The 56,627-nt window shown below is 68.9% G+C and carries 56 protein-coding genes (2 of these 56 only partly in view); 34 read left to right on the plus strand and 22 right to left on the minus strand.

Translation table 11 applies throughout. The features are described from left to right. Positions 1-42 carry the beginning of a helix-turn-helix domain-containing protein gene (locus tag BM417_RS03200; RefSeq protein WP_093588575.1) on the minus strand. It extends 1,050 nt beyond the left edge of the window, so only the first 42 of its 1,092 coding nucleotides appear in the window; the start codon lies at positions 40-42; the stop codon falls past the left edge of the window. 142 nt (positions 43-184) lie between these two features. Here BM417_RS03200 and BM417_RS03205 point away from each other — a divergent pair, with 142 nt between their 5' ends. From BM417_RS03205 to BM417_RS03230, 6 genes are all read left to right on the plus strand, one after another. Next, the gene (locus BM417_RS03205; RefSeq protein WP_177320253.1) at positions 185-2,791 is read left to right on the plus strand and encodes a type 2 lanthipeptide synthetase LanM family protein; all 2,607 of its coding nucleotides are present in this window, start codon (positions 185-187) and stop codon (positions 2,789-2,791) included. Continuing rightward, a complete protein-coding gene (locus BM417_RS03210) occupies positions 2,791-2,979 on the plus strand; it encodes a hypothetical protein (protein ID WP_143138478.1) in 189 nt (62 codons plus the stop codon). Before BM417_RS03205 ends, BM417_RS03210 begins: the two co-directional genes overlap by 1 nt. 69 nt (positions 2,980-3,048) lie before the next feature. Beyond that, the gene (locus tag BM417_RS03215) at positions 3,049-5,925 is read left to right on the plus strand and encodes an AAA family ATPase (RefSeq protein WP_093588191.1); all 2,877 of its coding nucleotides are present in this window, start codon (positions 3,049-3,051) and stop codon (positions 5,923-5,925) included. A 113-nt stretch (positions 5,926-6,038) separates the two neighbouring features. Then, a complete protein-coding gene (locus BM417_RS03220) occupies positions 6,039-7,025 on the plus strand; it encodes an efflux RND transporter periplasmic adaptor subunit (RefSeq protein ID WP_093588192.1) in 987 nt (328 codons plus the stop codon). Beyond that, positions 7,025-7,735, plus strand: a complete 711-nt coding sequence (locus BM417_RS03225; RefSeq protein WP_093588193.1) for an ABC transporter ATP-binding protein — start codon at positions 7,025-7,027, stop codon at positions 7,733-7,735. Before BM417_RS03220 ends, BM417_RS03225 begins: the two co-directional genes overlap by 1 nt. After that, positions 7,735-9,063, plus strand: coding sequence for an ABC transporter permease (locus BM417_RS03230; RefSeq protein WP_093588194.1), 1,329 nt, complete (start codon positions 7,735-7,737; stop codon positions 9,061-9,063). Before BM417_RS03225 ends, BM417_RS03230 begins: the two co-directional genes overlap by 1 nt. Before the next feature lie 67 nt (positions 9,064-9,130). On the opposite strand, the gene BM417_RS03235 is transcribed toward BM417_RS03230, so the two are convergent. After that, positions 9,131-9,916, minus strand: a complete 786-nt coding sequence (locus tag BM417_RS03235; RefSeq protein ID WP_093588576.1) for an aldo/keto reductase — start codon at positions 9,914-9,916, stop codon at positions 9,131-9,133. 55 nt (positions 9,917-9,971) lie between these two features. Continuing rightward, the gene (locus BM417_RS03240; protein WP_093588195.1) at positions 9,972-10,736 is read right to left on the minus strand and encodes an SDR family NAD(P)-dependent oxidoreductase; all 765 of its coding nucleotides are present in this window, start codon (positions 10,734-10,736) and stop codon (positions 9,972-9,974) included. Between the two features lie 83 nt (positions 10,737-10,819). Here BM417_RS03240 and BM417_RS03245 point away from each other — a divergent pair, with 83 nt between their 5' ends. From BM417_RS03245 to BM417_RS03265, 5 genes are read left to right on the plus strand one after another with little or no spacing between them, the layout of a single operon-like run. Further along, the gene (locus BM417_RS03245) at positions 10,820-11,257 is read left to right on the plus strand and encodes a MarR family winged helix-turn-helix transcriptional regulator (RefSeq protein ID WP_093588196.1); all 438 of its coding nucleotides are present in this window, start codon (positions 10,820-10,822) and stop codon (positions 11,255-11,257) included. A gap of 22 nt (positions 11,258-11,279) precedes the next feature. Next, positions 11,280-12,371: an acyl-CoA dehydrogenase family protein gene (locus tag BM417_RS03250; RefSeq protein WP_093588197.1), complete on the plus strand. Its 1,092-nt coding sequence runs from the start codon at positions 11,280-11,282 to the stop codon at positions 12,369-12,371. Then, positions 12,371-12,973 carry a nitroreductase family protein gene (locus BM417_RS03255; protein WP_093588198.1) on the plus strand — a complete coding sequence of 201 codons (603 nt, stop codon included), beginning with the start codon at positions 12,371-12,373 and terminating at the stop codon, positions 12,971-12,973. The genes BM417_RS03250 and BM417_RS03255 overlap by 1 nt, the downstream gene beginning before the upstream one ends. A gap of 9 nt (positions 12,974-12,982) precedes the next feature. Continuing rightward, positions 12,983-13,780, plus strand: a complete 798-nt coding sequence (locus BM417_RS03260) for a thymidylate synthase (RefSeq protein ID WP_093588199.1) — start codon at positions 12,983-12,985, stop codon at positions 13,778-13,780. Then, complete coding sequence (locus BM417_RS03265) at positions 13,777-14,232, plus strand: dihydrofolate reductase (RefSeq protein WP_093588200.1); 456 nt, start codon at positions 13,777-13,779, stop codon at positions 14,230-14,232. Before BM417_RS03260 ends, BM417_RS03265 begins: the two co-directional genes overlap by 4 nt. Here BM417_RS03265 and BM417_RS03270 read toward each other — a convergent pair. From BM417_RS03270 to BM417_RS03280, 3 genes are read right to left on the minus strand one after another with little or no spacing between them, the layout of a single operon-like run. Beyond that, positions 14,229-14,768, minus strand: a complete 540-nt coding sequence (locus BM417_RS03270) for a YciI family protein (protein ID WP_281251284.1) — start codon at positions 14,766-14,768, stop codon at positions 14,229-14,231. The genes BM417_RS03265 and BM417_RS03270 overlap by 4 nt on opposite strands. Continuing rightward, a complete protein-coding gene (locus BM417_RS03275; RefSeq protein ID WP_093588201.1) occupies positions 14,741-15,100 on the minus strand; it encodes an MmcQ/YjbR family DNA-binding protein in 360 nt (119 codons plus the stop codon). The genes BM417_RS03270 and BM417_RS03275 overlap by 28 nt, the downstream gene beginning before the upstream one ends. Before the next feature lie 9 nt (positions 15,101-15,109). After that, entirely contained in the window at positions 15,110-15,997 is an 888-nt protein-coding gene (locus tag BM417_RS03280) for a proteasome assembly chaperone family protein (RefSeq protein WP_245821652.1), read from the minus strand. 143 nt (positions 15,998-16,140) lie between these two features. Here BM417_RS03280 and BM417_RS03285 point away from each other — a divergent pair, with 143 nt between their 5' ends. From BM417_RS03285 to BM417_RS03295, 3 genes are all read left to right on the plus strand, one after another. Continuing rightward, positions 16,141-16,737: a DUF4230 domain-containing protein gene (locus BM417_RS03285; RefSeq protein WP_245821653.1), complete on the plus strand. Its 597-nt coding sequence runs from the start codon at positions 16,141-16,143 to the stop codon at positions 16,735-16,737. A gap of 70 nt (positions 16,738-16,807) precedes the next feature. Further along, positions 16,808-18,412 (plus strand): serine/threonine-protein kinase, encoded by a 1,605-nt coding sequence (locus tag BM417_RS03290; protein ID WP_093588202.1) that lies wholly within the window; start codon positions 16,808-16,810, stop codon positions 18,410-18,412. A 119-nt stretch (positions 18,413-18,531) separates the two neighbouring features. After that, positions 18,532-18,987, plus strand: a complete 456-nt coding sequence (locus BM417_RS03295; protein WP_093588203.1) for a hypothetical protein — start codon at positions 18,532-18,534, stop codon at positions 18,985-18,987. Between the two features lie 4 nt (positions 18,988-18,991). Here BM417_RS03295 and BM417_RS03300 read toward each other — a convergent pair whose 3' ends face one another. The 4 genes from BM417_RS03300 to BM417_RS03315 are packed head-to-tail and all read right to left on the minus strand — an operon-like array spanning position 18,992 to position 25,201. Further along, positions 18,992-20,989: a DUF3488 and transglutaminase-like domain-containing protein gene (locus tag BM417_RS03300; protein ID WP_143138479.1), complete on the minus strand. Its 1,998-nt coding sequence runs from the start codon at positions 20,987-20,989 to the stop codon at positions 18,992-18,994. Further along, the gene (locus BM417_RS03305; protein WP_245821655.1) at positions 20,986-22,092 is read right to left on the minus strand and encodes a DUF58 domain-containing protein; all 1,107 of its coding nucleotides are present in this window, start codon (positions 22,090-22,092) and stop codon (positions 20,986-20,988) included. Before BM417_RS03305 ends, BM417_RS03300 begins: the two co-directional genes overlap by 4 nt. After that, positions 22,089-23,054 carry an AAA family ATPase gene (locus BM417_RS03310; protein ID WP_218164304.1) on the minus strand — a complete coding sequence of 322 codons (966 nt, stop codon included), beginning with the start codon at positions 23,052-23,054 and terminating at the stop codon, positions 22,089-22,091. The genes BM417_RS03305 and BM417_RS03310 overlap by 4 nt, the downstream gene beginning before the upstream one ends. After that, complete coding sequence (locus tag BM417_RS03315; RefSeq protein ID WP_143138480.1) at positions 23,051-25,201, minus strand: NHL repeat-containing protein; 2,151 nt, start codon at positions 25,199-25,201, stop codon at positions 23,051-23,053. The genes BM417_RS03310 and BM417_RS03315 overlap by 4 nt, the downstream gene beginning before the upstream one ends. A gap of 187 nt (positions 25,202-25,388) precedes the next feature. Between BM417_RS03315 and BM417_RS03320 the strand changes: the two genes are divergently transcribed. After that, positions 25,389-26,033, plus strand: coding sequence for a hypothetical protein (locus BM417_RS03320; protein ID WP_093588206.1), 645 nt, complete (start codon positions 25,389-25,391; stop codon positions 26,031-26,033). A gap of 178 nt (positions 26,034-26,211) precedes the next feature. Here the strand turns inward: BM417_RS03320 and BM417_RS03325 are convergent, their stop codons facing one another. After that, on the minus strand, positions 26,212-26,862 hold the full coding sequence (locus BM417_RS03325) for a fibronectin type III domain-containing protein (RefSeq protein WP_218164305.1): 651 nt from the start codon (positions 26,860-26,862) through the stop codon (positions 26,212-26,214). Positions 26,863-26,895: 33 nt separating this feature from the next. Beyond that, positions 26,896-27,498, minus strand: coding sequence for a hypothetical protein (locus tag BM417_RS03330; RefSeq protein WP_093588207.1), 603 nt, complete (start codon positions 27,496-27,498; stop codon positions 26,896-26,898). An 80-nt stretch (positions 27,499-27,578) separates the two neighbouring features. On the opposite strand from BM417_RS03330, the gene BM417_RS03335 reads away from it, so the two are divergent. After that, on the plus strand, positions 27,579-28,466 hold the full coding sequence (locus BM417_RS03335; protein WP_093588208.1) for a LysR family transcriptional regulator: 888 nt from the start codon (positions 27,579-27,581) through the stop codon (positions 28,464-28,466). Here the strand turns inward: BM417_RS03335 and BM417_RS03340 are convergent. Next, the gene (locus BM417_RS03340) at positions 28,369-29,232 is read right to left on the minus strand and encodes an EamA family transporter (protein WP_093588209.1); all 864 of its coding nucleotides are present in this window, start codon (positions 29,230-29,232) and stop codon (positions 28,369-28,371) included. The genes BM417_RS03335 and BM417_RS03340 overlap by 98 nt on opposite strands. 93 nt (positions 29,233-29,325) lie before the next feature. Here BM417_RS03340 and BM417_RS03345 point away from each other — a divergent pair, with 93 nt between their 5' ends. Further along, positions 29,326-30,234, plus strand: coding sequence for an RluA family pseudouridine synthase (locus BM417_RS03345; RefSeq protein WP_093588210.1), 909 nt, complete (start codon positions 29,326-29,328; stop codon positions 30,232-30,234). Here BM417_RS03345 and BM417_RS03350 read toward each other — a convergent pair. Then, positions 30,229-31,122: a phosphotransferase gene (locus tag BM417_RS03350; protein WP_177320254.1), complete on the minus strand. Its 894-nt coding sequence runs from the start codon at positions 31,120-31,122 to the stop codon at positions 30,229-30,231. The two genes, BM417_RS03345 and BM417_RS03350, sit on opposite strands and share 6 nt — an antisense overlap. A 154-nt stretch (positions 31,123-31,276) precedes the next feature. Between BM417_RS03350 and BM417_RS03355 the strand changes: the two genes are divergently transcribed. Continuing rightward, positions 31,277-32,296, plus strand: coding sequence for an acyltransferase family protein (locus BM417_RS03355; RefSeq protein WP_093588212.1), 1,020 nt, complete (start codon positions 31,277-31,279; stop codon positions 32,294-32,296). On the opposite strand, the gene BM417_RS03360 is transcribed toward BM417_RS03355, so the two are convergent. Next, positions 32,244-35,438 (minus strand): GH92 family glycosyl hydrolase, encoded by a 3,195-nt coding sequence (locus tag BM417_RS03360; RefSeq protein WP_093588213.1) that lies wholly within the window; start codon positions 35,436-35,438, stop codon positions 32,244-32,246. The genes BM417_RS03355 and BM417_RS03360 overlap by 53 nt on opposite strands. Positions 35,439-35,491: 53 nt before the next feature. Here BM417_RS03360 and BM417_RS03365 point away from each other — a divergent pair, with 53 nt between their 5' ends. The 5 genes from BM417_RS03365 (at position 35,492) to BM417_RS03385 (ending at position 39,780) form a co-directional block, all read left to right on the plus strand. Next, a complete protein-coding gene (locus BM417_RS03365; protein WP_093588214.1) occupies positions 35,492-36,754 on the plus strand; it encodes a BNR-4 repeat-containing protein in 1,263 nt (420 codons plus the stop codon). Positions 36,755-36,860: 106 nt separating this feature from the next. After that, on the plus strand, positions 36,861-37,244 hold the full coding sequence (locus BM417_RS03370) for a VOC family protein (protein WP_093588215.1): 384 nt from the start codon (positions 36,861-36,863) through the stop codon (positions 37,242-37,244). 118 nt (positions 37,245-37,362) lie between these two features. Continuing rightward, positions 37,363-38,055, plus strand: a complete 693-nt coding sequence (locus BM417_RS03375) for a chitinase (RefSeq protein WP_093588216.1) — start codon at positions 37,363-37,365, stop codon at positions 38,053-38,055. 160 nt (positions 38,056-38,215) lie between these two features. Continuing rightward, entirely contained in the window at positions 38,216-39,238 is a 1,023-nt protein-coding gene (locus BM417_RS03380) for a glycoside hydrolase family 19 protein (RefSeq protein ID WP_093588583.1), read from the plus strand. Between the two features lie 53 nt (positions 39,239-39,291). After that, a complete protein-coding gene (locus BM417_RS03385) occupies positions 39,292-39,780 on the plus strand; it encodes a DinB family protein (protein WP_093588217.1) in 489 nt (162 codons plus the stop codon). Position 39,781: 1 nt separating this feature from the next. On the opposite strand, the gene BM417_RS03390 is transcribed toward BM417_RS03385, so the two are convergent. After that, positions 39,782-40,027, minus strand: a complete 246-nt coding sequence (locus BM417_RS03390) for a mycoredoxin (protein ID WP_090069138.1) — start codon at positions 40,025-40,027, stop codon at positions 39,782-39,784. A gap of 327 nt (positions 40,028-40,354) precedes the next feature. Between BM417_RS03390 and BM417_RS03395 the strand changes: the two genes are divergently transcribed. The 3 genes from BM417_RS03395 (at position 40,355) to BM417_RS03405 (ending at position 42,943) form a co-directional block, all read left to right on the plus strand. Beyond that, positions 40,355-40,978: a DUF4360 domain-containing protein gene (locus BM417_RS03395; RefSeq protein ID WP_093588218.1), complete on the plus strand. Its 624-nt coding sequence runs from the start codon at positions 40,355-40,357 to the stop codon at positions 40,976-40,978. A 93-nt stretch (positions 40,979-41,071) separates the two neighbouring features. Beyond that, positions 41,072-41,683, plus strand: coding sequence for a DUF4360 domain-containing protein (locus tag BM417_RS03400; protein ID WP_407656077.1), 612 nt, complete (start codon positions 41,072-41,074; stop codon positions 41,681-41,683). Between the two features lie 90 nt (positions 41,684-41,773). After that, positions 41,774-42,943: a hypothetical protein gene (locus tag BM417_RS03405; RefSeq protein ID WP_093588220.1), complete on the plus strand. Its 1,170-nt coding sequence runs from the start codon at positions 41,774-41,776 to the stop codon at positions 42,941-42,943. Here BM417_RS03405 and ilvA read toward each other — a convergent pair. Further along, positions 42,940-44,175 (minus strand): threonine ammonia-lyase IlvA, encoded by a 1,236-nt coding sequence (ilvA, locus tag BM417_RS03410; RefSeq protein WP_093588221.1) that lies wholly within the window; start codon positions 44,173-44,175, stop codon positions 42,940-42,942. The two genes, BM417_RS03405 and ilvA, sit on opposite strands and share 4 nt — an antisense overlap. Positions 44,176-44,261: 86 nt before the next feature. Here ilvA and BM417_RS03415 point away from each other — a divergent pair, with 86 nt between their 5' ends. Beyond that, positions 44,262-45,098 carry a lytic polysaccharide monooxygenase auxiliary activity family 9 protein gene (locus BM417_RS03415; protein ID WP_143138481.1) on the plus strand — a complete coding sequence of 279 codons (837 nt, stop codon included), beginning with the start codon at positions 44,262-44,264 and terminating at the stop codon, positions 45,096-45,098. An 84-nt stretch (positions 45,099-45,182) separates the two neighbouring features. Then, entirely contained in the window at positions 45,183-46,424 is a 1,242-nt protein-coding gene (locus tag BM417_RS03420) for a ThuA domain-containing protein (RefSeq protein ID WP_218164306.1), read from the plus strand. A 7-nt stretch (positions 46,425-46,431) separates the two neighbouring features. Here the strand turns inward: BM417_RS03420 and BM417_RS03425 are convergent, their stop codons facing one another. Beyond that, positions 46,432-46,821 carry a hypothetical protein gene (locus tag BM417_RS03425; protein ID WP_143138482.1) on the minus strand — a complete coding sequence of 130 codons (390 nt, stop codon included), beginning with the start codon at positions 46,819-46,821 and terminating at the stop codon, positions 46,432-46,434. Between the two features lie 200 nt (positions 46,822-47,021). Here BM417_RS03425 and BM417_RS03430 point away from each other — a divergent pair, with 200 nt between their 5' ends. The 5 genes from BM417_RS03430 to BM417_RS03450 are packed head-to-tail and all read left to right on the plus strand — an operon-like array spanning position 47,022 to position 50,765. After that, on the plus strand, positions 47,022-47,459 hold the full coding sequence (locus BM417_RS03430) for a helix-turn-helix domain-containing protein (protein WP_030475574.1): 438 nt from the start codon (positions 47,022-47,024) through the stop codon (positions 47,457-47,459). A 3-nt stretch (positions 47,460-47,462) separates the two neighbouring features. Beyond that, positions 47,463-47,975: an ImmA/IrrE family metallo-endopeptidase gene (locus tag BM417_RS03435; RefSeq protein ID WP_093588225.1), complete on the plus strand. Its 513-nt coding sequence runs from the start codon at positions 47,463-47,465 to the stop codon at positions 47,973-47,975. After that, entirely contained in the window at positions 47,976-49,085 is a 1,110-nt protein-coding gene (locus BM417_RS03440) for an MAB_1171c family putative transporter (protein WP_093588226.1), read from the plus strand. It begins immediately after the preceding gene. Positions 49,086-49,101: 16 nt separating this feature from the next. Further along, on the plus strand, positions 49,102-50,169 hold the full coding sequence (locus BM417_RS03445) for an ATP-dependent DNA ligase (protein WP_093588584.1): 1,068 nt from the start codon (positions 49,102-49,104) through the stop codon (positions 50,167-50,169). After that, positions 50,166-50,765 carry a YigZ family protein gene (locus BM417_RS03450; protein ID WP_093588227.1) on the plus strand — a complete coding sequence of 200 codons (600 nt, stop codon included), beginning with the start codon at positions 50,166-50,168 and terminating at the stop codon, positions 50,763-50,765. The genes BM417_RS03445 and BM417_RS03450 overlap by 4 nt, the downstream gene beginning before the upstream one ends. Here BM417_RS03450 and BM417_RS03455 read toward each other — a convergent pair. Beyond that, positions 50,762-51,541 (minus strand): alpha/beta hydrolase, encoded by a 780-nt coding sequence (locus BM417_RS03455; RefSeq protein ID WP_218164307.1) that lies wholly within the window; start codon positions 51,539-51,541, stop codon positions 50,762-50,764. The genes BM417_RS03450 and BM417_RS03455 overlap by 4 nt on opposite strands. Before the next feature lie 91 nt (positions 51,542-51,632). On the opposite strand from BM417_RS03455, the gene BM417_RS03460 reads away from it, so the two are divergent. Next, complete coding sequence (locus BM417_RS03460; protein WP_218164308.1) at positions 51,633-52,190, plus strand: TetR/AcrR family transcriptional regulator; 558 nt, start codon at positions 51,633-51,635, stop codon at positions 52,188-52,190. Positions 52,191-52,215: 25 nt separating this feature from the next. Here the strand turns inward: BM417_RS03460 and BM417_RS03465 are convergent, their stop codons facing one another. The 3 genes from BM417_RS03465 to BM417_RS03475 form a co-directional block, all read right to left on the minus strand. Continuing rightward, positions 52,216-54,819: a glycoside hydrolase family 3 protein gene (locus BM417_RS03465; protein ID WP_093588230.1), complete on the minus strand. Its 2,604-nt coding sequence runs from the start codon at positions 54,817-54,819 to the stop codon at positions 52,216-52,218. 125 nt (positions 54,820-54,944) lie between these two features. Further along, a complete protein-coding gene (locus BM417_RS03470; protein WP_245821657.1) occupies positions 54,945-55,598 on the minus strand; it encodes a YdcF family protein in 654 nt (217 codons plus the stop codon). A 13-nt stretch (positions 55,599-55,611) separates the two neighbouring features. Further along, positions 55,612-56,627, minus strand: the 3' portion of a protein-coding gene (locus tag BM417_RS03475) for a tetratricopeptide repeat protein (RefSeq protein WP_093588231.1). The gene runs 58 nt beyond the window's last position; only the last 1,016 of its 1,074 coding nucleotides appear in the window; its start codon lies beyond the right edge, outside the window; its stop codon occupies positions 55,612-55,614.

Below are 56,627 nucleotides of genomic sequence, written 5' to 3' on the forward strand. Positions count from 1 at the left end.
GCCGATGCGGTGCGTGCGCAGCAGTTCTCCGAACTCCCTCATCCCGTTCCCCTCCCTCGGACATCGAGTCTCGGGTGAATCGGCCGCCGAAACATGGGTGGCGATCCCCCATATTCACGTCCGCCCGCAAATCTGGGGGGTTGGTCCCCATGTGCCGCCCGCCCGCGCGTGCGAGGTTGGCCGGGTGACCTCCGCGGCCGAGACCAGCACCGGCGAGAGCTGGACAGCGGCTTTCGCGCACGCTCTGCGCCCGCTGATCGACGCGTCCCGCACGGAGGTCGCGCCGCCGTTCGACGCGGCGTTCGCCGAGCAGCTCGGCCGCCGGCTGGTGGCCATCGCGGCGCGGACGCTCGTGCTGGAGCTGCACCAGGCGCGCGACACGCTGACCGGGCCCAGCAGCTCCGAGCGGTTCGTCGAGTTCACCCGGACGCTGAGCCTGTCGTCGGTCTTCAACCGCTACCCGGTGCTGGCGCGGTTGCTCGCGCAGGCCTGTGAGCAGGCGGTCTCGACCCACCACGAGCTGTCGTCGCGGTTCACCCGCGACCGCCGGGAGATCATCCGGACGATCTTCGAGAACGACGATCCCGGCGCGTTGATCTCCATCGAGATGGGCCAGGGCGACGCGCACCGGCAGGGCCGGACCGTGGCCATCCTGACCTTCGAGTCCGGTCAGAAGCTGATCTACCGGCCGCGACCGGTCGGGCTGCACGCGCGGTTCCAGGAGCAGCTCGACTGGCTCTCCCAGCGAACCGGACTCGACTTCCGCACACCGCGGCTCCTCCCCCGCGACGGCTACGGCTGGCTGGAGCACATCCCGTACGAGCCGTGCGCGGACGTGGCCGGGGTCGCCGAGTTCTACAAGAGGCTCGGCGCGCTGCTCGCGTTGCTCTACGCGGTCGACGGCACCGACATGCACTACGAGAACCTCATCGCGTGCGGTGACCAGCCGGTGCTCGTGGACGTCGAGACGCTGTTCCACCCCACGCTCACACCGGACACGGATCCCGCGACGCTCGCGCTGGTGCGTTCGGTGCACCGCACGGCCCTGCTCCCCCACGTGCTGCTGGGCGACAACGGGGTCGCGGACGTGTCCGGGGTCGGCGGTGATCACGGCGTGCTGTCGCCGTTGGACGCGGTCGACTGGGCCGACGCTGGAACCGACCGGATGCGGCTGGTCAGGCGCCCCAAGACGTCGTCGGGGGCGCTCAACCGGCCCCTGCTTCACGGTGAGCCCGCCGAACCCGCCGACTACCAGGACTCGCTGCTGGCCGGGTTCCGCGCGGGCTACGACGCGATCGTGGCGCATCGCGACGAACTGCTGCGGCTCGTGCGGGAGTGCGTGAACGAAGAAGTGCGGTTCGTGGCACGCGCGACACGGCAGTACGCGCGGTTGCTGGACGAGTCGACGCATCCGTCCGTGCTGGCCGACGCGCTCGACCGCGACCTGGCGTTCGGCGTCCTCGTGGTCGACGATCCGCTGCTCGACCGGCTGGTGCCGTTCGAGGTCTCCGACCTGTGGCGCGGTGACGTGCCGCTGTTCACGTGCCGGCCCGGGTCGACCGACCTGTGGACCGCGTCCGGGCTCCGGCTTCCGGGGATGCTGCCGGAGCCCGGACTGCACGCCGTGACGCGCAAGATCCTGGCGATGAGCGAGGTCGACCGGCACGACCAGCAGTGGGTGATCACGGCCCTGCTGGCGTCTCGGCCGCGCCCGGTGTCGCACCACAGCGGCGTCGCGGTGTCCGGGCACGTCGCGCCGGTCGATCCGGATCCGGCCCGGCTGCTGGTCGCCGCGTGCGGGATCGCCGACCAGATCCTCGCGCACGCGGTCACCGGCAAGGACCGCGTCAACTGGCTCGGGCTCGAACTGGTCGACGACCGGCACTGGACGGTGCAGCCGCTCGGCGCCGGTCTGTCCAACGGCTACACGGGCGTGGCGCTGTTCCTGGCCGAGCTGGGCGCGCTGACCGGCGCCGCGCGCTACGAGGAGTTCGCACGCGACGCCCTGCGGCCGTTGCCGGCGCTGCTGGAGATGTTCGCCGGGGAACCGGAGCTCGTCACGGCGGTCGGCGGCGGAGTCCACGGCCTGGGCGGCATTTGCTACGGGCTCGCGCGTCTCACTTCGCTGCTCGGCCTGGACAGCGAACTGGTGGCGCAGGCCGTTCGGCTGATGCCGAAAGAAGATTCGTCGCTCACCGTCGTGGACGGCGTAGCGGGCTCGTTGGCCGCGATGCTCGCCGTGGGCACGCCGGATTCGCTCGCGCTGGCCGATCACTACGCCTCTACTCTGCGTGGCGCTATTTGTCCCACCAATGGTTTCGCCCGTGGCCATGCGGGAATCGGATGGGCGCTGAGGCGTTACGCGGCAACGGTTCGTGACGAGTTATCTGACGTGACCGCACGATCGTTCCTGGAGAGCGACGCCATCGACCCGACCGACACCGGCTGGTGCACGGGTCTGGCCGGTGTCGCGCTCGCCCGGGACGACGAGCGCCTGACAGGCTTGCTGGCGTCCAGGAAACCGTTGCGGGACATGAGTCTCTGCCACGGCGAACTGGGTGTCGTCGAAGCACTGGCCGCGCACCACCCCAGCGCCGCGACCCGTCGCACGGCGTTGTTGCTGGGAGCACTGGAGGAACACGGCGCACACTGCGCCACCCCGGGCGGTGTGCCGTCACCAGGCCTGTTCACGGGCCTGGCCGGCATCGGTCACGGCCTGCTGCGCCAAGGGTTCCCGATCCCGTCGGTCCTGCTACTGCAATCGTCACCTGACAAAGAGGAGTGCACCTGATGAACGAGTCCCTGCACCGCACGGCCGACCAGCCCGAACAGGCCGAGCACGCGATCGGGGAGATGGAGCTCGCGCCGAAGACCTTCGCGGGTGCGCGGGCGCGTGCGCTGATGGGTGTGACCATGGCGATGAGCGCGTTCGTGGCGATCACACCCGCGATCTCGGACACCACGGTGAGCGACAAGTAGGAAACTTTCACCCCTAATACGCCTGGGCAGCCGATACGGAGAACTGCACAGGACCGTTAGGGTCCAGACATGCAGACCCGAGCGCCCCACGTGGTCGGCCGTGATCGCGAGGTCACGGCCATCACGAGGGCACTCGAACACACGCGCGAGTCCCGTGGCGGCGCCGTCTTCCTCACCGGGGAGGCGGGGATCGGCAAGTCCAGACTCGCCCGGTACGCGGCGGGCCACGCGTACGACGAGGGCATGCGGGTGCTCAAAGGACGCGGCACGACCATCGGGCCGATGGTGCCGTTTCGTCCAATCGCGGAAGCACTTCTGGGTCTCTTCCGCGGCGAACCGCCGGACGACTCCGCGCTCGGCCCGTACAAACCGGTGCTGGGCACGCTGATCCCGGAGTGGCACGACCACCGGTCCACGAAGGAATCCGTCGTGGTCCTGGCAGAGGCGGTGCTCCGGCTGCTCGCGTCCGTCGCGCGCAAGACGCCATGCCTGCTCGTGCTCGAGGACCTGCACGAGGCGGACGCGGAGACGCTCGCGGTCGTGGAGTACCTGGCGGACAACCTGGAGGACCAGCCGGTCCTGCTGCTCGCCACGATCCGCACCGAACCCGGCCACGCGCTGGAACTCGTGCACCGGATGGGACAACGCGGGTCCGGCAGGCTGGTGGAGCTGCGCCGGCTCTCGCAGGACGAGGTCGGGCAGATGACGGCCGCCTGTCTGGACAGCGCGCTGATCCCGGCGGAGCTCGTCGATCGCTTGTGGACGGACAGCGCCGGAAACCCGTTCGTCATCGAGGAACTGCTGCACGGCATGGTGAGCGGCGGCCTGCTCGTGGCCGGGGCGCACGGCTGGCAGGTGCTGGGCGAGCTGAAACTGCCGGTGCCGGCGGCGTTCGTGCGCAGCGTCGCGCACCGCACGGACAGGCTGGGGCCGCAGGGCCGCGAGGTGCTGTCCATCGCGGCGGTGCTGGGCCACCGGTTCCCGCTCTCCGTGGTGCAGAAGGTGACCGGCACCGACGACCGCGAACTGCTCAGCCACCTGCACGCCGGGGTCGCCGCGCAGCTCGTGACGCCGGACGAGCCCGCCCCCGACTGGTACGCGTTCCGGCACCCGCTCACCGCGGACGCGTTGCTGGCCCACCTGACCCCGGCCGAACGCGTGGACCTGTCGTGGCGCACGGCCGACGCGATCGAGGACCTGCACGCCGGGCTGCCCGGCGACTGGTGCCCGCTCGTCGCGAAGCTGCGGTTCGACGCCGGATCTCGGACCCAGGCGGGACTTCTGTTCGCCGAGGCGGGCAGACGGGCGTTGGCCGGTGGCGCGGCGGAGTCGGCCGTCACGTTGCTCGACCGCGCGCAAAGCCTGCTGACCGACGAGGCCGGCGCCCGCGCCGACGTGCTGGACACGCTGCTGCCGGCGCTGGCCGAGACGGGCGACTTCGAACGCGCCTTCGCCCTGGAGATGAACGATCTCCAAGTCCTGGACGGCCCGCGCCGCGCGAAGCTCCACACGCGACTGTCCCGCGTCGCCTACCTCGCCGGCTGGTTCACCGAAGGCGTGGAACAGGTACGCGTCGCGAGGACGTTGCTCGGGCCGGACGCGCCCGACGAGCTGGCCGCGCAGCTGGACGTCAACTCCGCCTACCTGACGCTGAACATCCCGAGCGCCGACCGGATCTCCTCGGCGGCGGGCCTCGCCAGGCAGGCGGCCTCGGCGGCGGACCGGGCGCAGTTGCCGATGGTGGCGTGCGAGGCGTGGCAGCTGCTCGGGATCATCGCGCGCGAGCAGGACATCGAGGAGGCGAACACCTGCTTCAGCAAGGCTCTCGCGCTCGCGGACGCGCACCAGATGCCGATCCAGCACGTCTACGCGCTGGTTCGCCTGGCGGGCAACGACTGGCTTCAGCACGGCAGCACCGCGTCGCTCGGCCGCACGCACGCCGAGGCGTGCCGCACGGGCGCGATCACGGTGGCGCACAACGTGGACGCGATCCTGGCGTTGCAGTCCGTGCTGACCGGCGACTACGCCGTGGCGGCAGACGAGATCGACCGCTGCCTGCGCACGACGACCCGCCTGCGGTTCCACGCGCTGACCCGCTATCTGTTGATGGCGAAGGCAACGCTGGCCGCGCATCGGGGCAACCGCGCCGAAACCGACGACGCCATCAGCGAGTTCGAGGCGGTCGCTAAGAGCGGGGCGCAGGAGTACCCGCTCTGCTTCGGGCTCGCCCGCGCGTTCTGCGCCCTGCTGGAGGAGAACCACGCGCTGGCGATGGCGGAGCTCGACCGCGCGCTCGCGCTGGAATCCCAGAACCCCACCACGTTCCATCTCTCCGGCACGCACGGCATGCGCGTGCTGCTCGGTGTGCTCGACGGCCGGTTCGGCTGGTCGGACTACTGGGAGCTGACCGCGGCCTCCGCGTCGGGAATGCGGTGGAACCGGCAGTTCACCGAGCTGGCGCACGCCGTTCTCCTCGGCCGCGACAACCGGTTCGCCGAGGCGCTGGAAGCCTTCCAGCTCGCCCAGGAAGCCTCGGAACTGTATCCATTGGCGAGACATCTGGGGCGGCGGCTGATCGCGGCGGAGGCGGCGGAGTGGGGCGATCCGGTGTCCTGGCTGCGTTCGGCGGAGGAGTACTTCCACCAGGCCACGATCCCGGCGGTCGCGTCGGCGTGCCGTGGCCTGCTGCGCCAGGCCGGAGCGCCGGTCCAGCAACGCCGCAACGGCACGGAACAGGTGCCGCGGCAGCTGCGCGGGCACGGCGTGACGGTGCGCGAGTTCGAGGTGTTCGTGCTGCTCGCCGACCGAATGGGCAACAAGGCGATCGGCACCCGGCTGCACATCTCGCCGCGTACGGTGGAAAAGCACGTCGCCTCGCTCATCGCGAAGACCGGCCAGCCCGACCGTGAAGCGCTTTCCACCTACGCCGCCGCGTTCGGACGTTAGTTTCGATCTGGGCCGAAACGTCGATGCGACATCGGCCGAAAGACTGATGCAACCTCCGGGACCTATCGGGTGTCCTTATCGGTAGGTTGGTCGAAACGACATGGGGGACGTTCGTGCGCAAAATTGTTCTCGCGCCGCTGTGCGCGCTGGTCACGGTGACCGTGGCTGCGTGCAGTCCGTCAGGTCCGGAACAGACCAATCCGGAGCTGGCACCGCGCGGTACGCCGATGACCAAGGTCAAGCCCACCAGGCAGGACCTGACCACCAAGATCAGCATCACCGGCAAGGTCGAGATGAACCCGACGTTCGGGCTCGTCGCGCCGGTCGCGGGCGAGGTGCGGTACTTCGACGTCCCGGCGCCCAACGGCACTCCGACCAGGCCCATCCGGGTCGCCACGGTGTGGAAGGACCAGACGCCGAACTACGTCGAGGCGCCGCCGGGGTCCACGTTCAGCGGCAGGCTCGTCGACGACAAGGCGACGGTGACGGCGGGCATGCCGATCGCGTCGGCCAAGCACGTCGGCTACGCGATCGTCGGCGACATCGACGGCCAGCAGGCGTACAAGATCAACGGCGCGCTCACCGACGTCGTGGTGCAGATCAAGAACGGCCCCGGCCCGTTCCCGTGCACGGTGCTCGGCACGATCGCCGCGCTGCCACAGGGCACCATCCCGGAGAAGCCGCCGGCCACGCCGGACACCAAGGACGAGAAGAAGGACCAGCCGCAGCAGACCCAGCCCAAGGACCAGCCGCAGCAGCCGAGCACCTCCACGGGCCTGCGCATCGTGTGCACCGCTCCCGCGGACGTGCAGATGATCAACGGCGCCAGCGCGTCGATCGAGGTCACCACCGGCAAGTCGGCGCAGGCGCTGGTCGTTCCGGTCGAGGCGGTCGCGGGTTCGCAGGGCAAGGGCAAGGTCGACGTCATCGCGGGCGACGGTTCGCGCCGCACCACGGACGTGACGCTGGGCCTGACCGACGGCAAGGTCATCGAGGTCAAGTCGGGTCTCACCGGTGACGAGGAACTGGCCGTGCCGGGACCGAACCTGCCCGAGGGCCAGCAGCAGGGCGGCGACCAGACCAAGCCGACGGGTCCGTGATGACGCAGTCCTTCGATCAACCCACGGTTCAGGTGCAGGCACCGCTGCTGCAGCTCAACGGCATCACGAAGGTTCTCAAGGGGCAAGGGGAACCGCGCACGATCCTGTCCGGCGTGGACTTCACCGTCCATCCTGGACAGAGCGTGGCGATCCTCGGCCGTTCCGGCTCCGGCAAGTCGACGCTGCTGTCGCTGATCGGGCTCTTCGACCGCGCCGACGAGGGCCAGTACTTCCTGCACGGCAACGACATCACGAAGCTGCCCGAGCGCAGGGCCGCGGCGTTGCGCAGCGCGGAGTTCGGGTTCGTGTTCCAGCGCTTCTTCCTGCTCAAGCACCTCACCGCGGCGCAGAACGTGGCGATGGCGCTGGTCAACGGCCAGGGCTGGTCGGCGCGGCGCAAGCGCAAGCAGCAGGTGATGGAGGCGTTGGAGCAGGTCGGCATCGCGCACCTCGCGAAGTCCAAGCCCACCAGGCTTTCCGGTGGTGAGCAGCAGCGCGTGGCGATCGCCCGCGCACTCGTGCGGCAGCCGCGGATCATCCTCGCCGACGAGCCCACGGGCGCGCTCGACACGGAGACCGGCAACCTCGTCGTCGAGGTGCTGCTCAACACGACCAGGCAGGGCTGTGGCCTCGTGCTGGTGACGCACGACCACGACCACGCGCGCAAGATGGGCCGCGTGATGGAGCTCCGCGACGGGCGGTTCAACTGATGCTTTCCGGCAAGTTCCGGTCCGCCCTGGTCATCGGCGGACAGGGCATCCGCGCCCGAAAACTGCGCACGTTCCTCTCGATGGTCTCGCTGTTCCTCGGTGTTCTCGCCGTCGTGGCCGTGCAGGCGGGGTCCGAGATCGCCGAACGCGCGATGCTCACCGACGTCGAGCTGCAGTCCGGCAAGGACGGCACGATCCGGGGTTACGTCCCCGGCGAGAAGGGCGCGCCGGCGATCGTCGAGTCCACGCTGAAGGGCCGCACCGACGCCGTCGCGATGATCAGCTCGAACGCGATCATCGGCGAGCCCGGTGTGCGGCCGATCAACGAGGGCGGCATGCCGTTCGAGTACGCGGGCCAGGGCCGCGGCTACTACGGCCCGACGATGATCTGCGACTCCAACGGCTCGTGCCAGGAGCAGAAGCAGCCGGAGAAGAAGCCGGACGGCCAGGCCATCGAGGTCAGCATGGTCGCGCTGACCGGCGACATCCGCGCGTTCAAGCCGTTCCGCCCGGTCTCCGGCAGCTGGCTCGACTTCGGGTCCGCGCCGGCGCTCGCTCCCCGGATCGTGCTGAACGAGGAGGCCGCCAAGGGTCTGCGGCAGTACCGCGTCCCCGGCGAGATGACGATCGAGGGCGCCACCCACCACGTGACGCCGCAGATCATCGGTGTGGTGCAGGACGGCGACATGCAGCCGCGCGTCTACATGCGGCTCGACGAGCTGCGCACGTGGATGCCGTCCGCCACCGAGACCACCAACTCGAACCAGTACCGCGGCGGCGGCACGAGCCTCGACCTGTTCCTGCAACCCGGCTCGGACGACCTGCAGCAGCTGCTCAAGGCCAAGCTCATCGGCGCGGGCGTGTCCCAGGAGCAGATGCAGTTCCAGGCGGTGAAGTCCAAGGAGCGCATGGAGTCCGAGCTGAGGATCATGCGTCTGATCTTCCTCGGCATGGCGTTCCTGGTGTTGCTGATCGGTGTCGCGGGCATCCTGAACGTCGGTCTCGCCACGGTCGGCGAGCGCGTCGAGGAGTTCGCACTACGCCGCGCGGTCGGCATGTCGCGGTTGCTGCTCGCGGGAATCGTGCTCGCGGAGACGTTGCTGACCGGTCTGCTGACCGCCGCGCTGGCGATCGGCGCGGGCGCCGCCGGGTTGCAGGTGGCGCTGATGATGTTCGGCAGCAGGTTCCCGTCGCTGGTGGGCACCGCCTTCCCGTGGGAGGCGGGTGTCGCCGGCGTGATCGCGGGCCTCATCGCCGGTGTGCTGGGTGGGCTCATCCCGGCCATCCGGGCGGCGCAGATCCCGATCGCCACAGTCATGCGGGCCTAGTCCTTGGCCCGTTGCCGGCGAAGCCCCGGACCGCTTGATGCGGGCCGGGGCTTCGTATTTCCTGGAACTAGTTGAGCTTGTCGGGGTCCGGGCCGATGCGGCCACCACGGTCCAGAGTGGACAGTGCCTCGATCTCGGCGCCGGGCAGCTCGAAGCCGAACACGTCGATGTTCTCCCGGATCCGGGACGGCGTCACGGACTTCGGGATCACGACGTTGCCGATCTGCAGGTGCCAGCGCAGCACGATCTGCGCGGCCGACTTGCCGTGCGCCAGCGCGATCTTCTGGACGACCGGGTCGCTGAGCAGCTCGCCGCCCTGGCCGAGCGGCGACCAGGCTTCGGTCTGGATGCCGTGCTGGGCGTTGAAGGCGCGCACCTCGTTCTGCTGGAAGTACGGGTGCACCTCGATCTGGTTGACCGCCGGCACGACGCCGGTCTCGTCGATCAGCCGCCGCAGGTGCGCGGGCTGGAAGTTGGAGACGCCGATCGCGCGGACGCGGCCCTCCTTCTGCAGCTCCACGAACGCCTTCCAGGTGTCGACGTAGTTGTCGCGGGCCGGGGTCGGCCAGTGGATCAGGTACAGGTCGAGGACGTCGAGACCGAGCTTGCGCAGCGACTCGTCGAACGCGCGCTTGGTCGAGTCGTAGCCGTGGTCGGCGTTCCAGAGCTTGGTGGTGACGAAGACGTCGTCACGGTCCACACCGGACTGGGCGATGGCGGCACCCGTGCCTGCCTCGTTGCCGTAGGCCGCGGCCGTGTCGATGCTGCGGTAACCGGCCTTCAGCGCCTCCGCGACGGCGGGGGTGGCCTCCGCGTCCGGCACCTGCCAGACGCCGAAACCGAGCTGGGGCATGGTGACGCCGTTGTTGAGCTTCACGGTGTTCAAAGCAGAATCCTCACGGTTGTACTTACGGAATGAGCGTCGGAGCGGTGCCGCCGTCGACGCGCAACGCGGCTCCGGTCGTCGCGGACGACAGGTCCGACGCGACGTAGGTGATGAGGTTCGCGACCTCGTGGGGGCGGATCAGGCGGCCCAGCAGCAACGTGGGGCGTTCGGTGCGGACGAACTCCGCCTCGCCGCCGTCGCCGACGCGCTCGCGGATGAACTCCTCGACGCCGGGCGTGAGTGTCGGGCCGGGCAGCACCGAGTTCACGGTGACGCCGGTGCCCTTGACCTCCTGGGCCATGCCGCGCGAGATGGCGATCTGCGCGGTCTTCGTCATGCCGTAGTGGACCATCTCGGTCGGTGTGAAGACGCCGGACTCGCTGCTCACGAAGATCACCCGGCCCCAGCCGCGCTCGACCATGCGGGGCGTGTAGTGCCGGGCGAGACGGACGCCGGACATGACGTTGGTATCGAAGAACCGCTGCCACTCGGCGTCGTCGATCTCGAAGACCGGCTTCGCGCCGTAGATGCCCAGGTTGTTGACGAGCACGTCCACGTCGGGCACCTGGCGGATCAGTTCGGCCGCGCCCTCGGCGGTCGCGAGGTCCGCCGCGACACCGCGCACGTCACCGTGGGCGCTGAGCTTGCCGACCGCCTCGGCCACGCGATCCTCGGCGCGGCCGGTGATGACGACGGCGGCACCCGCCTTGAGCAGGCCTTCCGCGGTGGCGAAGCCGATGCCCGCGGTGGAGCCCGTCACAAGTGCCGTGCGTCCCGACAGATCCATGTCTCTCCCCGGTAGACTTGTTGAAGACGATTACAAGCGTACGCAATAGTTGCACACGCTGTCTATTCGAGAAGGGTTGACCCATGTCACTGGACGACGACGCCGTCCAGGCGCGCGCACAGGGCTGGCGCACGCTCGCGGCGTTGCACGCGCGCATCGAGGACCGCCTCGAGAGAGCGCTGCAGAAGGCGCACGGTCTCTCCGTCAGCGAGTACACCGTTCTGGACGTCCTCAATCGCCAGGACGGGTTCCACCTTCGGATGAACCAGCTCTCCAACGCCGTGGTGCTCAGCCAGTCAGCCACAACGCGCCTGGTCACGCGACTCGAGGACCGCGGCCTGCTGTCGCGCTACCTCTGCCCGACCGACCGGCGCGGCATCTACACCGAGGTCACCGGGAAGGGCCACGAGCTGCTCGCGCTCGCTCGTCCCACGCACGACGAGGTGCTCGCCGCCTCTCTCGAAGAAGCCGCCGGAGCTCCCGAGCTCAAGCCACTCGTTGAGGCGCTCGCCAAGCTGTAGCTGTTCGAGCAAGATCGCGCGCATGGATCTCCACGCCCTGATCCGCGCCGAGGCGCCGGTGGCCGAACAGCAGCGCGCCCTCACCGAACCGGTGCTGGCCGCGCTCGTCGACCACGGCGTGCACCGCATGATCGCCCCGAAGCGCTACGGCGGCGCCGAGCTCGGCCTGCCCGAATGGAGCCGGGAGGTCCAGGAGCTGTCGCGGTCCGACGCCTCGACCGGCTGGACCGCGATGACGACCACCATCTCGTCGTCGCTGGCCTGGTACCTGCCTCAGGAGGCCGCAGACGAGGTGTTCAGCGATCCGCGCGCGTTGATCGCGGGCACCGCCGCGCCGTTGGGCAAGGCCGTGGAGGCCGACGGCGGTTATCGCGTGACCGGCCGTTGGGGCTGGGGCAGCGCTGTCGCTTATTCCTCGTGGGTCATCGGTGGCACGCTCACGCCCGTGGGCCCGCGTCTGGCCGTGTACCCACGTGAGGACGTGACGATCCACGACACGTGGCACGCCGCCGGCCTGCGCGCGACCAGTTCGCACGAGTTCTCTCTCACGGACGCCTTCTTGCCGTCACGTCGTGCGGTGTGGCCGATCGGCATCACGCCCGGCATCGAGGGCCCGATCACCGTGTTCCCCTACTTCAGCTTCCTGGCCGTGGGCGTCGCGTCCGTGTGCCTCGGTGTGGCCCGCCGCGCGATCGACGAGATCGAGGCGCTGGCCGTCGAGAAGGTGCCGCAGTACGCGACGTCCCGCCTCGCCGAACAGACCGGCGTGCAGATCGAGCTCGCGCTGATGGAGGCACGGCTGTCGTCGGCGACGGCGTTCCTGCACGAGGCGCTGAGCGCGGCCTGGGACGCGGCGCTGACCGGTGCCGCCGCTGCGGATCCGGTGAAGGCACGGCTTCGGCTGGCCTGCTCGTTCGCCTCGGGTGAGGCGACGGACGTGGCGCAGAAGGCGTTCGCGGCGGGTGGCGGCAGCTCGGTGTTCGAGTCGTCCGCTCTGCAACGTTGCCTGCGCGACGTGCACGTGGCCGCGCAGCACACGGTGGTGTCGCGCCGGATGCTGGAGACGTACTCGATGCTCAAGCTGGGACTCGCTCCGGACATGACGAGGTTCTGATGGACGCGCTCGAAGCGATCATGACCACGCGGGCGATCCGCCGGTTCACCGACGAGCCCGTCGCCGAGGACGACCTGTGGACATGCCTGCGGGCGGCCCAGCAGGCGCCGTCCGGCGGCAACGTCCAGCCCACGCGGTATCTGGTGGTCACCGATCCGGACGTGCGCGCCGAGGTGGGCAAGCTGTACCGCAGCGCGTTCACCCGCTACGCCGAGATGGCGCCGGAACGCACCGACGCCGTCGGCCTGCGCATCGGCCGGTCCGCGAACCACCTCGCCGACACACTCGGGTCCGTGCCGGTGATCGTGTTCTTCCTCATGCCGCGCCTGCCGTCGCTGGTGGAGGGCATCGACATCGGGCCGGTGCACGCGTCGGTCTATCCGGCCGTGCAGAACTTCTGCCTGGCGGCGCGCGCGTTGGGGCTCGGCACCACGCTGACCACGGTGATCAGGGTGCATCAGGGCGAGGCGCTGGAACTGCTCGGCGTGCCGGAGAAGTGGGAGATCGCCGCGATGGTCCCGCTCGGACACCCCGCCGAGAAGTTCTCCGTGGCCGTGCGACGCGACGTGTCCAAGCTGACTTCGTTCAACCGCTGGAGTTAGGGTGCGGGCATGCCCGACACGCAGTACGAAGACCTGCTCCGCCACGTCCTGAAGGAGGGCGTGCGCAAGGAGGACCGCACCGGCACCGGCACGCGGTCGGTCTTCGGCCACCAGCTGCGCTATCCGCTCGCCGCCGGCTTTCCGCTGATCACGACGAAGCGCGTGCACTTCAAGTCGATCGCGTACGAGCTGCTGTGGTTCCTGCGCGGCGACAGCAACGTTCGCTGGCTTCAGGAGCACGGCGTGTCCATCTGGGACGAGTGGGCCTCCCCCGAGGGCGAGCTCGGTCCGGTCTACGGCGTGCAGTGGCGGTCGTGGCCGACCCCGGACGGCGGGCACGTCGACCAGATCGCCGAGGTGCTTCGGACGTTGAAGACGAACCCGGACTCGCGCCGGATCATCGTCTCCGCCTGGAACGTCGGCGAGATCGCTCAGATGGCGCTGCCGCCGTGCCACGCGTTCTTCCAGTTCTACGTCGCGGACGGCAAGCTCTCCTGCCAGCTCTACCAGCGCAGCGCGGACCTGTTCCTCGGCGTGCCGTTCAACATCGCCTCCTACGCGCTGCTGACGCACATGATCGCCGCGCAGACCGGCCTCGGCGTCGGCGACTTCATCTGGACCGGCGGCGACTGCCACATCTACGACAACCACGTCGAGCAGGTCGAGCTCCAGCTCAGCCGTGACGCGCGGGAGTTCCCCGCGCTGAAGATGGCTCCGGCGGCTTCCCTGTTCGACTACAGGTACGAGGACTTCACGATCGAGGGCTACGACCCGCATCCCGGCATCAAGGCTCCGGTGGCGGTGTGATCGGGCTGATCTGGGCCCAGACCGCCGACCGCGTGATCGGCCGCGACAACGCCATCCCCTGGCGGGTCCCCGAGGACATGAAGCACTTCCGGGAGATCACCGCGGGCTCGGCCGTCCTGATGGGACGCCGTACCTGGGAGTCGCTGCCGCCGCGCTTCCGCCCGTTGCCGGGCCGCCGCAACCTGGTGCTGTCGCGCGTTGAACAAGAAGGCGCGGAGACGTTCTCCTCGCTGGAAAAGGCACTCGCGGACGTCACCGGCGACCTGTGGGTGATCGGCGGGTCGGCGGTGTACGCGGCGACGCTGCCGTTCGCCGACCGCGTCGAGGTGACCGAGATCCGCGAATCGTTCGAGGGCGACACGTACGCACCCGTCGTGGATCGTGCGCCGGTCAGCGTCGGTGAGTGGCTGGAGTCGAGCAGCGGCCTGCACTACCGGTTCGTCAGCTACTAGCGGCGTCCGCCGAACTCCCACTCGTGCACCTCGACCGCGTCGTAGCGGTCCGGGGTGAGTATCGATCGCGGGTCGGTGGATCTGACCAGCGCGGCCGTGCCCAGCCAGGCGTTGCCGTCGTCCGAGAGCAACGGCCCGTACGCGATCAGCTCCTCCGGCCTGGCCGGCACGAGGTCCGCGGCCTCCCCGGAGCCGAACCCGAGCACCAGGTGGCCGCCGCCTCTGGGCGAGTCCCACATCGTGCGCCCGAGTGCGTTGCGCCACCTGCGCACCAGCACGTCCCGGTAGCCACCGGCCTGGTAGATGGGCTCGTCGAACGCGAACGCCCGTGCGGCCGCCGCGTCCGGCACGTCGACGACGTGCACGCTGCCGGTGACCACGCCGTCCGCGAACGTGGGGCCGCGGGCGATGAGCTCGAACCCGTCCATGTAGGACCAGTGCTCTTCGACCAGCCGCTCACGTACGGGCATCGAGCCGGGCCGGTCCCGGTGGTAGCAGAGGAACTCCGTCACCGGCGCCGTGCCCGAGCGTGCCACGCCTCCACGATCAACTCCTCCAGTTCCCCCACCTCGATGTGCTCCAGCCGCACCAGGATCGCCGGATACCCGTTGAAGTGCGGCGTCGTGAAGTAGACCGAGTGGTCCGAGGCCAGCAACGCCTCCTTGGCCCCCAGGTCGGGGACGCGGGCGGCCAGGATCGGTCCGGACGGGGCCGCCGCGCCCAGTGCCGACAGGTCGGTCTTGCGCAGCGGCCGTTCCCAGACGAACAGCTTGTCCTTGACCCTCCAGTCGACGACGCCCTCGCGCACCCGCTCCGTGACATCAGGCATGGAGGTGGCGATCCGGTGGACGTCGTCCCAGGTGGCCATCGCAAGCTCCTACAGGTGGTCCGGCGGACGCTGCTGCTCGGCGAGGAACCGTTCGAACTCGGCCCCCAGTTCGTCCGCGCTGGGGAGGTCGGTGTTGCCCACAGTCTGGATGAAGGCGTCGTACTGCCGCTCGAGCGCTTCCACGACCTGGGCGACCTCGTCGGACTCCGCGACCTGCCGGTGGATCTCGGCGTCGGCGGCCTGCGCGGCGTCAACCAGGGAGCCGATCGGCAGGGCGAGGCCGGTGGCGCGGGCGAGCGCGTCGAGCAGGGTCACGGCGGCGGTCGGGTACTGCGACTGCGCCAGGTAGTGCGGCACCTGGGCGGCGAAGCCCATCGCGTCGTGGCCCGCCTGGCCGAGGCGGAACTCCAGCAGCCCCGACACGTTGCCCGGTACCTGCACGCGGTTGAAGAACGGCTGGTACTCCGACACGAGCTCGGGGCGCGTGGCGTGGCCGATGACGTTCAACGGCCGTGTGTGCGGCACGCCCATCGGGATGCCGTGGAAGCCCACGGTCAGACGCACGCCCCAGCGGTCGATCAGCGAGCGCACGGCCTGGATGAACGCCTCCCAGCCGCGGTCCGGCTCGGGGCCGGTGAGCAGCAGGAACGGGTGGCCCGCGCTGTCCCAGAGCAGGTGCACGACCAGTTCGGGGGCGGCGTAGTCCTCCCAGTGGTCGGTCGCGTAGGTCATCAGCGGGCGGCGCGAGCGGTAGTCGATCAGGCCGTCGATGTCGAAGCGCGCGACGACGCGGCTTTCGAGGGTCTCCAGCAGGTGCTCGGTGAGCAGGCGGCCCGCGGCGCCGGCGTCCATGAAGCCCTCGAAGTGGTGCAGCAGCACCGCACCCGTGAGGTCCGGGACCTCCGAGTCCACCTCGTACAGGTTCTCCGGGTCCACCGCACGCCTCCTGAACTATCGCTCTCGTCTCGTCCAAGCCAACCACGTGGACACGGAACTGATTCCGCTCGGGTCGATTAGCCCATACGGACCGTGTGCGCGCATCACCTCACGGGTACTCCATCGCGGTGTATAGGCGCTGGGTGACGCGTGGAGCAATGGTCGCGGCCGTCCTCATTCTCCTCGGAGCGGCGGTCTTCGGCTTCGCACAAATAAAACCCTTCGGTGACGAATCCATCGATCGCAGCCAGCCCGCGATGCTCAAGTCGGTGCGGGACCTGAGCCAGTACCACGCCGCGGCGGGCGAGTTCCAGGTCGTCCTGGACATCGAGAACGACGTGAAGTGGGTGCCGGCGGCGCTCGCGGGCGAACGCACGCTGTTCGTCGCGGCCGGGTCCGTCAACGCCTTCGTGGATCTGGGGACGCTGAAGGACGACGGGCTGATCCTGTCGCCGGACGGCAGGACCGTCGAGCTGCGCGTGCCGAAACCGCAGCTGGACAAACCGAACCTGCACCACGACAGGTCGTACGTGTTCAGCCAGGAACGCGGCCTGATCAACGATCTGCAGGCCCTGGCGGGACCTCCTGACCAGCAACGGTTCTACGTCGCCGCGGAGGCCAAGCTCACCGAGGCCGCGCAGAAGTCGGAGATCCTCAAGCGCGCCGAGGACAACACCCGCGTGATGTTGACGGGAATGTTGCAGGGACTGGGATTCCAGGTGAAGGTCGTAGGAGACTGATTCGAACCTTGCGGGCCTTTCCCTGCGAACGTCCAGCGGTGACCCACTCGCTCCGGGATAGGATCCGCCGGTGGAAGACGATCTGATGGCCTGGGCGCCCGCGCAGGGTGCCGCGCAGGCGCCCGGGATCGCGTTGCCCGGCTACAGCGGCTTCCGCGTGATCGCGCAGGGCGGCGAGGGCACGATCTACCGGGCCCGCCAGGACGGCCTCGGCCGCGACGTCGCGGTCAAGGTGCTCCAGGTGACGGAACCGGCCACGGTGGCGCGTTTCCGCCGTGAGCTGGCGATCACCGTCGAGCTCGGCCGCCAGCACCCGCACATCGTCACGGTGCTGGACACGGGCACGCTGCCGGACGGCCGTCCGTGCATCGTCATGGAGTTCTACGAACGCGGCTCGCTGCACGACCGGTTGCGCGCCATGGGCCCGTTGCCCGTGCAGGACGTGGTGGCGGCGGGCATCGCGGTGGCGGACGCGCTGGCGTTCGCGCACGGCCAGAGCATCCTGCATCGGGACGTGAAGCCGCAGAACGTCCTGGTGCTCCCGACTTCGTACGTGCTGGCCGATTTCGGCATCGCGCGCGGCGCCGACGCGGGGCACTCCGCGTCACTGCAGATGGTCAGCTACCGGCACGCCGCGCCGCAGATGCTGGAGGGCGCCACGCCGTCGTTCGCCGACGACATCTGGTCGCTCGGCTCGACGCTGTTCACGTTGCTGGAGGGCAAGCCGCCGTTCGCCTCGGACAACCCGGACGAGGACACGCTGCTCTCCTACGTCGGCCGGGTCGGCAGCGGGGAACCCCGCTCGCTCACCCGGTTCGACGTGCCGGCGCCGCTCATCGCCGTGATCGCGCGCTGCCTGCGCAAGGACCGGGCCGAACGCTTCGGTTCGGCGCTGGAGCTGCGCGACGCGTTGATGGCGGTGAACTCCGGCACCTCGCTGTCCACTGTGGACCCCGATGCGACGGCGATGCTGGGCGAACGCCCCGACTTCTTCCCGGAGGGCCCGACCGAGGCGCCCGGTTTCGGCCCGCGCGGGTTCACGCCCGAGCCGGAACCGGAACCCGAACCGGAACAAGAGCGCGACGACTCGTGGCAGGGCCGGCTCGAGGACCTGACCTACCGGCAGCACGACCTCATCCCGCCGCCGCCTCCCCGCCCGCAGCCGGTCGCGGTGCTACCGACAGTGGGCCTGCCTCCCGTCGAACCGATGACCGCGCCGGTCCGCAAGAGCAAACGCGGAGCAGTGCTGGCGTTGCTGGCCGTGATCGCGGTGACCGGCGGGATCGCCGCGGGCATCTTCCTGAACCGGGGCGACGACCGTCAGCAGGCCCAACCACCGGTGACGACAACGACACCGCCCGTGCCGACGTCGGACTCCGCCGACGCGGGACCGTCGCCGAACACCGACCCGAGGTTCGTCCCGGTCCTCAAACGCGCCGAGTACCAGGGCAGGGCGATCGAGCTGGAGTGGAGCGATCCCAGCGACGGCCAGGCCGAGTTCGTGGTGGTCGACGTGACGGGCGCCAAGCCGAACGCAGTGACGAGAGTGACCGGTGGTGGCACGAAGTACGTGATCGAGGACGGTGGCGGCGACCGGCGTTGCTTCCAGATCGCGGCGTTCGGTTACAACGGGGAACGCGGCAGCTCCGCAAAGGTCTGTGCCAACAAGAACTAACCGTTTCCCAGCCGTTGTTGTTGCGCACGCACGAACTGGCGTAGGTTGCCCCGGTGCAAAGCGCTCGTTATGCCGGTCCACCGATGTTCGCTCGCGCACGAAAGCGCCGCACTCTCATTGTGTGGGCGGTCATTCCACTCGTCGTCGGCATCGGGATCGGCGTGCTGATCGGCGGCAACCTCCAGTCACAGTCCCCCCAGAACACGGGCGCCTCTCCCACCTCACCCGCTGTGCCCGATCAGCTCGAATACACGGACATGCCGTGTGACCCGGGCTCGTCCGTCCTCGTGCTGCACTCGCTGGAAGGCGCGATGCCGGAGTCGGAGGTCCGAGTGTTGCTGGACTACGAAACGATGTGGGTGAAGCATCGTGAGAGCGCGAACCCCGCGCTGCGCGGCCAAACCGCGCTGCTGAGCAGACGCGACGACGTCTGCCCGGTCATCGTCCCCGAGGACACGCGGTTCACGCAGTTCGTGTGGCTCGGCCCGTTCCCTTCCGACACGGCGCCCGCGCTCTGCGAGGCGCTGTTCAAGGTCGTCGGGAAGAACTGCATTCCCGCCCAGGTGGTGCGCTGATCCGTCAGCGCCGGAACAACGGCCGCGGGTCGATCGCCCACACCACCCTGCGCCACCAGGAGGCCTTGCGCCGCACCGCTTTCTTCACCTGACGGGCCAGTCGCCAGCTGTTCTCGCCGAGTACCGGCTGTGGCGCGAACGCGGCCTGGTCGACCATGACCGCGAGCTGTGCGCCCGCCTCGCCCCACTCACTCGCGACGTCCGGCACGGTACGGCTCGGCTTCGGTCGCAGTCCCGCGAGTTGCAACGCGTCGAGCACTTCGTGCCACGCTCCCACCGGCCCGGCGGCCCGCAGTCTGACGCGCCGCGAAGTCCGTGCCACGTACAGCCCGACGAGCAGCAGCATCGGCGTGAACACCCAGAACGGGAACCCCTTCGCCGCCTCGGGTGCGGCCACCTGGTCGGCCTGCACCGCGGTCGGCTGCACCAGCGGCGGCACCGACTGAAGCGAGGTCGGCGCCGGCTTCGCGGTGGTCGACGCGAGCCGGTTCAGCACCTCGCGCTTCGAGGCGGCACTAGGCCCGCTTCCGTTGCCGGACACGGGATCGAACGCGACCCAGCCCCAGCCGGTGAAGTACACCTCGGGCCACGCGGTGGCGTCGGCGGCGCGCACGATCCGCTCGCCGTTCTGCTCCGGCACCGGCTGGAACCCGACCACCACGCGTGTCGGCAACCCCACGGCCCGCGCGAGCACCGCGTAGGCCGACGCGAACTGCTCCGCCGTCCCCGCTCCCGCACCGGCCTCGCCCGCCGCGCCGAACAGGAACGTCTCCAGCCGCGCGTAGGACGACCCGACCGGCGCCTCGGCGTCCGGCCTGCGGTCGAGTCGCACGACCTGTTCCAGCGCGACGGCCTTCTCGTACGGCGTGCGGGCGTTCTGCGTCGCCTGCCGCGCGTAGTCCGCCAGCGTGAACGGCAGCCGCGGCAACGCCGTGTACTTCGTTGCGCTGGAAGGAACCTGGGCCTCGGCGAGATCGGTGTCGGCCGGCGTCTCGACGACACCGCGCACCGTGTAGCTCAGCCCGGTTCTGAGGCCGTCGGCCAAGACCAGCGACCCGGTGTCCGGATCCACCATGGCGTTGCTCAGGGACACCGCCTGCGGCTTCCCGACGCCCGGCAGCCACTCCCCGTTGAGGCCGGTGATCTGCAGGTCGACGCTGGCGTCCTGGAACTTCCCGCCGATCGGCAGATCCGGCGCCTCCACCACACCGAGCGGCCCGTAGGTCGACGCCGCCTCCCACGACGCCCCCGAATACCGGCTCAGCGTCACCAGCCGCACCGGCACCTCGGGCCCGCGCATCCGGAACAGCTCCGTGTCCCCCTGCGCCGCCCACGAGGCGAGCTGCGGCAACGGGTTGGAGAGCGCGAGGTCGGTGACCGGCGGCGTGACGAGCTTGCGCGGCTCGAACCCGTTGGTGGGCAACACGAAAGTCAGCAACGTCAACGCGGCCAGCGTCGTCGCGAGCACCGCCGGCGGCACCACGGGCCCGCGCCGGTCGATGATCAGCCACCCCAGCGCGAGCACGGCGACCAGCGTCAGCGCCACCAGTCCGTAGCGGTCCGCACGGCCCGTCGTGAGCAACGCCGCCGACACGTACAGGGTCGCCGCACCCAGCGCCGGCACGAACAACGCCGTGCCGCGCTTGGTCACCGACAGCACCATTCCCGTGGAGACGCCGATGATCAGCAGCAGTCCGGGCACGAGCAGTTCGGGCGTCGCCGGTGCGGGGCGGGCGGCGGTGAGCAGCCTCGGCACGGTGTCGAGCAGCACCCACGTCGGGTCGCGGTCCGGAGAGGCGCCGCGGGCCAGGAAGAACCCGCCCGTCATCGCGAGCACCATGACCGCCAGGGCGGCGAGACCGGCGGGGACGAGACGTTTCAGGGCCAGGGCGAGGAATCCGGCGAACGCGGCGAGTCCGAAGTAGACGAACGCGCCGTCCCAGGCCTGAGCCAGCTGGAGCGACCCGACCAGAAGAATTGCGGCAACCCAGGCGAACTTCATCGCGCCACCACCGCGTTCCACGAGTCGACCAGGTCCTCCGCGCGCGCCCCGCTGATCACCAGCACCGAGCCCGCCGCGCCGACCGGCCGTTTCTCGTCCACCACGAGCACGGCGCCGAACGCGGCCCGCCCGGCCTCCAGCACCAGCGCGGGAACGCTCCTGCCGCTGATCACGGCGACCACGTCGAGGTCGCGCACCGGCACAGTCGGACGGCCGTCGACGTCCTGGAGTTCAAGGTCGGCCAGCGCGGACAGGATCGGCGCCGAGTCCTGCTGCTCCTCCATGTCGGTGCCGCCGGACGACGTCAGCAGCCGCACCGGGTGCCCCTGCTCCAGAGCCGAGGTGACGAGCGACGCCGCCACCTCGACGGCCTCCTCGAAGCGTTGTTCCTCGGCGTACGAAGAAGCGCTGTCGTCCAGCAGCACCGCCAGGTGCGGGCGCGCCGGGTCGGCGTCCTCGCGGATCATCAACGTGCCGGTGCGCGCGGACGTCGCCCAGTGCAGGCGCCGCAGGTCGTCGCCCGGCACGTACTCGCGCAGTCCCACCAGGTCCGTGCCACCGCGCTCGACGCGTTCGTCGGCGCCGACCTGACCTCGGCGGGCACCGGACGGGAGACCGCGGACCGGCAGCACGCGAGGCACGACCCGCACCTGGACGACCTCGCCCAGCACGGTCCGCGCCTGCGCCAGGCCGGCCAGACCCTTGCAGCGCAAGGTCAACGGGCCGACGTCGAACACACCGCGGCGTTCGGTCGGGATCGCGTAGTCGACGGCCTCGACCGCGCCAGGTGCCAGCAACGGCACGTCGACGTCCATCGGTGAGCCCGCCACCATGTCGACGGCGTCCAGCGCGACCGGCCAGCGCCCGGTCGCCGACAGCTCCAGCCGGCCGTTGCAACGGGCCAGCCGGGGCACGGTGCGCGGACGGACCGTGCGCGTGACCGACAGCGGTGAGGCGACCAGGACGGAGACGATCGAGGCGACGACCAGCGCGGTCAACGCCAGGCCGAACGCCGCCATGCCCGCGTACCGCCACCACAGCCCGACACCGAGCATCAGCAGGCCCAGCACCGCGGTTCCGGTGCCGCGCAGGGTGAGTCTCATTGCGCCGCGGGCTTGGGCACCGCCACGCGCGACAGCACGTCGGACAGCACCTCGGCCGTCGTCACGCCCGACAGGACGCTCTCCCGCGTCAGCACCAGGCGGTGGGCCAGCACCGGCTCGGCGATGTCCTGAACGTCCTGCGGCACGACGAAATGCCGCCCCTTCGACGCCGCGTAGACCTGCGCGCACCGCACGAGGGTCCGCAGACCACGGGTCGAGGTGCCGAGCCGCAGCCGTTCGTCGGTACGGGTACCGGTGCCCACGGACGAGATGTACTGCAGGATCGGGTCGGCGACGTGCAGCAACTGCAACCGTCCGCTGAACGAGCTGATCTCGCGCGGCGACGACACCGTGCGCACGTCGGCGATCCGGCCAGCGCCGCTGCCGGGACGCAGCACGTCCAGCTCGTCCTCGACCGACGGGTAGCCGATCGAGGTGCGCAGCATGAACCTGTCGAGCTGCGCCTCGGGCAGCCGGTACGTGCCGTCGAGGTCGATCGGGTTCTGCGTCGCCACCACGAGGAACGGGTCCGGCACCGCGTGCCCGATGCCGTCGATCGTGACGGTCCGCTCCTCCATGACCTCCAGCAACGCGGACTGCGTCTTCGCGGCCGCGCGGTTGATCTCGTCGGCCAGCACGATGTTCGCGAACACCGGACCCGGCCGGAACCGGATCTGGCCCGTCTGCGGGTCGTAGACCGAGGTGCCCGTGACGTCGGACGGCAGCAGGTCGGGCGTGAACTGCACACGCCGCGACAGACCGCCCAACGCGCCCGCGACGGCCCGCGCCAGCGTCGTCTTTCCCGTGCCGGGCACGTCTTCCAGCAGCACGTGGCCGCCCGCGAACATCGCCACCAGCACCAGGTCGATCACGTCGCGCTTGCCGCGCACGGCGCTCTCGACCGCGTCACCGAGGCGGGTGTGCAGGTCGCGGAAGGCGGAGACCTCACCGGTGTCGATCACTTTTCCTCATCTCCCCGACGAACACCGATGCGCAGCAGGAACGCACACGCCAGCAGACCCAGACCGCCCGCGCCCATCGGCGCGGTACCGGCTCCGGCCGGTGCCATCCGCGGGATGCAACTCGGCTTGCCCGCGCACTCGTCGTAGGTGAAGAGCGCGTTCTTCTGCGCCGAGTCGACCTGGCCTGCTCCTGAGGCCGCGTAGGCGCGCACGACGATCGCGTTGCTGCCCTCGTCCACGTCGATGGTCGCCGTCGTCGCGTTGCACGGGATTCCGACGGAGAACCCGTACGTCTTGTTCACGACCTCGCAGCGCCCGTTGTGGCTCGCCCAGTCAGCGGGCGGTGCCATGTTGACCCGGCGGGTCGGGTTCGTGCGCACACCCGTGATCCCCGTGATCACCACGGCACCCGCGCTCGGCAGTGACGGCGGGGGCGGAGGTGGAGGCGGCGGCGTGGTGGTCGTCGTGGTCGGCGGCGGGGTGTTGGGCGGAGGCGTGTTCGGAGGCGGGGTGTTCGGCGGAGGTGTGTTGGGCGGCGGGGTGTTCGCGGGCGGCGTCACCGTGAACGCGGCCATGCCCGCGGCGCCGGCCGTCGACGCCGTCGAGGCGCGCACCGTCACGTCGAGCCTGCCGCTGGTGCAGAACGTGGAACCCGCGCACGGCACCGACAGGTCAGTGGACGTACCGGCGGACTGGGCCGACACCGAGCCACCGCTGAACGAACCGGAGCCCGCCACCGTGTAGCCCACGACCGGATCGGTCGACGCGGCCGCGGTCCAGCTCACCGTCACGACGAGCGCGGAGGCGCTGCGCGACTTCTCCCGCACCGTCACTCCTGCGGGCGCGGCGGGAGCCGTGCCACCGGCGGACGGCGGCGTGGACGGAGTCGACGGCGGAGGCTGCACCTCGGTCGTCGGGCCGTTGTTGGTGCCGGGGTTGCGCGGCGGCTTCGTCGGCTCGTTCGGGTTCGGCGGCGGGGGCGGAGGCACGGACGGCGGCGGCGAGCGGTCCGGGTCCTTCACCGGGACCTCGGGGCTGCGGATCGTCATCGTCCGCGTCGCACCGTCCGCGTCGACCAGCACACCCGTCGAGGAACCGGGCACGTTGACGAACAACCGGCCGTCGTCGAACACGAGCTCGGGGTCGGAACCGCCGGACGTGCGCACGTCGTCGCCACCGCGGTTACCGCTCCGGTCGAGGATGATGACCTTGCCGGATCCCTTGCAGGGCACGTAGACCTTGTCGCGGAACACCGCGGGCCGGCCGGGGTTCGGGCACCCCATCGCGCCGACGTCGACGCGCAGGACCTCACGACCGACGACCAGCACCACGACCGACGACGACGGCACCGACGCGGGCACCAGGCCCAGCGGCGAGGTCTGCGCGGCGATCACCTCGGCGTCCGAGCGGTCGGTGGACGAGTCCACGTCCTCACCCGTGCCGTCGCGCACCACGACACCGCCGTCGAGACCGATGAGCGTGACGCCCTGGTCGTGCGGCACCAGAACGGTACGGGGCCCGGCACCGGTGATCTGACGCTGCGAGCGCTCCTGGAACCGCTCCTCGTCGTCCGACCAGTCCAGGGACCGCAACGTGCCACCGTGATCGACCAGCCACAGCACACCGCGCTCGTCCACGACGGCGTCGGCCAGGGGCTGCCCGGCCTGCCACGTCTGCCCGATGTCGGCCAGCGACAACGGATCGGCGGTGTGCACGGTGCCGGCCGCGCGGTCGACGACGAACACCAACCCGTTCGCCACCAGCACCTTGCTCGTCGCACCGGGTGGCGCCTGCCGGCGGCCGGAGGCGAGCAGCGTCGCCAGGTCGATGACGGTGATCTCGCCGGTGCGCCGGTTCAGGACGATCAGCCGGCCGTCCTCCTGCGCGATCTCCAGCTGCGAGTCGGGCCCGCTGATCTGCAACCGCGTCTGCGGCTTGCCCGACACCGGGTTGACCTGCACGACCTCGCCGCGCTGATCATCACCCAGCCACGTGAGGCCGTCCGACACCGCGACCGACGTGCGCGAGATGCCCTGCCCGAGCGCGGCGCCCGCGAGCACCAGAACACCCAGCAGTGCCGCGACGAAACTCGCCGATTCCCGCCCTCCACCGGAGATAATGCGTCTGATCCGGTGCCACCAAGACATAACGCGCCCTCCCTCGCCCGCCGGGGATGCTAACCCCCGGCTCTGACAACTTCGGGCGGCGCATGGTTCCCGGTTCGCCCGGTCAGCCGACTGGCAGACATCAGGAAGCGTAATGACGGGGTCCGACAGTTTTGAAAACCGAATGGCGTTCCCCCAAATCGATCAACGCGTAAGGCAGAGTGGACGCATGGAAATCCCCGGCATGGGACTTGCCAAGCAGGCGCTCAACACCGCCCTCGACACGACAGTGGCCGTCGCGGCCGTTCCGGCCCGCGTGCTGAGCCTGATCGGCGAGGTCGAGCAACTCGTCCGCAAGGTCAACGGCACGATCGACGCCGTCGACGGCATCGTCGCGAAAGCCGGCGACCTGGTCGACCGCACGGCCAATGTCGTGGCCGACGCGGAGAAGGCCGTCGACGAGGTCCGCGCCATCACGGCGAGCGCGAGCGACGTCGCCGAACGGGCCGGGCTGGTCGTCACGACGGCGGGCCACACCGCGCACACGGCGGGCGAGCTGATCGGCATCTACGAGCCGATCGCCAAGAAGGCCCAGCCGCTCGCACAGCGGTTCGTGGACGAGCTCTCGCCGCACGAGGTCGAGGCCGCGATCAAGCTCGTCGACGAGCTGCCGGTGCTGACAGAGCACCTGACCAGCGACATCCTGCCGATCCTCGCGACCCTGGACAAGGTCGGTCCCGAGGTGCACCAGCTGCTGGAGGTCACGAGCGACATGCGCCAGGCGATCCTCGGCATCCCCGGCTTCGGGTTCATGCGCCGGCGCGGCGAGAAAAAAGAAGAGGAAGAAGGTGTGAGGGAGCCGGAAAACGGGTAGCCCACCCGAATGACCGCTCTCACACGCGAAGATCAACTGACCTGGTGGCTGCTGACCAGCGTGTTCGGCCTGCTCGCCGCTATCAACGTCGCACTGGCCGTCACGGAGAGAACGACCTGGCCCTACGCGCTCGCGGCGTTACTTCTCGCCGCGAGCGCGTGGAGTGCCAGACAGGCGCTCAGGCCTTCCCCGTCGTCTGATGCGTCAGGTTCGACGGCGAGCCGAACCGGAACGCGCGCACCCGATAGGTCGCGGTTTTCTCGTCTGGAAGTGTGATCACCCCGTACGAGGTGGTGTCCGGGTCGAGCTGCACGGCGACGCGGTAGTCCGCCGCGCCCGCGGGCTTGACCTCGATCAGATACCCGTCCTCGTCGGACGCGTGGTCCTCCCAGGTGAACAGGATCCCGTTGGCGTGCTTCACCTCCGCCTTCAGGCTCGTCGCCGCCGCCTCGGGTGAGGTCACCGGCTTCGCGCCCCCGCCGCGCCTGACCGGCGCGGTCCAGTCCGGCCCCTCGATCTCCGGCACGTCCTCACCAGGAGGCAGCGCGACGTCCACAGTGGCCGAGGCGGGCCCGGTGAACGGCCGGACCCGGTAGTAGAACTGTGTTTCCGGGATCAGGTCCGGATGCCGGTAGGTGTCCTTCGCCGGTGCGGCGAACTCCAGGATCGTGTACTCGCCGTCGGCCGCGTTCGCGTACTCGACGACCTGCCCGGCCGACCCCGCCTCCGGACGCCAGTGCAGCGTCACGTCGATCGGCGAGGTCAGCTCGGACGTCAGCACGGGGTCCTGCTGTTCCTGGCCACAGGCAGCCAAGAACAGCAGGAGCACCAAAGCCAGGCACCTTCTAGTCAAGAAGACGGCTCACTTGCGCCAGAACCGGATGTTGCTCCAGACGACCGTGGCAGGTCCTTGGCCGCTGGCAGTCCGGTACGCGCCGAACTTGTCGTAGAAACTCGAACCCGAGCTCGCGTAGGTGTGCGCACGCGAGCCGTTGATGTACGTGCGGTGTTCCGTGGCCGTGTTGTGCACGGTGTTCACGCGCACGGTCGTACCCACGGTCGCGCCGGTGGCGATGGTCGCGCCCCCGTGCACGGCGTAAAGCCGGCCGCCGCGTTCCACGGCGAGCATCCAGAACGGTCCCGCGGTGGGACCGTCCCGGAACGTCTGCTTGAGACTGATGCGGGTGCCGCCGAGACTCGTGATCCGGAAGCTCCCCTCGAACTGGCGCGTGCCGCCGGTGTAAGTGGCGTAACGCCGCTCGGCACGCTGGTCACCGCTCGCGGTCGAGCAGGTGAGCTGGAACGTGAGGTTGTCGACGTTGCCGCAGCCGCGTTCCTGAACGGTGAACGACGGCGAGTAGCTGGTCCACGGACCCGTCTCGACCTGTGCCTGCGCCGGTGAGACCGACACGAGCAGACCGGCTGCCAGCGCGATCCCCGCAACGATGCGGAGTCGTTTGGACATACCGATACCTCCTCAAAGCGTGCTGAGGACAGCACGTTTTCTCAGGGGGCGGTATCGGGAGCGTAGCCGATAATGATCGGATGTTCGACCTCCATCGTCTGCGACTGCTGCGGGAGCTTTCCCAGCGGGGAACGCTCGCCGCCGTCGCGCAGGCGCTGAACTACAGCCCGTCGTCGGTGTCGCAGCAGCTCTCCCTGCTGGAGTCCGAGGTCGGCGTACCTCTGCTGGAGCCCGTCGGCCGACGCGTGAAGCTCACGCCGCAGGCCGAGATCCTGGTGCGGCACACCGAAGAGGTGCTGGCGCGGCTGGACCAGGCCGAGTCGGAGGTGGCCGCGTCGCTGCACGAGATCACCGGCACGCTGCGGGTCGCGACGTTCCAGACCGCGGCCCTGGCGCTGATCCCGGCAACGTTGGCACGCATGAGAGACGAGCATCCGTCACTTCGCATCGAGTTCCAGGTCCTCGACCCGGCGGAAGCGCTTTCCGCGTTGAACGCCAGGGACTTCGACCTCGTCTTCGTGGAGGAGTGGCCGGACCAGCCGGAGGCCAGGTTCACCGGCCTCGAGTACCGGGAGCTGTGCCGTGACCCGATCCGGCTGGCCGTCCCGCGTGGACTGCCGGTCGCCGAGATCGGCTCCTACCCGTGGATCATGGAGACCGAGGGCTTCCCGCAGCGGATCTTCAACGTGAACTGGTGCCGCCACAACGGCTTCGAGCCGGACGTCCGCTTCTCCTCCACCGACGTGCTGGTGAAGCTGCGGTTCGTGGAACGGGGTCTCGCGGTCGCGTTGCTGCCGGACCTCATCTGGTACGACCGCGAGGTGGCCGTCGACCTGCACGAGCTGCCGGTGCCGATGTCCCGGCTGCTGTTCACTGCGGCACGGGCAGGACGAGGTCAGCATCCCGCTGTGCGGGCGTTTCGGGAGGCGCTGGCGCTTTCCGTAGCGCCGCTCCAACCCCTGCCGTGATCACCAGCGCGATGCCGCACAACGAGATCACGCTCAGGTGCTGGCCGAGCAGCAACGCCCCCGCCAGCGCGGCCGCGGCGGGTTCGAGCGCGAGCACCACGCCGAACGTGCTGGCCTGCAACGTCTTGAGCGCCCTGATCTCCAGGGTGTACGGGATCGCGGACGCGAGCAGCGCCACCAGCGTGCCGAGCAGCAGGATCCTGGGCTCGAACAACGCGGCCCCGGCCGTCGACAGCCCGTACGGCAACGTGAGCGCCGCCGCGATCAGGCTCGCGCCCGCGAGACCGCCGGTGCCGAGCCCGGCCGTCGCGAGCTTGCGTCCGGCGAGGACGTAGCAGGCCCAGAACGCGGCCGCGAACAGCGCGAGCACCACGCCGATGAGGTCGAGCTTCGCGCCGGTGTACTCGTGCACACCCAGGACGACGACACCGGCGAGCGCCAGCCCGACCCACACGAAGTCCCTGGGCCGGCGGCTCAGCGCCGCCGCGAGCCCCAGCGGCCCGAGGAACTCGATCGTCACCGCGACGCCGAGCGGGATCCGGTCGATCGCGAGGTAGAACGTGCCGTTCATGCCGGCCATGGTCATCCCGAGCACGAGCGTCTCCTGGCGGAACTTCGGTCGCACGACCACGGCCAGCATCAGCGCCGCGATGCCGAGCCGCAGGGCGGTGGCGCCGGGCGCGCCGATCTGGCCGAAGAGCTGGTTCGCGAACGCCGCGCCGAACTGGAGTGAGACGACCGAGCCGAGGACGAGGAAGACCGACATGCGTTCAGTCTTGTTTCCGCAGTCCCTTCGGTACAGCGAATGTTTGCGAGCGATATCGTTCGGTTTTTCCGAACATTTAGACTGGCCGGTGCGATGAGACGCAAACCCTCCTCCCCTCTCCCCCAGCGCAACGGCCTGGACGCGGCGCGGTTGAAGCTGCCCTCCGAAGGCCCTTGGCCGTCCCTGCGCGAGCACCTCGTGGAACGCCTGCCGCGGGTGGCGGCCGAGCGCATCGACGAGATGCTGGCCGAGGAACGGATCTGGAGCGTCTCCGGGCCGTTGGGCGTCGACGCGCCGTTCGTGCCCGACTCCTACATCTGGTTCCACCGCGACCTGCCCGTCGAGGTGCCGGTGCCGTTCGAGGTCGGCGTGGTCTACCAGGACGACGACATCGTGGTGGCCGACAAGCCGCACTTCCTGGCGACGATCCCGCGCGGCGCGCACATCATGCAGACCGCGCTGGTGAAGCTCCGCGACTCGCTGGGCCTGCCGGATCTCTCGCCCGCACACCGGCTGGACCGCGTCACGGCCGGGCTCGTGCTGTTCGTGGTGCGCCGCGAGCTGCGCGGCAAGTACCAGACGATGTTCCGCGATCGGTTGGTGCGCAAGGAGTACGAGGCGATCGCCCCGTACGACCCCGCACTGGAGCTACCCCGCGTGGTGCGTTCGCGGATCATCAAGGAACGCGGCATCATCACCGCGTTCGAGGAGGACGGCGTGCCGAACGCCGAGACCCACGTGTCCCTTGTGGAGCATCGCGGTCCACTCGGCCGCTACCACCTCAAGCCGGTGACCGGCCGCACCCACCAGCTCCGGCTGCACATGTCCGGGCTCGGCGTGCCGATCGTGAACGACGACTTCTACCCCGTGCTGCGGGAGCGTCCGCTCGACGACTTCTCGTCGCCCCTCCAGCTGCTCGCCCACACGTTGTCCTTCGTGGACCCCGTGTCGGGCGTCGACCGGTCGTTCACCTCGGGGCTGACGCTGTCCGCCTGGTCATGAGACGTGCGTGCGGAGGGTCCCGATCGGCTGCGGCTCCCAGATCCGGCCCATCCGCTCGAGCAACCGCGCGGCGAGCGCGCTCATCTCCGGATGGGTCTCGGTGAACGTCGCCACGACCCGCGCCCGGAACATCAGCCGGCCGCGCGCCGTCGTGCTGTACCAGAACCAGTCCTCGTCGACGGCCCTGGCGAGGTGGTCGGTGCCGTCCCGCTCGGAGCGCTGCACCAGCGCGTCGCCGTTCACGAACCACCGCACGCACGCGTCTTCGAGCCCCGCGGTGAACCCGCGTTCCTCGAAGTAGGCCTGCTCGGCGGCCTCCCGCAGCTCCCGGGGCGTCTCGGTGACGGTCGCGCAGGTCGGAAACCCGATGCGGAGGTAGACGACCTCGGTCAGCCCGTCGCCCAGTGCCGCTCCTTCGAGGTCGACGAACCTCGCGCCCTGCGGTGAGTACATGTCGTTGCCGGGGCACGGGTCGCCGTGCACCAGGTCGAACTTCCCGGTGTCCTCGAGCACCAGCTCTTTCTCGGCGCCCCCGATCTCGACCTCCAGCGCCCGCACGAACCGCAGGAACGGGCCGGGGTCCGGGACCGCCTGGCGTGGCAACAGCCCGGCGTGCTCCGGCCCGGTGGCCATGTGCAGGCGGGCGAGGCCGCGGGCGTAGTCGATCACCCAGTCCTCCCCGAACCGGTCGGAGCGCAGCCGTTCGAGCACCACGGTCCGCTTCTCGTGGTCGACGTCGAGGACGCGCGGCACCACACCGGTGTGCTCGGCGAGCCTGAGCGCGGTGACCTCACGCTCGAACGCCACCTGGTCGCCGACCACCTGCTTGACGACCCGGTCCCCGTCCGCCCAGACGCGGGACCGCTCACCGCTCTCGAGTCGCTGCACGGAAACGACTATTCCACACCCATAAAGAATATGCCACGAAACAATCTTCCATTCGGCGCAATGCTGTAACGAGTTCCGATATCCCGCCGAATTCACCGTCGTGCAGAACCATGGGGCGGAAGCGAACCTGGGGCGATTGCCTTCACTGACCGGGATGAGATTCATCGCGGCGTTCATCGTGTTCGGATTCCACATCAACGCGGCAGGGCTGTGGCCGTATCTGGACGTGCCCTTCCGTCAGGGCGCGACCGGAGTCAGTTTCTTCTTCATCCTGTCCGGATTCGTGCTCACCTGGTCCGCCAGGCCGAGCACCGGGCCGACGACCGTCTGGCGGCGCCGAGCGGCGAAGATCTTCCCCAACCACGTCGCGACCTGGCTCGTCGTGCTGGTCGCGGCCGCCGCGGCGACTCCCGCGACGGCACTGGCGAACCTGTCGCTGATCCAGGCGTGGTTTCCGAGCGAGAGCGTCTACTTCAGCCTGAACACTCCCGCGTGGTCATTGTCGTGCGAATTGGCGTTCTATCTGGCGTTCCCGCTATTGATCAAGTGGCAGATGCGCAAGCCGTGGCTGATCGCAAGTGCGACGGCAATCGCAATTTTGACAGTTCCCGTGATTGCACTGTCAATGCCAGGCGCCATCGAATACTGGTTCGTTTTCGTCTTCCCGCCTGTGCGCGCGCTGGAGTTCGTGCTCGGCATGGCCATGGCACGGGTCGTGCAGCAGGGGAAGTGGATCGGCCTCGGGCTGTGGCCGGCGAGCGCGTTGTTCGTGGCCGCGTACATCGGGTCGTGGTACCTGCCGGCGTCGTTCCCGTACGTCGCGGGCACGGTCGTCCCGCTCGCGCTGCTGATCCCGGCCGCGGCGGTCGCCGACCTCACCGGCAAGTGGTCGCCGTGGCGTTCGAAGCCGATGGTGTGGCTGGGGACCGTGTCGTTCGCGTTCTACATGGTCCACCAGATCGTCATCCGGGTCGGCGAGAAGTTCCTCGACCTGCACCGCTCTCCGCTGCTCGCGGCGTTCGGGCTGCTCGCGGTGTCGATGCTCGGGGCGTGGCTGCTGTACCGGCTGGTCGAGGTGCCCGCGGAACGGTTCATCAAGGGGGCACCTCGACCAGCACTGGTCACGCCAGCGTCAGCGCGTACAGCTCCACCCGCGGATCGTCGGGCAGCGTGACCGAACGGACCGTCTTCGCGGCGTCCAGCCTCAGCGACTGACCGAACAACCGGACCGGCGGCCCGTCGACGCCCTGCCCCGCCTTGATGCGGTGCGGCATCTCCAGCACGGTCGGGCCGCCGCCCGCCCAGTCCGGCACCGAGGCGGCGACCTCGGCCGAGGTGCCGTCGGTGTACCAGACGGTGAAGGCGGCCGACACCGGTCCGTTGTGCGACGAGCCCACGACGTGCAGCCACGAGAACTGGCCGGTGGGCAGCAGGAGCCCCTGCCCGTGTGCCTCCACGAAGTTCGGCGCCGTGCCGGTGGGGTCAGGCGCCTGGTAGGTGATGCCGCCCCACGTGACGGGCCCGGCCGGGGGCAGCAGGGCCGCGTCGTAGCTCCAGCCGCCGCCGTCGAAGTTGCCGGACGCGGAGTCGGCGACCGTCGCCGTGCCGTCGTGGTTGAGCTCCGGCGTCACGTCCACCGAACACGTCGAGAACGCGCACAGCGCGGCCGGTTTGACCTCGACCACCGCCTTCAGCGCCACGGACTCGACCTGCACCGAGACCTCGTAGGAGCCCGGAGCCACCCCGGCCGGCACCGTCAGCGTCAACGGCACAGTCCTCTGCGTCGGCAGGTGCCGCGACACGATCACGAACGGCTTGGCGCCGCTCACCTTCCAGCCCGCGGGCACGGTGGCGACCGGCCGCACGGTCGTGGCCCCCGGCGACTGGGCCAGCACGTCGAGCTGCACCGTCAGCGACTGCGCGGAGTCCGAGGTCGGCAGCACGATCTCGGAGTTCCGCAACGACGCGGACAACGCACGACGCGAGTCCTCGTTGCCGTCGTTCAACGAAGGCGGCTCGTCGCCCCGCGCGGTTCCCCACGACGAGGGCTTCGACGACACCTGGTGGGCGAGCTTTCCGCCGCGTTGCAACGAAGACCAGGAGAGCCAGGTCTTGCGGACGTCACGGCCACCGAACGACACGCTCTTCACATACCGGTTGGTGTCCGAGACCCCTGGCGCCGTCACGGTCAGCGTCCCGCCCTGCGAGCCGTACTGTCCGATTCGGACGGTCGCGGACTCGAACTGCGGCGAGGACAACGCGAGGAAGTCCGCGCCGTTGAACGTCGGGTAGATGCCCAGCGACGAGAAGACGTACCAGGCCGACATCGTGCCCAGGTCGTCGTTGCCCGTCATGCCGTCCGGGCCGGTCGTGAACAACGTCATCGCCGCCCGCACGACCGTCGCGGTCTTCGACGGCGTGCCCGACCACAGGTACATGTAGGGCGCGAGCAGGTCCGGTTCGTTGTTCGGGTTGTAGGTGGGCTTGCCGTAGTAGTCGTACGGTTCGGTGATCCAGTCGTGCCGTGCGGTGCCGGCCGGGTCGGCGAGCAGCTTCTCGTAGGCGAAGAACGAGTCGAGCCGCTTCTCGGTTTCGCGCCGGCCGCCCATCAACGACACCAGTCCGGCCGGATCCTGCGGCACGAGCCACTGGTACTGGTAGGCGCCGCCCTCGTGGAACTGGTGCGAGGCGTCGACCGGGTTGTACGGCGTCAGCCAGGTGCCCGCGGCGGTGCGCGGCCGGAACTGACCGATCGACGAGTCCCAGAGGTTGCGGTACCACTGGCCTCGATCGGCGAACAGGCGCGCGTCGGCCTTCTTGCCCAACCCCTTGGCCATCAACGCGAGTGACGCGTCGGCGGCCGAGTACTCCAGGGTCGCGGACGCCGGATGCACGCAGTCGTTGTCGCCGCCCTTGTGCGCGCAGTCCTTGCCCAGCTCCAGGCCGGACGGGAGGTACCCGCGATCGGCGTAGTAGGTGACGCCGGACCGCCCGTTGTACGGCGAGTCTGCGGGAGGCAACGACGTGGCGTTGGCGCGCAACAGCTTGTAGGTCTCCTCCTCGTAGCCCTTCAGCAGTCCCTTCGACCAGGCCTCGACGAGGAACGGCGTCACCGGGTCGCCGGTCATGATGTTGGTCTCGGACGACGCCAAGGCCCAGCGCGGCAACCAGCCGCCGTCCCGTCCACTGGCCACAACGGACAGTGCGACGTCACGGGCGACCTTCGGTTCCAGGATCTGCAACAGCTGGTTCTGTGGTCTGTACGTGTCCCACAACGAGAAGTTCTGGTACGGCGTGTAGCCCGACGCCGTCCGCACCTTGCCGTCGAAGCCCATGTACCTGCCGTCGACGTCACCGGCGAGGTTCGGGTGCAGCACCGAGTGGTAGAGCGCGGTGTAGAACGCGACCTGCCGGTCCCGCGTCCCACCGGAGATCCGCACGGCGTCCAGCTGCTTCTTCCACACGTCCTTGGCCGCCGTGACGGCGCCGTCGAAGTCGTGGGAAGGAGCCTCCGCCGCGAGGTTCTTCCGCGCGCCCTCGATGCCGGTGTAGGACAGGCCGAGCTTCAGCACCACGTCCCGGTCGGCGGTGGCGTCGAACGTGACCCAGGCGCCGTTCCCACCGGTCCCGGCCGCGTCCCGGGCGCCTGCCGTGGGAACGCTCCCCCGCCACGCGCCGAAGGACGCGAACGGGCGGTCGAACGAGGCCGTGAAGTACACGGTGTGCTCGTCCTTGCCCGCGCAGAACCGGCCGTTGCGCACCCGGCCCTCGATCGTCCGGTCACCGACGACGTGGATCTCCGAGTCCAGCACCGTCTGGTTGGACCGTCCGGTGTTGAACAGGACGTTCGCCGCGCCGGAGGACGGGAACGTGTAGCGCTGCCAACCGGTCCGTTGCGTGGCCGTGAGCTCGGCGTTCACGCCGTACCGAGGCAGCCCGACGCGGTAGTACCCGGGCTGCGCGGCTTCGTCCGAATGACTGAAATCGGACTTGTAACCGTTGATGTCAACGTTGTCAACGGACCCGACTGTCGGCATGACCGGCAGCTCGCCCATGACGCCGCAGCCCACGCCCGACAGGTGTGTCTGCGAGAACCCGTAGATGGAGGTCGCCTTGTAGTCGTACCCGCCCTGACCTCCCGTATCAGGGCTGACCTGCACCATCCCGAACGGCACCGAGGCGCCGGGGAAGGTGTTGCCGAAGTTCTGCGTGCCCACGAAGGGGTTCACCAACGACGAAGGATCCTCGTCCGCCTGTGCCGCTTGAGCAGGGACTGTTAACCCCAGTAACAGCCCGACTACAACCAGTGTCCGCATGGGAGGCAGTATTGTCCGATCGTCGCCGCCCCGACACCCATCGGAGGTCGGCGATGCGCGCTTTGGCCGCAGTGTTGCTGCTTCTTGTCGCGTTTTGTCAACCGGCGCAGGCCGCGCCCACTCTCGACACGGTCACCACAGCAAGTGTTTACGGGTGCCTGCGCACCAACGGCGCGGGCGTGTACGACGCGACGGTGAACAAGACGTTCGTGACGTACTCGGGGACCAGGCACGACATCTACGTCAAGGCGTTCGACCACGGCGCGAACACGTGGTCGGCGGCGGTCAAGGTCGCCACGCTGAACCTGACGCACGACAACGCCTATCACGACTACCCGGTGCTCACGCGGCTCGGCGACGGCAGGCTCGCGATCTTCCGGGCCACGCACACGACGTCGATGCAGCTCTACACCGCGCCCACGCCACGATCGATCACCGGCACGTGGACCGCGCGGACGATCAGCACCGACAAGAACACCTACCCCGAGCCGATCGTCACGGGGAACACGATCCACCTGTTCTACAGCCACAACACGGACCTGTCGCACCCGTACCGCACGTACAAGATGATCAGGTCGACGGACAACGGCAAGACCTGGTCCGCGCCGCGCACGATCATCGACTCCGGGCGCACAGCCGACAGGTACGCCGAGGTGTACGCGTTCGGCGTGACGCAACGCAACGGCCGCGTCTACCTGACCTGGTCGCTGCACGGCGGACCCAAGGGCCACAACGGAGGCGGAAAGAACATCTACGTCGCCTACCTCGACACGGCGTCCGGGAACCTGTTCACCGCCGGCGGCGCGTCGCTCGGCACGGTGATCGACTCCTCGGACACCGACAAGGCCAGGGTCGTCACGACGAACCCTGCCGATCTCCCGGCAGGCAAGGACCTTCCCGAGGAGAACCCGGTGACGGTGCCGTTGAACGACGGCTCGCTCGTGCTGGGCTACGGCGTGCACACCAGCAGCAGCGCCAAGATCGTGCTCTCACGTTTCGCCGGTGGCACTTGGACTTCCACGACGGCCGACACCTCGACGTCGTTGTTCAAGGACCTCACCGCGACCGGCGACGGCGTGGACTTCTCCTACGCCAGCGCGGATCGCAGGCGGCTGCTGGTGAAGTCGTGGACGCCGGGCGGGCCCGTGACGGCGAAGCACGACCTGACGGTGCCGTACTCGGCCGGTGCCGACACGACGTTCTACGCGAACTTCGTGGAGAACCGGCCGAGCGACCTGGTGGCCAACACCATCGACCACGAGACCCGCAAGACCAACCACACGGGTAAGTGGCCGGTGTTCTCGATCAGGGGCTGATCAGCAGCGCGGCACGGGAACGCGGCGGCGATGAATGCCCTCTTCCTGCGGGTGATCATCGCCGTTCGCGCTGACAAACTCACCGACACCCGAGTAAGCAGGAGGCATGCCCGTACAGCTCAACCACACCATCGTCCACGTCAGCGACCAGAACCACTCCGCCCGCTTCCTGACCGAACTGCTCGGCCTGCCCGACCCGGTGCGCTACGGCCCGTTCCTCGTCGTCGAGGTCGCGAACGGCGTCTCGCTCGACTACATGACGGCCCGCGGCCCGATCACCGAGCAGCACTACGCGTTCCTGGTGACCGAGGAGGAGTTCGACCAGATCTTCGGCCGCATCCAGGAACGCGGCCTCGACTACTGGGCCGACCCGTTCCACTCCCAGCCCCAGCAGATCAACCGCAACGACGGCGGACGCGGCGTCTACTGGAACGACCCGGACGGCCACGCGCTGGAGATCATCACCCGGCCCTACGGATCCGGTAGCTGACGAACCGGTTCACGTATCTAAAAGGTATAGACCATCTCTTGTGCTCGGAGTTCCTGCCTGCCACCGTGAGAGCGGTAACACACAGTGGGCGCGCTGATGCTCTGAGGAGTTGGTCTCCATGTTCCGGACACGCGCCGCCGCCCTGATCGTCGCGCTGATCGGCGTCTTCACGCTCGTTCAGCCGGCGACGGCAGCGCCGTTCATCGTCACCGAAGCGCAGTTCAACCGCATGTTCCCGTCCCCGCCCCGCAACGCCTTCTACACCTACAGCGGCCTGAAGAACGCGATGGCCACGTTCGGCTCGTTCGCGAACCAGGGCAGCGACACGGTGAAGAAGCAGGAGCTCGCGGCGTTCCTGGCCAACGTCTCGCACGAGACCGGCGGTCTCCGCTACATCCGCGAGATCAACCAGAACGGCGACTACTGCGACGAGACCAGGCCCTACGGCTGTCCCTCGCCCCAGAAGTACTACGGCCGCGGCCCGATCCAGCTGTCGTGGAACTTCAACTACAAGGCGGCCGGCGACTACCTCGGCATCAACCTGCTGAACAACCCCGAGCGGGTGGCCACGGACGCGACCGTCTCGTGGCGGACCGCGATCTGGTACTGGATGACGCAGAACGGCCCTGGCACCATGACCCCGCACAACGCGATGGTCAACTCGCGCGGCTTCGGCCAGACGATCCGCAGCATCAACGGATCCCTGGAGTGCGACGGCCGCAACCCCGGCACGGTGGAGAGCCGCGTCTCGAAGTACCGCTCCTTCACCGGCATCATCGGTGTCGCAACGGGATCGAACCTGTACTGCTAGTGACAAAACAGGTCTAGACCCTTGACTGGTCTGGACCATTGGTGCCAATCTCAGCGCTGTTCACATACCTGATCCTCCGGGCGCAAGACTCCAGGAGTGAGTGACCTTGCTGAGAAAACGAATTCTGGCGTCTCTCGCGGCGGTGGCGATGGCGGCGACCATGGCCGTCATCGCACCGACCGCGTCATCCCAGGCGGAAGTGTCCGCGCAGGCCTGTTCGTTCACCAACTGGACAGCGGGCACCTGGTACACGACCGGCTCGATCGTGAAGTACACCAACGGTCAGTACTACGTGGCCGAGCACGACAACCCCGGCTACGACCCGATCATCTCCACCTGGTACTGGGAGCCGACGAGTTGTGACGGCGGTGGTGGAGGTGGCGGCGGCGGTACCTGCACCAGCGCCACGGACTGGGTTGCGGGCCGGCAGTACTACACGGGCAACATCGTGCGGTACAACGGTTCCTACTACATCGCCGAGCACGACAACCCCGGTTACGACCCGACGATCTCCACCTGGTTCTGGGAACCGCACAGCTGCGACGGTGGCGGCGGCGGGGGTGGCGGCGGCAGCTTCGTCGTCAGCGAAGCCCAGTTCAACCAGATGTTCCAGGGCACCCGCAACTCCTTCTACACCTACAGCGGTCTCGTCGAGGCCATGAGCGCGTTCCCCGCCTTCGCGAAGACCGGCGGTGACACGGTGTCGAAGCAGGAAGCGGCGGCGTTCCTCGCGAACGTCTCGCACGAGACCGGTGGCCTCAAGTACGTCGAGGAGATCGACCAGAGCGGCGACTACTGCGACGAGACCAGGCCGTACGGCTGCCCCTCGCCCCAGAAGTACTTCGGCCGCGGCCCGATCCAGCTGTCGTGGAACTTCAACTACAAGGCGGCCGGCGACTACCTCGGCATCGACCTGCTGGGCAACCCGCAGTGGGTGGCACAGCAAGCGCCGATCGCGTGGAAGACGGGCCTCTGGTACTGGAACACGCAGTCCGGCCCCGGCTCGATGACCGGACACGCGGCCATGACCAACGGCTCCGGGTTCGGCCACTCGATCCGCAGCATCAACGGTTCGCTGGAGTGCGACGGCCGCAACCCGGCGCAGGTCCAGAGCCGTGTCTCGAAGTACCAGCAGTTCGTCGGGATCCTCGGCGTGCCGGCGGGTGCCAACCTGTACTGCTAGTGGTCGCCCTGACTAGGACTTGAGTGGTCCTAGTTCGGTCGTAGCTTCAATTCATGACCATGGAGCTCAACGACCTGTTGCACGAGCTGAACGATCAGCGCAGGACCTTCCGCGTCACAGTGCGAGGTCTCACCGCCGCAGAAGCGGTGAAGCGCACGACCGTCAGCGAGCTCACGCTGGGTGGGTTGCTCAAGCACCTCACCTGGTGTGAGCGCGGCTGGACCCACATCCTGACCGAGCAGCCCGGCACTCCGCCCGGCATGCTCGACTGGGGCCAGTACACGTGGACCGGCGACGACCTCGACGCGTTGCTGGAGTCCTACGACGAAGCGGTGCGCGCGACCGATGAGGCCGTGCGCGCCGCTTCGCTGGACAAGCTGGTGCCGCTGCCGTCCGCGCCCTGGGACCAGAACCCGCGGCCCATGTCGATCCGGCGGATCGTGCTGCACCTGATCCGGGAGACCGCGCAGCACGCGGGCCACGCGGACATCATCCGGGAGACGCTGGACGGTCAGTCGACCACCGCGTTCCTCTACGAGTAGCTCAGGCCGCCAGCTGTTCCTTGACCTGCGCCAGCGACGGGTTGGTGAGCGCCGCGCCGTTCGGGAAGTGCACGGTCGGCACCGTGCGGTTGCCGCCGTTCACCTCCATCACGAAGTCGGCCGCGCCCGGCGTCTCCTCGATGTTGATCTCGACGTACTCGATGCCTTCGCGGTCGAGCGAGCTCTTCAGGATCCGGCAGTAGCCGCACCACGAGGTCGAGTAGACGGTCAGCTGGTCGGGAGCCATCAGGCGCACTCCTCGTCGGGGTTGGACTGTGTCCTCAGTGTCAACGCCCGGCCAGGAGCACTTCTTCCCGGGGTACCGCTGTGCCCCGCGCCACTCGGACGGCGCAGCGACGGGCGATCGTCAGGCAATCGTCAGGTCAATTCCCTGCACGGTGAGTGAACATAGTTCGCGCACGGCCGAAGATTTCGGCCGTGCAATTGGTCGTGCATTCTCGCGAGCCTTGCCGATCAATTCAGTCACCCATTCGGCGGCCCATCACCACGCAGGGTTTCCGATATCGTTTGAATTCCGCCGCCGCTACCGCTGTCATGAATGGAAAGGCTGGCCATGCTGAAAACGGTGGCGGCTGCTGCCCTCGCGCTGTCCGCGGTCCTGACCGCGCCGACCGCGAACGCAGCATCCGATGTTCCTGATTTCGTGACGATCGACGTCGTCACCGTGAACGGTTCCGGCTGTCCCGCCGGCACCGCGGCCGTCGCGGCCGCGGACGACCGCACGGCGTTCACGGTCACGTACAGCCAGTACCTCGCCCAGGCCGGACAGGGCTCAGGCCCCACCGACTTCAGGAAGAACTGCCAGCTCAACATCAGAGTGAGCTACCCGCAGGGCTTCACGTTCGGCATCGCCCAGGCCGACTACCGCGGCTTCGCCAACCTGCAGCAGGGCGCCACGGGCACGGAGAAGGGGAACTACTACTTCCAGGGCATGTCGCAGACCGCGAGCCGCACCCACACGTTCAACGGCCCGAAGAGCGACAACTGGCAGGCCACCGACCGCGCGACGGTGTCGGAAATCATCTACGCGCCGTGCGGGGAAGTCCGCCACCTGAACATCAACACCGAACTGCGCGTGAACGCGGGAACCGCGTCGAAGGCGAACAGCTTCATGACGATGGATTCCACCGACAGCAGCGTGAGCACGAAGTACCAGTTCTCCTGGAAGCGTTGCTGATCCAGGCACCGATTGCCGCCGCCCGTTCATTTCGTTGAACCCCAGACGGAAAGGTGCCCCATGCTCACCACACTCGCCGCGGCCGCGCTCGCGATGTCGACGATCATCATTCCCCCCGGTGGCGCCCCTGGTGACACGCCGCCGCCGGAGAACATCACCATCGACGTCGTGACCATCAACGGTTCTGGCTGCCGGGCGGGAACGGCCGCCGTCGCCGTGAGCCCGGACAACAAGGCGTTCACCGTCACCTACAGCGAGTTCATGGCGCAGGTCGGCCCTCAGGCCCTGCCCACCGACTTCCGCAAGAACTGCCAGCTGAACCTGCGCGTCAACGTGCCGTCCGGCTTCACCTACGGCATCGCGTCCACCGACTACCGCGGCTTCGCGCACCTCGAACGCGGCGCCACGGCCCTGGAGAAGGCCAACTACTACTTCCAGGGCATGTCGCAGACCGAGTACAAGCAGCACAACTACCGCGGCCCGTTCAGCGACGACTGGCAGGCGACGGACACGACCGATGTGGCCGCCATCGTCTACCACCCCTGTGGCGAGAAGCGGAACTTCAACATCAACACGGAGCTGCGGGTCATGGCGGGCACGTCGGACCCGAAGAAGGTCACCAGCTTCATCGCGATGGACTCGACCGACGGGTCCATCGAGACGACCTACCACTTCGCGTGGAAGGTCTGCCCGCCCAAGCCGTAGTACCCGCTAGGTGCCGGGCATTCCGCGAACGGGGTGCCCGGCACGCCCCTTTTCTGGGATGATCGTTCCCTGCCAACGTCTGGGGGGACGATGAAGCTGCACGTGCTGTCCGGAGTGGACCTCGGGCCGGAGTTCCACGCGCTGGTGAAGAAGATCCACAGGGGGATGCTCAAGCCGCGGTACCGGCGCGTCTCGGTGCTGTTCGACGACCTGGCGGGCACGTCGGCACGAGTGGACCTGGTGCGGCTGGCCACGATCGCGGCGCTCGAGCAGACCGGCGAGAGCGTCGAGCTCATGCCGGTCAGCGCACGCGGTCACACCGTGGGTCTCGAGTGCGTGATCGGTGTCGCCGATAACGGTGACGGCACGGTGCGCGTCACCGCGGCCGGAGTTCAGGTCGATGTCCTGCCACCGTCCGAAGAGGACTGCCACCGCCTGCTGACCTCCGGCGTGCGCGGCACGGCGATGCGGTTCCCCGTCTTTCCGAGTTCGTGTCCCTCGCTGGTCGCGCGCGGCGACGGACCGGACGAGCTCGTGCTGTGGCGGTGCGGCCTGGCGCCGGCGAAAGTCCGGCTGCCCGGACCGGTGCTCGCCGCGATCCACGTGTCCGACAGGTCCGGCGAAGTGCTGAAGGCGCTGGTCGAGATCGACGGTGAACTGATCTACATGTCACACGATGAGGACCCCGCCCAGTGCGAGCTTCGCATCCCGATCCGCTTCAGCGTCGCCGCTGAGGCCAAGCGGGACCTCTCCCCGCTCTACCTCGACATGGACGAGCCCTGGCGGTACGGCGTCTACTTCCGCCGCGCCGGCAAGTGGTGGAACCTCCACTACCACGGCGGCACGATCACGCTGAAACAGTCGACCGGAACCACCCACCAGCCCGGTTCCTTTCCCTGGCACGCCAAGGTCTACGGCGGCGACCGGTCGGTCTTCGGGCCGGGCTACTCCCACGCCGAGCGCCGGCACGGCACCGACTGGACGGTGACGGGAACGGGCGCGGAGCAGGTCATCACCGTTCCGCCCGGCGAGCACGTCCTCGGTCTCACCGAGGTCGGGAAGCAACCGGCGCTGCTGACCCGGGAGGGCAACATCGTCCGAGCGCGGCGGCAGCACGACGTGCGCACGGTCGTCGAGTTCAAGGGGCCCGTGATCCAGCACTACGAGGCGCCATGGGTGGCGGTGCAACGGTCACCGCACCTGGTCGAGGTCATCGACATCGCGACCGGCGCGGTGCTGCACCGCCTCGACACGGCCTAGATCAGGAAGCGGTACGCCGTCGACCCCGGCTCCACGTGCTGGATCTTGAGCGGGGACTCCTTCATCCGCCCCCACAGCAGGTCGTAGTCCTCGCGGCGGCCCAGCTCGATGCACACCAGCGCGGCCCCGGTCTCCCGGTTGTCCCGCTTCATGTACTCGAACTGCACGATGTCGTCGTCCTTGCCCAGCACGTCGTCGAGGAACCGCCGCAGCGCGCCCGGCTCCTGCGGGAACTCGACCAGGAACCAGTGCTTCAGGCCGCGGTGGATCATCGACCGCTCGACGATCTCGGCGTAGCGCGAGACGTCGTTGTTGCCGCCCGAGAGCAGGCACACGACCGTCGAGTCCGGTGCGACGGAGATCTCCTCCAGCAACGCGGCCGAGGCCAGCGCTCCGGCGGGCTCCGCGACGATGCCGTCGATCTGGTACAGCTCCAGCATCTCCGTGCAGACAGCGCCCTCGGACACGGTGAGGAGCTCGGCGCCGCTGTCGCGCACCATCGGGAACGTCACGTCACCGGCGCGGCGGACCGCGGCTCCGTCGACGAACGAGTCGACCTCGGGCAGCGTCACCGGGTGGCCGGCCTGGATCGCGGCGATCATGCTCGCGGCACCGGCCGGCTCCACGCCGATGATCCGGGTGCGCGGGAAGCGTTCCTTGAACCACGTGCCGACGCCGGAGAGCAGGCCGCCGCCGCCGATGGGCACCACGATCACGTCGGGCGCGCCGCCGAGCTGCTGGACGATCTCCAGGCCGACGGTGCCCTGGCCGGCGACCGTGCGGCGGTCGTCGAAGGCCGGGACGAGGGTCGCGCCGGTCTGCTGCGCGTACTCCTTCGCCAGCGCGGCCGCGTCGTCGTAGGTGTCGCCGTCCACGACCAGCTGGACCATGCCCTGCCCGAGGGCGTGGATGCGGTCGCGTTTCTGGCGCGGAGTGGTGCGCGGGACGTGCACGCGGCCCTCGATGCCGAGGCGGCGGCAGGCGTAGGCCATGCCCTGGCCGTGGTTGCCCGCCGACGCGCAGACCGCTCCACCGAACGCGAACTCGGTCTGGCAGAGCAGGTTGAACGCGCCACGCAGCTTGTAGGAACGGCCGACCTGAAGGTCCTCGCGCTTGAACCACACGCGCGCCCCGGTCCTCTCGGACAACCGCTGGTTCACCTCCAGCGGGGTCGTGCGTGCGACACCGCCGAGCCGGGCTGCGGCCGCGGACACCTCATCAGCGAAGGACATGTCAATACATCTTCCGTGAACGACTTGGGTCTGGCACGCGTACCCCTAGAAGGAAGGGGGAGGTGCCTGTGTTTCGCCTTGTGGGCGTGCTATCGCTGCTCATGATGCTCTCCGTGGTTCCCGCGCACGCCCATGGCGCGCCCACTGACCCCGCGAGCAGGGCTTTCCTGTGTTCGCCAGGTCAGCCCACAGCATCATCCCCGCTCTGCCGCAGCGCCATCGCGGCGGGGTTGCCGTCCAAGGAGTGGGACAACATCCGGCTGCCGAACGTGCGCGGCCAGGACGAGGCCATGGTTCCGGACGGCAGGCTGTGCAGCGCGGGACTCGCGAAGTACGGCGGGCTGGACATGCCGTCCGCCGACTGGCCGGCGACCAAGCTGAAGAGCACGGACTTCACGTACAAGGCCACGATCCCGCACCAGGGCTCGTTCCGGTTCTACGTGACGCGCGCCGGCTACTCGCCCGCCGCGCCGCTGCGGTGGGCGGACCTCGACCAGTTCCTGAACGTGCCCTCTCCCCCGCTCGTCAACGGCTCCTACGAGTTCAAGGTGCAGCTGCCGAAGGACCGGACCGGACGTCATCTGATCTACACGGTCTGGCAGAACACGGACACGCCCGACACCTACTACTCGTGCACGGACGTCGAGATCGCGGCCGCCGTGAAGCCCGCGCCGCCGGCGGCCCAGCCCGCTCCCGCCGCCGCACCGCCGGTGCGGGCCGCGCCGCCGACCCAGAGTTCCGCAGCACCGTCCACCAAGCCGTCCGCGCCGAGGTCGAGCACTCCCCGGCCCGTTCCCGTTGCGTCGAGTGCCGAACAACCTCCTTCCAACGCAACGAGGTTCGGCATATCGGCCATGGTGGCCGCACTGGGCGGGCTCGCCGTGCTCGGCGGGATCATGTTGTGGCGCAAAAGAATTCTGTGAACGTCCCGGTCCCCAACAGGTCTAGACCTTCTCTACGATGATCTTCGGGCGCGCAACCCCTGCTACACGAAGGTGTGTACCCGAATGGCTCGAAAACTGTTGGCGTTGCTGGCAATGCTCGCCGCCACCCTCGTCCCGGTCTCGCTCTCGGCAACGAGCACGGCCCAGGCGGCCCCGTTCAAGGTGCTGGCTTTCTACAACGGCACGTGGGACGCGGCGCACATCGCGTTCGTGAACGAGGCGAACCCGTGGCTCACCCGCGCGGGCCAGGAGAACGGCTTCACCTACGAGTCGACCCGTGACTGGAACCGGCTCAGCACCCTGACCCCGGCCCAGGCGCAGGTCGTGATCTTCCTCGACGACGCGCCCACCGGGGCGGCCGCGCGCACCGGCTTCCAGCGCTACATCGAGGCCGGCGGCGGGTTCTTCGGCTTCCACGTCAGCGCGTTCACCCAGAACGCGAACGAGTGGCCCTGGTACCACAACACGTTCCTGGCCAAGGGGAACTTCGTCAGCAACACGTGGGGCCCGACGACCGCGGTGCTGAAGGTCGAGACCCGCACGCACCCGTCGACCCTGCGTCTGCCGGAGAAGTTCACCTCGGCCGTCAGCGAGTGGTACAGCTGGGACCGCGACCTGCGCCAGAACCCGAACGTCCAGATCCTGGCGAGCGTCGACCCGTCGAGCTTCCCGCTCGGCACCGACCCGAACCAGCAGTGGCGCAGCGGTTACTACCCGATCATGTGGTCGAACAAGAACTACAAGATGATCTACGCGAACTTCGGCCACAACGCCATGGACTACGCGGCGAACCGGCCGCTGTCGTCCACGTTCGCGAGCGCCACCCAGAACAACTTCCTCATCGACAGCCTGCTGTGGCTGGGCGGTGGCGGCACCCCGCCGCCGCAGGGCGAGTGGAAGACGGTCGTCAACCGCGGCAACGGCAAGTGCGTCGACGCCGCCGCCGCGGGCCTGAACAACGGCACCGTCATCCAGCAGTACGCGTGCAACGGCACCACGGCGCAGAACTTCCGCGCGGTGGCGACGACCGACGGCTACTCCCGCGTCGAGTACCGCAACGACTCGACCAAGGTGCTGGACGTGAGCAACGTGTCCACCGCCGACAACGCGGGCATCCACCTCTGGACCTACGGCGGCGGCACCAACCAGCAGTGGCGGGTCACCACCGGCGCCGACGGCTACTCGACGCTGACCGCTCGCCACTCCGGCAAGTGCCTGTCCGCGCCGGCCGGGTCCGGTGACGGCGTGCAGCTGATCCAGGCGACCTGCAACGGGTCGGCGGCGCAGAGCTTCAAGATCGGCTAGTTCCGAGTCAGGAGGACCGTGAGCGGTTCTGGTCGTCGAGGCGGCCGGAACCACTCACGACCACCCGTTCCCCCGGAAGCGGGTCCGCCGGGTGTGGTGCCCCGAGGAACCCGTACATGTCGTTGAGCTGGTGCAACGCCTGCACCGCGTCCCGCCACACCGGGCAGGGCCACGCGCGATGCCGCCCGTACCAGGCGTGACACGACTTGCACCGATGCCGCTCGTTCGGCTCGTGCATCCGCAGCAGCCCTCGCCACCAGGGCAGGGCAGCGCGAAGCTGCTCACGCAGTTCGAACACCTCGTTGGGCGAGTCCGTCTGCGCGAGCTGGTTCATGGTCTTGTAGACGACGTCGATCACCGAGCGGTGAAACGACCCTTGTCGTTCAGCAAGCGCCATGTCCGGAGAACCTCCGCGAAGTGGCGAGCGGGTGGACTGACATGACTGTCCCGGACCGCGCGGACACCCTCCGCAGTTGAGACAGACACGGGGGGAGTCTATGTTGGCTATCGGAGGGCTTTCAACTGGTGAAAATCTCGTCACCCAGTTAGCCCTTTCCATGGGTGGAGACGCTCACTGCGCGCGACCGGGGAGGCGGCATGGCGGGGGAACGGTCCCTGGCTGACAAGCTCAACCACCTCTTCGCCCGGCACACCGCCAGGTCAGGCCAGGAGTACAGCAACGAGCAGGTCGCGGCGGCCATCGCCGACACGGGCGTGACCATCTCCCAGAGCTACATCTGGCAGCTGCGCAAGGCCAAGAAGGACAACCCGACGTTCAAGCACTTGCAGGCACTGGCAGGCTTCTTCGGTGTGCCCGTGAGCTACTTCTTCGACGACGAGGTCACCGACCGCGTCGACGAGCAGCTGAAATCGTTGCAGGACGAGCAGTCGCGCCTCAACGAGATCGCCTCGGGCAGCGACGCGCAGCTCATGGCGATGCGCGCGGGGGAACTGTCGCCGGACCGCCGCCGCCTGGTCATGGAACTGCTCGACGTCGTCTACCGACAGGAACAGGCCGAGCGCGGCGAAGGATGACTCGTGGCCGAACGAGATTTGCGCAAGCGGTGCCGCCGCCTGCTGAACGAGCTGGACATCCAGCCCCCGCTCGACGTCGGCGAGCTCTGCCGCCGGGTCGGTGAGCAGCGCGGCAAGCCCATCCGGCTGATCGCGCACCCGATTCCGGTGCCCGGCCCGTACGGGGTGTGGATCGCCACCGCCAAGGCCGACTACATCCTGTACCAGCAGGAGACGTCCAAGGCCCACCAGAACCACATCATCCTGCACGAGCTCGGCCACCTGCTGGCCGGTCACACCAGCGACGAGCAGGACGACGGCCTGCTCGCGGGCCTGTACCCCGACCTCGAACCGGATGCCGTGCGGCGCGCGCTCAGGCGTACGTCCTACGACTCCGAGCACGAGCGCGAGGCCGAGACGGTCGCGACGATCATCCTGGAATGGGCGTCGGTGCTGGACAAGGTGGCGCCGCGGGCGTCGGAGGGTCCCGCGCGCCGCATGTCGAAGTCGCTCGCGGACCGGCTGGGGTGGTTGTAGGTGGAGTACCTCAAGGAGACCCAGGGCATCGTCGCGTTCTCGGCGCTGGCCGTGGTGCTGTACCTGCTGGTGCGCCGCCCGCACGACCCGCGGTTGCGTTCGGTGACGGGCCTGGTGGCCGGCTGGGCGGTCGGCTACCCGTTCGGACGGGCGGCGGCCGACGGGCGGTGGTTCCTCGGGCTCGACCCCATGGTCTGCCAGCTGATCCAGCACGCGATGCTCCAGGTCGGCGTGTACGGCCTGATCTGCTTCTTCATCTTCTCGGCGCTGGACGACGCCCGCGCGAAGCGGCAGGCGTTGCTCCAGCTCGCGCCGTTGATCCTGTGCATCAGCGTCATGACGTGGGCGGTGCTCGCGATCCCGGACGACCTGCGGGTGGCGGCGGCCCGTGTGCCGAACTCGCTCGGCGGCGGCCCGACCGGAATCCTCGCGATCACGGTGTTCTACGCGCTGGGCAACGGCTATCTGCTCTACGGCTTCGCGACGATGTTCGTGTGGGCCCGCCGCTACGCCCGCGAGGCCGAACCCCGGCTGCGCCGCGGCCTGCTGATCACCTCGACGGGCCTCGCGCTGCTGGTGCCCGCGGACGCGATCTTCGTGTCGTCGAACGTCTCCCGCTACTTCGGTGAGCCGCTCCCCCGCTGGCTGCTGACCACCGCGGTGTGGTTCCTGCTGCCCGGCGTGCTGCTGTGCGTCGTCGGCGTCATCTACCCGATCGCCGCGATGCGGTTCGCGGCCACGAGGCTGTGGCTGCGGCACCTGCGCGCGTACCACCGGCTCGCTCCACTGTGGACGTTGCTGCACCAGTCGTTCCCCGAGGACGCCCTGCACCGCGTGCCGTCCAAGCGCGACTCGTTGTCGTTGCGGGGCGTGCACCGGCGCTACTACCGGCGGGTGATCGAGTGCCGGGACGGGCTGGTGCGGATCAGCCCGTACGTCGCCGAGACGCCGGACGAGCTGCCGCTGTCCGACCGGCTGCGGGCCGGGCTGGAGACGCGCAGGTCGGGGGCGGTCACGATGCGGCGGCCGATCGCGCTGGCGATCCCCGAGGACGACGGGATGGACGCCGACGTGCGGGAGCTCGAAAAGCTCGCGGTGGCCCTGCGCTGAGCTTATGGTCACGGGCGTGGACCTGCCCGTGATGCCGCCGGTGAAGCCGATGCTCGCGAAGTCCGTCCCCACGCTTCCGCGCGGGGACGGGCTCGCGTACGAGCCGAAGTGGGACGGCTTCCGCTGCATCGTGTTCCGCGACGGCGACGAGGTCGAACTGGGCTCGCGCAACGACAAGCCGCTCACCCGGTACTTCCCCGAGGTGGTCGAGCTGCTGCGGGAGGCGCTGCCACCGCGGTGCGTGGTGGACGGCGAGATCGTGCTGGTCACGCCGGACGGGCTGAGCTTCGACACCCTCCAGCTGCGGCTGCACCCGGCGGCGTCGCGCGTCCGCAAGCTGTCGGTGGAGACACCGGCGAGCTTCGTGGCGTTCGACCTGCTGGCGTGCGGCTCCGAGGACGTGACGGGGTTGTCGCTCGGCGAGCGGCGCAAGCTGCTGGAGGAGATCGTCACCGAGGTCCCCGGTGTCTACCTGACACCGTCCACAGCGGACCCGGACGTGGCGCAGGACTGGTTCACCCGGTTCGAGGGCGCGGGGTTCGACGGCGTGATGGTGAAGGCGTTGGACGGCGTCTACGAGCCGGACAAGCGCGTGATGTTCAAGGTGAAGCACGAGCGCACCGCGGACTGCGTGGTCGCGGGCTACCGGTGGCACAAGGACGGCGAGACGGTCGGGTCGCTGGTGCTCGGGCTCTACCAGGACGGCGAGCTGCACAACGTCGGCGTGGCCAGCAGCTTCACCGCGGCGCGGCGGCGGGAACTGGTCGAGGAGCTCAAGCCGTTGCTCGACCCCGCCGAGCATCCGTGGAGCGCGTGGGCGACGTACGAGGGTCCCGGCATGAACAGCCGGTGGAACCCCGAGAAGCAGCTTCAGATCGTGCTGCTCGAACCGACGCGGGTCGCCGAGGTGCGCTACGAGCACGTGCAGGGCGGACGGTTCCGGCACACGGCGCGCTTGGTGCGGTTCCGTGCGGACAAGACGCCCTTGGAGTGCACGTACGAGCAGTTGGAAGAGGTGCCGCCGGCCGAACTGGACGCCCTGTTCGGTGAGGCCGAACAACGCAGGCGGACAATCGAACCGTGAAGGTGATCAAGCGGAACGGCACGCACGAGATCGAGATCCAGCGATCGAGGTTCCTGTGCCACGTCGCCCGCGTCACCTCCGACGCCGAGGCTTCCGAGTTCTTCGCGCGGATCCGCAAGGAGCACTGGCAGGCCACGCACAACTGCACGGCTTTTCGAACGGTGGACACCCAGCGCTCGTCCGATGACGGCGAACCCGCCGGTACCGCCGGCGTGCCGATGCTGGAAGTGCTGACGCGCCGGGGTCTCGTGGACACCGCCGTCGTCGTCACCCGCTACTACGGCGGGATCAAGCTCGGTGCCGGTGGCCTGGTCCGGGCGTACGGACGGGCCGTGTCCGAGGCCATCGACTCGCTGGGCACCCTCACCCGTGAACGGCACGAGAGCGTGCTTCTGGCCGTGGACCACGATCAGGCGGGAAAGCTGGAGAACGGGTTGCGCGCGGCCGGGTACCACGTCGCGGACACCGAATACGGTCATGACGTCACCTTCACCGTTCTCACGAAGGACCCGGAGGCGTTCGAGGTCTGGCTCGCCGCTCAGACCGGCGGTTCCGTGACCGCGATCAGGGGCGAGCCGGTGGACCTCGACAGTTAGAACTTGTCGGCCCAGGTCAGGGCGTAGTCGGCGACCTCTTCCCAGCCCGGCGTGCCCATGACGAAGTGCGGGCGGTTCGGGAACTCCTTGATCTCGGTGATCGCGGGGCCCTTGTAGCGACGGGCGTTCTCGCGGTTCATCGACGCGGGGACCACGTTGTCGCCTTCGCTCGCGATGAACAGCAGCGGCGCGCGGTCCGGGTTCTTCAGGTCGACCTTGGTCGCGTTGTGGGTGGTGAAGTTCGCGGTCGCGGCCTGCCACAGCGGGCGTCCGGGCGCGGTGATGGCGAACTGCTGCCGCAGCGCCTCGGCTTCGTCCGCGGGCAGGGTGTTCGTGAAGGCGTAGTGCCATTCCGCGGCCGACAGCTCGACGTTGCGCTTCACGTTCGCCGGGTTCTTGAGCACCGGGAACGCGGCCTTGATGGACGAGAACGGCAGGCCCAGCGTGCCCTTGGCGGGCGCCGAGTGGATGGCGACACCGGCCTTGCCCAGGCCCCGGTCCAGCAGCTTCTGCGTGATCAGGCCGCCGAACGAGTGGCCCATGATGATCGCGTCCTCGGCGTGGTGCTCGCGGATGAACTTCTCGACGTGGTCGGTGATCTCGACGACGCCCAGGCCGTTCGCGACCTCGGGGTGCGCCCGCATCTGCGCGACCTCGCCGTAGCCGGGCCAGGTCGGGGTGAGCACCTCGTGGCCGGCGGCGGTGAACCTGTCGGCAACGTTCTTCCAGCTGGCGGAGGTCAGCCACAGTCCGTGAACCAGCACGATCTTCGACATTTCCGTCTCCTTCAGTTGTGGAGAACGCTCGTTCTCCGGCATGAGTGATACAGTAGAGAACGAGCGTTCTCCACAGCAAGGGGTTACTGAGGTGACGACGGACACAGAGGCCAGGGAAAGGGTCCTGGAAGCCGCTGACCGGCTGTTCTACGCGAAGAGCGCGCACGCGGTCGGCATGGACGAGCTGCGCACGGAGGCGGGCGTCTCGTTGAAGAAGCTCTACCAGCTCTTCGCCGGCAAGGAGGCGCTGGTCGAGGAGGTGCTGCGCAGGCGGGAGGAGGCCATCACCGCCGCGACCATGAAGTACGTGCTGCGGGCGTCGACGCCGGAGGACCAGATCCTCGCGGTCTTCGACTGGATGGCGGACTCGTCCGGCACGACCGACTTCCGCGGCTGCGCGTTCATCAACTCCTACGCGGAGCTGGGGCCGTCCTCGGAGCGCGTGACGGCGGTGGTGCGCCACCAGAAGACCGGTGTGCGGGGCGCGATCGCGGCGATGGTCGCGGCGACCGGGCGGCCGGAGTGGGTGGCGGACTCGATCTTCCTGCTGTTCGAGGGCGCGATGACGAACACGGCGATCACGGTGTCGTCGGAGCCGGCCCGGCAGGCACAGACCGCGGCGCGCTTCCTGCTGGAGAAGACAGCCTGAAGCGCGCCGCGTTACCCGTTATCGGTTACGTGCAGGGAAGGGCGTCCGGATCGGCGCCCGCCTTGGGCACCCACCGGATGTTCGCGAACGAGGCCTGGAACGCGCCGTCGGTGTAGACGAGGAACGGCGTGTTGACGCTCTCCAGGTCCAGTCCCTTGTTGGAGAAGCAGGAGACCGGGATCTTGACGGTCGCCTTCTGTCCGATGGGGAGATCGCGGAACGCCTGCGTGGCATCGATCTCCGCCATGCACGGGTACTGGCAGTGCGAGCTGATGACCGTGCGGTTGGCCGGAGCCTGGTGCACGATCACGTCGAACTGGATGGCCGCGTTGGCGTTGCCGTAGCCGCGGAGGTCGCTGACCGCCGGGCTCTGCAGGTACACCTGGCCGGGGCCGGTGCCGGTCCACGTCGTCTTGAGCGCGTCCTGCTGGACGTTGACGTCGGACTGCACGACGTTGATCTCGGCGTGCGAGGCCTGGCCGTCGGGGCCGACCACGGTGCCGCCCCAGTTCTCGGCCGAACCGATCATCGACTGGTACGGCGCGATGTCCGTGCGGTTGAAGATCTCCAGGTCCTCGGTCGCGGTGCCACCGCCACCACCGGAGCACAGGACGCCGGGGCTGGTCTCGTCGAGCGTGCCGACGCGGCCGGTCTCCCAGTCGCGCAGGCCGTAGCCGAGCTTGAACAGCGGCTTCTTGGCCGGCTCACCGGGCAGCGCCGGGCAGGCCTCGCCGGGCCACGAGTAGGACAGCTTGCCGCTGAACCCGTTGTGACGGCCCCTGATCAGCAGGTCGGCGATGCCGCCGCCCTCGGTGCCGGGCAGCCAGGCGGCCACGAACGCGTCGGAGCGGTTGATCTCCTTGTTCATGTACAGCGCGCGGCCGCCGACGTAGACGGTGATGACCGGCTTGCCCTTGCCGGAGACCTTGTCCAGCACGGCGAGGTCCTGCGGCTGAAGGCGAGCGGACTCGAACGACCGCTTGCCGAGGTCGCCCACGCCCTCCGCGTACGGCGTCTCACCGATCACGGCGATGACGGCGTCGAACTGCGCCGGGTCGACGCCGTCCGCGGTCTCGGCGAACGTGACGTTCGCGGCGCCCAGGGTGTCCTGGATGCCCTTGAGGATGCTGGTGGCGTTCGGGAAGTCGGCGTTGGTGTTGCCGGTGCCCTGCCAGGACAACGTCCAGCCACCGGTCTGGTTGCCGATGTTGTCGGCGGTCTTGCCGACGACGAGAACCTTGCTGCGCTTGGACAACGGCAGCACTCGCTTGTCGTTCTTCAGCAGCACGGCGGACTCACGCACGGCCTCGCGGGCGAGTTCCTTGTGCAGCAACGCCTTCTGCTCACCGGCGTGCTCACGCTGGCTCGGCTTCGGGGCGTCGAACGTGCCGGCGCGCAGCTTGACGCGCAGGATGCGGGTGACGGCGTCGTCGATGCGCGCCATCGGGATCTGGCCGGACTCGACCTGGGCGATCGTGTTGGTGATGAACGCCTTCCAGTCCTGCGGCACCATGATGATGTCCATGCCGGCGTTGATCGCCTGCGGGCAGCTGGCGTTGGTGCAGCCGGTGACCTGGCCGATGCCGTTCCAGTCGGAGACGAGCAGGCCGTCGAAGCCCATCTTCTCCTTGAGGATGCCGGTCTGCACGTACTTGCTGCCGTGCACCTTGCCCTCGTTGATGACGTCGTTCGTCCAGCTGTTGAACGAGATCATCACCGTCTGGGCACCCGCGGCCAGCGCGCCGTAGTAGCCCTGACCGTGCAGGTTGATCATCTTCTGCTCGGTGGACGCGTTGATGCCCTGGTCCTTGCCACCGGTCGTGCCGCCGTCACCGAGGAAGTGCTTGGCGGTGGCGATCACGCCGTCCTCGCTGATGCGCTTCTTCGCGTTGTCCTGCAGACCCTTGATGGCCTCGTAGCCGTAGGCACGGGTGATCCGCGGGTCCTCGGAGAAGCCCTCGTACGTGCGGCCCCACCGGTCGTCCTCGACGACGGCGAGCGTCGGCGAGAAGGCCCAGTCCTGACCCGTCGCGCGAATCTGCTCGGCCGTGGCCTCGTTGATGTCGCGGATGAGACACGGGTCGTGCGCGGCACCGAGTCCGATGTTGTGCGGGAAGACCGTCGCGCCGTAGACGTTGTTGTTGCCGTGCACCGCGTCGATGCCCCAGATGACGGGGATCTTGGTGCGCGACTGCTTCGAGGCGTCGAAGTAGGCGTCGGCGAGCGCGAGCCACTCCTGCGGCGTCGCGTTCTTCTTGGCGCCGGGCCAGCTACCACCACCGTTGAGGACAGACCCGAACCCGTAGGTCGTGACGTCCGCGGCCGTGATCGCGCCGATCTCGGGCTGCGTCATCTGGCCGACCTTCTCGGCCAGCGTCATGTCCTTGAGGATCGCCTTGATCCGCGCCTCGTCCTTGCGGTCGCCCGTGAGCTGGCTCTCGACCTTCGGCCAGTCCTTGAGCGTCGGCAGGGACTTCTCGATGCGAGCACAACCGTGCTCCGTCTTCGGCTGCCCGATGACCGTCTGCTTCGGCGGCCAGTGCTGCGCTTCCTGCGCGCCGGCCGCCGAGGTCGCGCCGGCGGCGAGCGTCAGCCCCAGCACTGCGGCGAGAGTGCTTCTCCAATGCATGCCGCGATCCTCAACGGCGTGTTACGTCCACGTCAATGGGAACGCTCTCACGACTTTGTTCCGGAAACTTTCAGGACGAAGTTCCCATACCGGGCCGATGCGTTCTGACACGCGTGCGGGCAGGCTCAGATCAGCCGGCTGTCGAACCCCGACGCGACCAGCCGGCCGTAGGCGGCCAGGACGTCAGCCGGCACGTCCTGCTCCACCGAGAAGCCCAGCTTCGGGTACTCCACCACCCGCTGCAGGTCTCCGGCGAGCATGTCGACGACGAGCTTCTCGTCGCCGATCGACCGGACGTAGTCGCCGAACTTCAGCGGCTCGGACGCGCAGACGACCTCGACCTCCGGCCACACCTTCCGGCACGTGGCGTAGGCGCGGCGCTCCATGTACGGCTTCGAGATGAGCAGCACCGAACGAGGCTCGTGACCGTTCTCCGCCAGAAGCTCACGCGACAGCCCCACGTTCTGCCCGGTGTTACCCGCCCGCGGCTCCACCAGGAGGGCACTGTCCGGCACGCCGAGCGACAACGCGTGCTCCCGGTAGTGCACCGCCTCCCCACGCGGGAACCGAGCGGCCGTCGTCGGGCTGTTGCCACCGCTGAACACGAGCAACGGGAACAGCCCTGCGCGGTACAGCTCGGCGGCGAAGGTCGCCACGCCGAGGTCGTGGCTGCCCAGGCCGATGGCGACGTCGACCGGACGCGGCTCGTGCCCCATCTGGTGGTAGTCCCAGATGATCTCCGCATCGCGCCACTGCTCGTCGCTGATCGGCCGGCTCACGGGTGGTGCGCTCCTAGTTCACGTGCTCGAAGGCGCTTCGGATGGCCTCGATGCTGGCGAGTTGATGGGACATGCCGAACGTACGTGACGTCCCGGCGGCCTCGTCGAGCAGCCGCAGTCCGCCCTCCGAGGTCGCACGATCTGACAGGAGGATGTGGGCGTGCGCGGTCTGCAGCCGGACGCGCTGCATCGGGGAGTCCGAGCGGTTCGCGAGTGCGACGTCGAGGTAACGCAAGGCCACACCGAGCGCACCCGCGCCACGGTGCGCGAGGGCCATCTTCTGGTGCGCGACCGCCCAGTCATCGGGCTCTTCGAGCTGCTCGAAACGACGAATCGCCTCAGCCATGACCGTCACCGCGTGGTCGTTGGATCCCTGCTTGCTCAGGGCTGTCCCCACCCACAGAAGAGCCCGAGTGCGGTCACGAGGGCTGAGCCGTGAGTCGCCGGCCAGCACCTCGTACCTGCGAGCGGCAAGATCGAGCCGCCCGTTCATCTCCTCCACGACCGCGAGCGACAACTCCACCTGCGCGGCCCTGCGCGGCACACCCAGCTCGCGGAAGAACTGGTGCGCGCATCGGTAGGTGTGTGACGCCGACAGGGGTCCCTGGACATCACCCTGGTCTCGTCGCAGATCGCCGAGCAGCACGAGCGATCGGGCGTGCAGGTACAGGCCGTGGCCGTCGAGCTCCAGCGGGGTGAAGCGCCGCAGCCAGCGGTCGACGAGGCTGCTCGCGAACTTGAAGTCCTGCTGCGCCAGGCACGCCGCCGCGCGCCCCAGGTCGTCGGTCCAGGTCTCGTAGTCCCATTCCCTCGGACCGCTGCGGTAGTAGTCACGAACCGGCGTCTCGCCGTCCTGCCGGAGCAACAGTTCGAAGCGCTGCTTGGCCTCCGCGTCCGCGGTGGCCAACGCCGTGTCCAGAATGGACTGCATGAACGGGCGCGGCGTGGTTTGCGCACCGAGCGACTCCCACTTGGTGACCGTGCGGACGCCGACGCCCAATCGCTCTGCGAAGGCACGCACGCTGAGAC

Source organism: Lentzea waywayandensis, assembly GCF_900115955.1.
Taxonomy (GTDB): Bacteria; Actinomycetota; Actinomycetes; order Mycobacteriales; family Pseudonocardiaceae; genus Lentzea; species Lentzea waywayandensis.

Excerpts from the sequence above, each read along its gene's own strand:
- BM417_RS03210 (WP_143138478.1), top strand. The coding sequence starts at position 2,791 with ATGAACGAGTCCCTGCACCGCACGGCCGACCAGCCCGAACAGGCCGAG.
- BM417_RS03215 (WP_093588191.1), top strand. The coding sequence starts at position 3,049 with ATGCAGACCCGAGCGCCCCACGTGGTCGGCCGTGATCGCGAGGTCACG.
- BM417_RS03225 (WP_093588193.1), top strand. The coding sequence starts at position 7,025 with ATGACGCAGTCCTTCGATCAACCCACGGTTCAGGTGCAGGCACCGCTG.
- BM417_RS03230 (WP_093588194.1), top strand. The coding sequence starts at position 7,735 with ATGCTTTCCGGCAAGTTCCGGTCCGCCCTGGTCATCGGCGGACAGGGC.
- BM417_RS03235 (WP_093588576.1), bottom strand. The coding sequence starts at position 9,916 with ATGCCCCAGCTCGGTTTCGGCGTCTGGCAGGTGCCGGACGCGGAGGCC.
- BM417_RS03240 (WP_093588195.1), bottom strand. The coding sequence starts at position 10,736 with ATGGATCTGTCGGGACGCACGGCACTTGTGACGGGCTCCACCGCGGGC.
- BM417_RS03245 (WP_093588196.1), top strand. The coding sequence starts at position 10,820 with ATGTCACTGGACGACGACGCCGTCCAGGCGCGCGCACAGGGCTGGCGC.
- BM417_RS03250 (WP_093588197.1), top strand. The coding sequence starts at position 11,280 with ATGGATCTCCACGCCCTGATCCGCGCCGAGGCGCCGGTGGCCGAACAG.
- BM417_RS03255 (WP_093588198.1), top strand. The coding sequence starts at position 12,371 with ATGGACGCGCTCGAAGCGATCATGACCACGCGGGCGATCCGCCGGTTC.
- BM417_RS03260 (WP_093588199.1), top strand. The coding sequence starts at position 12,983 with ATGCCCGACACGCAGTACGAAGACCTGCTCCGCCACGTCCTGAAGGAG.
- BM417_RS03275 (WP_093588201.1), bottom strand. The coding sequence starts at position 15,100 with ATGGCCACCTGGGACGACGTCCACCGGATCGCCACCTCCATGCCTGAT.
- BM417_RS03300 (WP_143138479.1), bottom strand. The coding sequence starts at position 20,989 with ATGAAGTTCGCCTGGGTTGCCGCAATTCTTCTGGTCGGGTCGCTCCAG.
- BM417_RS03305 (WP_245821655.1), bottom strand. The coding sequence starts at position 22,092 with ATGAGACTCACCCTGCGCGGCACCGGAACCGCGGTGCTGGGCCTGCTG.
- BM417_RS03315 (WP_143138480.1), bottom strand. The coding sequence starts at position 25,201 with ATGTCTTGGTGGCACCGGATCAGACGCATTATCTCCGGTGGAGGGCGG.
- BM417_RS03320 (WP_093588206.1), top strand. The coding sequence starts at position 25,389 with ATGGAAATCCCCGGCATGGGACTTGCCAAGCAGGCGCTCAACACCGCC.
- BM417_RS03330 (WP_093588207.1), bottom strand. The coding sequence starts at position 27,498 with ATGTCCAAACGACTCCGCATCGTTGCGGGGATCGCGCTGGCAGCCGGT.
- BM417_RS03335 (WP_093588208.1), top strand. The coding sequence starts at position 27,579 with ATGTTCGACCTCCATCGTCTGCGACTGCTGCGGGAGCTTTCCCAGCGG.
- BM417_RS03340 (WP_093588209.1), bottom strand. The coding sequence starts at position 29,232 with ATGTCGGTCTTCCTCGTCCTCGGCTCGGTCGTCTCACTCCAGTTCGGC.
- BM417_RS03345 (WP_093588210.1), top strand. The coding sequence starts at position 29,326 with ATGAGACGCAAACCCTCCTCCCCTCTCCCCCAGCGCAACGGCCTGGAC.
- BM417_RS03355 (WP_093588212.1), top strand. The coding sequence starts at position 31,277 with ATGAGATTCATCGCGGCGTTCATCGTGTTCGGATTCCACATCAACGCG.
- BM417_RS03360 (WP_093588213.1), bottom strand. The coding sequence starts at position 35,438 with ATGCGGACACTGGTTGTAGTCGGGCTGTTACTGGGGTTAACAGTCCCT.
- BM417_RS03365 (WP_093588214.1), top strand. The coding sequence starts at position 35,492 with ATGCGCGCTTTGGCCGCAGTGTTGCTGCTTCTTGTCGCGTTTTGTCAA.
- BM417_RS03370 (WP_093588215.1), top strand. The coding sequence starts at position 36,861 with ATGCCCGTACAGCTCAACCACACCATCGTCCACGTCAGCGACCAGAAC.
- BM417_RS03375 (WP_093588216.1), top strand. The coding sequence starts at position 37,363 with ATGTTCCGGACACGCGCCGCCGCCCTGATCGTCGCGCTGATCGGCGTC.
- BM417_RS03380 (WP_093588583.1), top strand. The coding sequence starts at position 38,216 with ATGGCCGTCATCGCACCGACCGCGTCATCCCAGGCGGAAGTGTCCGCG.
- BM417_RS03385 (WP_093588217.1), top strand. The coding sequence starts at position 39,292 with ATGACCATGGAGCTCAACGACCTGTTGCACGAGCTGAACGATCAGCGC.
- BM417_RS03390 (WP_090069138.1), bottom strand. The coding sequence starts at position 40,027 with ATGGCTCCCGACCAGCTGACCGTCTACTCGACCTCGTGGTGCGGCTAC.
- BM417_RS03395 (WP_093588218.1), top strand. The coding sequence starts at position 40,355 with ATGCTGAAAACGGTGGCGGCTGCTGCCCTCGCGCTGTCCGCGGTCCTG.
- BM417_RS03400 (WP_407656077.1), top strand. The coding sequence starts at position 41,072 with ATGTCGACGATCATCATTCCCCCCGGTGGCGCCCCTGGTGACACGCCG.
- BM417_RS03405 (WP_093588220.1), top strand. The coding sequence starts at position 41,774 with ATGAAGCTGCACGTGCTGTCCGGAGTGGACCTCGGGCCGGAGTTCCAC.
- ilvA (WP_093588221.1), bottom strand. The coding sequence starts at position 44,175 with ATGTCCTTCGCTGATGAGGTGTCCGCGGCCGCAGCCCGGCTCGGCGGT.
- BM417_RS03420 (WP_218164306.1), top strand. The coding sequence starts at position 45,183 with ATGGCTCGAAAACTGTTGGCGTTGCTGGCAATGCTCGCCGCCACCCTC.
- BM417_RS03425 (WP_143138482.1), bottom strand. The coding sequence starts at position 46,821 with ATGGCGCTTGCTGAACGACAAGGGTCGTTTCACCGCTCGGTGATCGAC.
- BM417_RS03430 (WP_030475574.1), top strand. The coding sequence starts at position 47,022 with ATGGCGGGGGAACGGTCCCTGGCTGACAAGCTCAACCACCTCTTCGCC.
- BM417_RS03455 (WP_218164307.1), bottom strand. The coding sequence starts at position 51,541 with ATGTCGAAGATCGTGCTGGTTCACGGACTGTGGCTGACCTCCGCCAGC.
- BM417_RS03465 (WP_093588230.1), bottom strand. The coding sequence starts at position 54,819 with ATGCATTGGAGAAGCACTCTCGCCGCAGTGCTGGGGCTGACGCTCGCC.